Annotated in this window: 48 protein-coding genes and 1 tRNA gene (1 of these 49 running past the window's edge); 32 read left to right on the plus strand and 17 right to left on the minus strand. The window is 70.9% G+C overall.

The annotated features are described in order from the left end of the window. The first annotated feature begins 241 nt into the window (after positions 1 to 241). On the plus strand, positions 242 to 1018 hold the full coding sequence (locus ACWC2B_RS22890) for an ABC transporter ATP-binding protein (RefSeq protein ID WP_450719400.1): 777 nt from the start codon (positions 242 to 244) through the stop codon (positions 1016 to 1018). 61 nt (positions 1019 to 1079) lie between these two features. Here ACWC2B_RS22890 and ACWC2B_RS22895 read toward each other — a convergent pair whose 3' ends face one another. From ACWC2B_RS22895 to ACWC2B_RS22905, 3 genes are all read right to left on the minus strand, one after another. Beyond that, positions 1080 to 1973, minus strand: a complete 894-nt coding sequence (locus tag ACWC2B_RS22895; RefSeq protein ID WP_450719402.1) for a phosphorothioated DNA-binding restriction endonuclease — start codon at positions 1971 to 1973, stop codon at positions 1080 to 1082. A gap of 345 nt (positions 1974 to 2318) precedes the next feature. Beyond that, positions 2319 to 2392: transfer RNA gene (locus ACWC2B_RS22900), tRNA-Pro, on the minus strand. 174 nt (positions 2393 to 2566) lie between these two features. Then, complete coding sequence (locus tag ACWC2B_RS22905) at positions 2567 to 3496, minus strand: metallophosphoesterase (protein WP_450719404.1); 930 nt, start codon at positions 3494 to 3496, stop codon at positions 2567 to 2569. Positions 3497 to 3584: 88 nt separating this feature from the next. Between ACWC2B_RS22905 and ACWC2B_RS22910 the strand changes: the two genes are divergently transcribed. Continuing rightward, positions 3585 to 4049: a GatB/YqeY domain-containing protein gene (locus tag ACWC2B_RS22910; RefSeq protein ID WP_450719406.1), complete on the plus strand. Its 465-nt coding sequence runs from the start codon at positions 3585 to 3587 to the stop codon at positions 4047 to 4049. Between the two features lie 255 nt (positions 4050 to 4304). Here the strand turns inward: ACWC2B_RS22910 and ACWC2B_RS22915 are convergent, their stop codons facing one another. Then, positions 4305 to 6563, minus strand: coding sequence for a transglycosylase domain-containing protein (locus ACWC2B_RS22915; RefSeq protein WP_450719408.1), 2259 nt, complete (start codon positions 6561 to 6563; stop codon positions 4305 to 4307). Between the two features lie 417 nt (positions 6564 to 6980). Here ACWC2B_RS22915 and ACWC2B_RS22920 point away from each other — a divergent pair, with 417 nt between their 5' ends. Beyond that, positions 6981 to 7349, plus strand: a complete 369-nt coding sequence (locus tag ACWC2B_RS22920; RefSeq protein WP_189961774.1) for a WhiB family transcriptional regulator — start codon at positions 6981 to 6983, stop codon at positions 7347 to 7349. Positions 7350 to 7362: 13 nt separating this feature from the next. Here the strand turns inward: ACWC2B_RS22920 and ACWC2B_RS22925 are convergent, their stop codons facing one another. Together ACWC2B_RS22925 and ACWC2B_RS22930 are read right to left on the minus strand one after the other, a co-directional pair. Further along, on the minus strand, positions 7363 to 8874 hold the full coding sequence (locus tag ACWC2B_RS22925) for an ArsA-related P-loop ATPase (protein WP_450719410.1): 1512 nt from the start codon (positions 8872 to 8874) through the stop codon (positions 7363 to 7365). Beyond that, positions 8871 to 9833, minus strand: a complete 963-nt coding sequence (locus ACWC2B_RS22930; protein WP_450719412.1) for an ArsA family ATPase — start codon at positions 9831 to 9833, stop codon at positions 8871 to 8873. Before ACWC2B_RS22930 ends, ACWC2B_RS22925 begins: the two co-directional genes overlap by 4 nt. A 293-nt stretch (positions 9834 to 10126) precedes the next feature. Here ACWC2B_RS22930 and ACWC2B_RS22935 point away from each other — a divergent pair, with 293 nt between their 5' ends. The 4 genes from ACWC2B_RS22935 (at position 10127) to ACWC2B_RS22950 (ending at position 13143) form a co-directional block, all read left to right on the plus strand. Continuing rightward, the gene (locus ACWC2B_RS22935; RefSeq protein WP_003975360.1) at positions 10127 to 10288 is read left to right on the plus strand and encodes a DUF4177 domain-containing protein; all 162 of its coding nucleotides are present in this window, start codon (positions 10127 to 10129) and stop codon (positions 10286 to 10288) included. Then, positions 10285 to 10752, plus strand: coding sequence for a RidA family protein (locus ACWC2B_RS22940; RefSeq protein WP_450719414.1), 468 nt, complete (start codon positions 10285 to 10287; stop codon positions 10750 to 10752). Before ACWC2B_RS22935 ends, ACWC2B_RS22940 begins: the two co-directional genes overlap by 4 nt. 521 nt (positions 10753 to 11273) lie before the next feature. Then, positions 11274 to 12161, plus strand: a complete 888-nt coding sequence (locus ACWC2B_RS22945; RefSeq protein WP_450719416.1) for an NUDIX hydrolase — start codon at positions 11274 to 11276, stop codon at positions 12159 to 12161. A 151-nt stretch (positions 12162 to 12312) separates the two neighbouring features. After that, entirely contained in the window at positions 12313 to 13143 is an 831-nt protein-coding gene (locus ACWC2B_RS22950) for an MBL fold metallo-hydrolase (protein WP_450719418.1), read from the plus strand. Positions 13144 to 13393: 250 nt separating this feature from the next. On the opposite strand, the gene ACWC2B_RS22955 is transcribed toward ACWC2B_RS22950, so the two are convergent. Further along, positions 13394 to 14284: a nucleotidyltransferase domain-containing protein gene (locus ACWC2B_RS22955; protein WP_450719420.1), complete on the minus strand. Its 891-nt coding sequence runs from the start codon at positions 14282 to 14284 to the stop codon at positions 13394 to 13396. A 299-nt stretch (positions 14285 to 14583) separates the two neighbouring features. Next, on the minus strand, positions 14584 to 15258 hold the full coding sequence (locus tag ACWC2B_RS22960) for a Crp/Fnr family transcriptional regulator (protein ID WP_017947815.1): 675 nt from the start codon (positions 15256 to 15258) through the stop codon (positions 14584 to 14586). A gap of 422 nt (positions 15259 to 15680) precedes the next feature. Between ACWC2B_RS22960 and nth the strand changes: the two genes are divergently transcribed. The 4 genes from nth to ACWC2B_RS22980 all read left to right on the plus strand — a co-directional run bounded on the left by nth (position 15681) and on the right by ACWC2B_RS22980 (position 20377). Further along, positions 15681 to 16688, plus strand: a complete 1008-nt coding sequence (nth, locus tag ACWC2B_RS22965; protein WP_450719423.1) for an endonuclease III — start codon at positions 15681 to 15683, stop codon at positions 16686 to 16688. A gap of 445 nt (positions 16689 to 17133) precedes the next feature. Continuing rightward, entirely contained in the window at positions 17134 to 17790 is a 657-nt protein-coding gene (locus ACWC2B_RS22970) for an NUDIX hydrolase (protein ID WP_450719515.1), read from the plus strand. 13 nt (positions 17791 to 17803) lie between these two features. Further along, entirely contained in the window at positions 17804 to 19003 is a 1200-nt protein-coding gene (locus ACWC2B_RS22975) for a MarP family serine protease (RefSeq protein ID WP_450719425.1), read from the plus strand. A 21-nt stretch (positions 19004 to 19024) separates the two neighbouring features. Beyond that, complete coding sequence (locus ACWC2B_RS22980; RefSeq protein WP_450719427.1) at positions 19025 to 20377, plus strand: 6-phospho-beta-glucosidase; 1353 nt, start codon at positions 19025 to 19027, stop codon at positions 20375 to 20377. 39 nt (positions 20378 to 20416) lie between these two features. Here the strand turns inward: ACWC2B_RS22980 and ACWC2B_RS22985 are convergent, their stop codons facing one another. The 6 genes from ACWC2B_RS22985 to ACWC2B_RS23010 form a co-directional block, all read right to left on the minus strand. Next, the gene (locus ACWC2B_RS22985) at positions 20417 to 20614 is read right to left on the minus strand and encodes a hypothetical protein (RefSeq protein WP_261714600.1); all 198 of its coding nucleotides are present in this window, start codon (positions 20612 to 20614) and stop codon (positions 20417 to 20419) included. 116 nt (positions 20615 to 20730) lie between these two features. Next, entirely contained in the window at positions 20731 to 21678 is a 948-nt protein-coding gene (locus ACWC2B_RS22990; RefSeq protein WP_450719429.1) for an alpha/beta fold hydrolase, read from the minus strand. Next, a complete protein-coding gene (locus ACWC2B_RS22995) occupies positions 21675 to 22151 on the minus strand; it encodes a phage holin family protein (protein ID WP_450719431.1) in 477 nt (158 codons plus the stop codon). Before ACWC2B_RS22995 ends, ACWC2B_RS22990 begins: the two co-directional genes overlap by 4 nt. Positions 22152 to 22226: 75 nt before the next feature. Beyond that, positions 22227 to 23621, minus strand: a complete 1395-nt coding sequence (gene nhaA / locus ACWC2B_RS23000; protein WP_450719433.1) for a Na+/H+ antiporter NhaA — start codon at positions 23619 to 23621, stop codon at positions 22227 to 22229. A 308-nt stretch (positions 23622 to 23929) separates the two neighbouring features. Next, positions 23930 to 25885, minus strand: coding sequence for an acetate--CoA ligase (acs, locus tag ACWC2B_RS23005; protein ID WP_450719435.1), 1956 nt, complete (start codon positions 25883 to 25885; stop codon positions 23930 to 23932). Positions 25886 to 26100: 215 nt separating this feature from the next. Then, positions 26101 to 28425 (minus strand): bifunctional SulP family inorganic anion transporter/carbonic anhydrase, encoded by a 2325-nt coding sequence (locus tag ACWC2B_RS23010; RefSeq protein ID WP_450719437.1) that lies wholly within the window; start codon positions 28423 to 28425, stop codon positions 26101 to 26103. Between the two features lie 281 nt (positions 28426 to 28706). Here ACWC2B_RS23010 and ACWC2B_RS23015 point away from each other — a divergent pair, with 281 nt between their 5' ends. Beyond that, positions 28707 to 30011: a hypothetical protein gene (locus ACWC2B_RS23015; protein ID WP_450719439.1), complete on the plus strand. Its 1305-nt coding sequence runs from the start codon at positions 28707 to 28709 to the stop codon at positions 30009 to 30011. Here the strand turns inward: ACWC2B_RS23015 and ACWC2B_RS23020 are convergent. Beyond that, positions 29989 to 30987 carry an ATP-binding protein gene (locus ACWC2B_RS23020; protein WP_450719441.1) on the minus strand — a complete coding sequence of 333 codons (999 nt, stop codon included), beginning with the start codon at positions 30985 to 30987 and terminating at the stop codon, positions 29989 to 29991. The genes ACWC2B_RS23015 and ACWC2B_RS23020 overlap by 23 nt on opposite strands. A gap of 102 nt (positions 30988 to 31089) precedes the next feature. On the opposite strand from ACWC2B_RS23020, the gene ACWC2B_RS23025 reads away from it, so the two are divergent. Beyond that, entirely contained in the window at positions 31090 to 31908 is an 819-nt protein-coding gene (locus ACWC2B_RS23025) for an oxidoreductase (RefSeq protein ID WP_450719443.1), read from the plus strand. A 463-nt stretch (positions 31909 to 32371) separates the two neighbouring features. Here the strand turns inward: ACWC2B_RS23025 and ACWC2B_RS23030 are convergent, their stop codons facing one another. Next, entirely contained in the window at positions 32372 to 33208 is an 837-nt protein-coding gene (locus ACWC2B_RS23030; RefSeq protein WP_450719445.1) for an HAD family hydrolase, read from the minus strand. A gap of 457 nt (positions 33209 to 33665) precedes the next feature. On the opposite strand from ACWC2B_RS23030, the gene ssd reads away from it, so the two are divergent. From ssd to ACWC2B_RS23065, 7 genes are all read left to right on the plus strand, one after another. Then, positions 33666 to 34769, plus strand: a complete 1104-nt coding sequence (ssd, locus tag ACWC2B_RS23035; protein WP_450719447.1) for a septum site-determining protein Ssd — start codon at positions 33666 to 33668, stop codon at positions 34767 to 34769. Beyond that, complete coding sequence (locus ACWC2B_RS23040) at positions 34766 to 36007, plus strand: TadA family conjugal transfer-associated ATPase (protein ID WP_450719449.1); 1242 nt, start codon at positions 34766 to 34768, stop codon at positions 36005 to 36007. Before ssd ends, ACWC2B_RS23040 begins: the two co-directional genes overlap by 4 nt. An 11-nt stretch (positions 36008 to 36018) precedes the next feature. Further along, on the plus strand, positions 36019 to 36882 hold the full coding sequence (locus ACWC2B_RS23045) for a type II secretion system F family protein (protein WP_450719451.1): 864 nt from the start codon (positions 36019 to 36021) through the stop codon (positions 36880 to 36882). Continuing rightward, positions 36879 to 37673: a type II secretion system F family protein gene (locus ACWC2B_RS23050; protein WP_450719453.1), complete on the plus strand. Its 795-nt coding sequence runs from the start codon at positions 36879 to 36881 to the stop codon at positions 37671 to 37673. Before ACWC2B_RS23045 ends, ACWC2B_RS23050 begins: the two co-directional genes overlap by 4 nt. Before the next feature lie 141 nt (positions 37674 to 37814). Beyond that, the gene (locus ACWC2B_RS23055; protein WP_450719455.1) at positions 37815 to 38048 is read left to right on the plus strand and encodes a DUF4244 domain-containing protein; all 234 of its coding nucleotides are present in this window, start codon (positions 37815 to 37817) and stop codon (positions 38046 to 38048) included. 34 nt (positions 38049 to 38082) lie between these two features. Next, on the plus strand, positions 38083 to 38412 hold the full coding sequence (locus ACWC2B_RS23060; RefSeq protein ID WP_450719457.1) for a TadE family type IV pilus minor pilin: 330 nt from the start codon (positions 38083 to 38085) through the stop codon (positions 38410 to 38412). Next, the gene (locus ACWC2B_RS23065) at positions 38409 to 38864 is read left to right on the plus strand and encodes an Rv3654c family TadE-like protein (protein ID WP_450719459.1); all 456 of its coding nucleotides are present in this window, start codon (positions 38409 to 38411) and stop codon (positions 38862 to 38864) included. The genes ACWC2B_RS23060 and ACWC2B_RS23065 overlap by 4 nt, the downstream gene beginning before the upstream one ends. Here ACWC2B_RS23065 and ACWC2B_RS23070 read toward each other — a convergent pair. Next, positions 38806 to 41283: a DEAD/DEAH box helicase gene (locus tag ACWC2B_RS23070; protein WP_450719461.1), complete on the minus strand. Its 2478-nt coding sequence runs from the start codon at positions 41281 to 41283 to the stop codon at positions 38806 to 38808. The two genes, ACWC2B_RS23065 and ACWC2B_RS23070, sit on opposite strands and share 59 nt — an antisense overlap. Before the next feature lie 79 nt (positions 41284 to 41362). On the opposite strand from ACWC2B_RS23070, the gene ACWC2B_RS23075 reads away from it, so the two are divergent. The 12 genes from ACWC2B_RS23075 to ACWC2B_RS23130 all read left to right on the plus strand — a co-directional run. Next, positions 41363 to 41716 carry an STAS domain-containing protein gene (locus ACWC2B_RS23075; protein ID WP_053728100.1) on the plus strand — a complete coding sequence of 118 codons (354 nt, stop codon included), beginning with the start codon at positions 41363 to 41365 and terminating at the stop codon, positions 41714 to 41716. Positions 41717 to 41821: 105 nt separating this feature from the next. Beyond that, entirely contained in the window at positions 41822 to 42268 is a 447-nt protein-coding gene (locus ACWC2B_RS23080; RefSeq protein ID WP_450719464.1) for an ATP-binding protein, read from the plus strand. Between the two features lie 262 nt (positions 42269 to 42530). Further along, positions 42531 to 44924 carry a sodium-translocating pyrophosphatase gene (locus ACWC2B_RS23085; protein WP_450719466.1) on the plus strand — a complete coding sequence of 798 codons (2394 nt, stop codon included), beginning with the start codon at positions 42531 to 42533 and terminating at the stop codon, positions 44922 to 44924. A gap of 168 nt (positions 44925 to 45092) precedes the next feature. Further along, a complete protein-coding gene (locus ACWC2B_RS23090) occupies positions 45093 to 45746 on the plus strand; it encodes a small secreted protein (protein ID WP_450719468.1) in 654 nt (217 codons plus the stop codon). 96 nt (positions 45747 to 45842) lie between these two features. After that, positions 45843 to 47342 carry a DUF7059 domain-containing protein gene (locus ACWC2B_RS23095; RefSeq protein ID WP_450719470.1) on the plus strand — a complete coding sequence of 500 codons (1500 nt, stop codon included), beginning with the start codon at positions 45843 to 45845 and terminating at the stop codon, positions 47340 to 47342. Between the two features lie 294 nt (positions 47343 to 47636). After that, the gene (locus ACWC2B_RS23100; RefSeq protein WP_450719472.1) at positions 47637 to 47774 is read left to right on the plus strand and encodes a hypothetical protein; all 138 of its coding nucleotides are present in this window, start codon (positions 47637 to 47639) and stop codon (positions 47772 to 47774) included. A gap of 57 nt (positions 47775 to 47831) precedes the next feature. Continuing rightward, a complete protein-coding gene (locus ACWC2B_RS23105; protein WP_450719474.1) occupies positions 47832 to 48311 on the plus strand; it encodes an ABC transporter permease in 480 nt (159 codons plus the stop codon). 156 nt (positions 48312 to 48467) lie between these two features. Beyond that, entirely contained in the window at positions 48468 to 48683 is a 216-nt protein-coding gene (locus tag ACWC2B_RS23110) for a hypothetical protein (RefSeq protein WP_450719476.1), read from the plus strand. 189 nt (positions 48684 to 48872) lie between these two features. Further along, positions 48873 to 51713 carry a type I DNA topoisomerase gene (topA, locus tag ACWC2B_RS23115; protein WP_450719478.1) on the plus strand — a complete coding sequence of 947 codons (2841 nt, stop codon included), beginning with the start codon at positions 48873 to 48875 and terminating at the stop codon, positions 51711 to 51713. Between the two features lie 139 nt (positions 51714 to 51852). Beyond that, positions 51853 to 55131 carry a dTMP kinase gene (tmk, locus tag ACWC2B_RS23120; RefSeq protein WP_450719480.1) on the plus strand — a complete coding sequence of 1093 codons (3279 nt, stop codon included), beginning with the start codon at positions 51853 to 51855 and terminating at the stop codon, positions 55129 to 55131. A gap of 324 nt (positions 55132 to 55455) precedes the next feature. Then, positions 55456 to 56661, plus strand: a complete 1206-nt coding sequence (locus ACWC2B_RS23125) for a DNA polymerase III subunit delta' (protein ID WP_450719482.1) — start codon at positions 55456 to 55458, stop codon at positions 56659 to 56661. 141 nt (positions 56662 to 56802) lie between these two features. Then, positions 56803 to 57257 carry the 5' end (the start) of an alpha/beta hydrolase gene (locus tag ACWC2B_RS23130; protein ID WP_450719484.1) on the plus strand. It continues 1105 nt past the right edge of the window, so 455 of the gene's 1560 nt are visible here — the first part of the coding sequence; it begins with the start codon at positions 56803 to 56805; its stop codon lies beyond the right edge, outside the window.

The raw sequence follows: 57257 nt of genomic DNA on the forward strand, positions 1-57257 counted from the left end.
CGTGCGTGCACCTGGCGTCGACCGGGCGTTGGCGCTTCCGGAGGAACCGGTGGGTGCCGTGGGTGCACCTGGCGTCGACCGGGCGTTGGCGCTTCCGGAGGAACCGGTGGGTGCCGTGGGTGCACCTGGCGTCGACCGGGCGTTGGCGCTTCCGGAGGACCCCGTGGGCGCCCCGTGCGCATCTCGCGTCGACCAGGCCTTGGCGCTTCCTGGGGAACCCGCGAGCGCCTCGCGCGCACCCGTGCGCCCACGTCAGGACATCGCCCGGCCCGCCGACGCGCTCGCTCTCCGCGAGGTCCACTTCGGCTACCTGCCCGGCCGGCCCGTCCTGCGCGGCGTGTCCCTGTCCGTGCCCCGTCGTGGCCAGGTCGCGCTGGTGGGCCGGTCGGGCGCCGGCAAGACCACGGTCTTCTCGCTCGCCGCCCGGTTCTACGAACCCCAGAAGGGCGCCCTCTTCTTCGACGGCCGGCCCGCCCCCGAGCTGACCCGCCGGGAGTGCCGGGCCCGTATCGCCCTGGTCGACCAGAACACCCACGTCGTCCACGGCACCCTGTGGGACAACATCACCTACGCGATGCCCGGCGCCGACCCGGCCGAGGTCCGGCGAGTGGTGCGCCTGGCCAACCTCACCGACGTCGTCGACCGGCTCCCCGGCGGCCTCTCCTGCGTCCTGGGCGAGCGCGGCACCACCTTGTCGGGCGGTGAACGCCAGCGCATCGCCCTCGCCCGCGCCCTGCTCACCCGGCCGTCGCTGCTCCTGCTCGACGAACCGACCTCCCACCTGGACGCCATCAACGAAGCCGCCCTCAGCCAGGTCATGCGCGACATCGCCCGGCGGTGCGCGCTGCTGGTCATCGCCCACCGGCTCTCCACCGTGCAGAACGCCGACCGCATCCACGTCCTCGACGCCGGCCGGGTCATCGCGTCCGGCACCCACGAGCAACTGCTCGACGGCAGCACCGTCTACCGGGAACTGGCCGCCGCCCAGACCCTGCGCGGCCCGGGCGGCGGCAGCTGACGAGGAGCCCGCCGAGGTGCGTCCGCCCGGGTCGCCAACCACATCGTCAGGGAACGCCGGGTCAGACAGCGCTGGGGCGTGGGCTGCCGTGGAAGACCTGGCTGGTGTGCCAGGAACGGTGGTTCGCCGCGATGGGCAGGGTGCCGGGTTGAGGGCCGATGAGCGGACGGCCCGCGAGTGCTGTGACATGCTCGCGGGCAGCTTGGCCGCGGCCGATGAACTGCCGCGAGACCAGGATGCGGTGGCCGTCGCCTATGCCCAGGACGCCCTTGTCGAAGAGCTTGTGGTGCAGCGAGCACAGGCACAGCCCGTTGTCGATGTCGTCCGGGCCGTCGAACGCCCACCAGCGCACGTGCGCGGCCTCAAGCCCGACGGGCGCCGTGCCGATCATGCCGTCGTAGCCGCAGAAGGCGCACTGGTACTCGTACGCGGTCAGCACCATCTCCCGCATCCGCCGATCCCGCTGCCGCCTCCCGGGCGCTGCCAGAGCGTCGGTCTCGGCCAGTTCCAGTTCCAGGCCGACCGCGTCGCACAGGTCCTGGTGCAGCGACGGCGGGAAGTGCAGATCCAGCAGCACCCTTGCCATGCGGCCCAGCAGCGAAGGTTCCCGCCGGAGCGCCACCTGAAGGTCCGGGGCCAGCCGCCCGGTGGCCCGGCTGGCTCGTAGGTCCCGCACCCCGGTGCCCGGGCTGCCGACGCCGTGCTCGGTTCGCACCTCCCACACGCCGTCGCTGACCAGATGGTGGAAGGGATAGGCGGGCGTGGTCCCACGCGACGGCCCGTACTCCACCAGTAGTTGCTTCAGATCCGCCTCCACCGCGCTGTACGGCAACTCGTCCGCGGCATCCGCCTGAAAACGGCCCAGCGCGTACAGCAGCAGCAACGGCTTGTGCGGCGCCCGCGCCCCTCCCCGGCTCCACTGCCTCAGCTTCGCGACGCGCTCCAGCCAGTCCATGACGGCGATCGTAGTGATGCTTCGCCGCAGGCCATGGTGTCCGGTGAACCGTTGCAGCGCGTTGCGCGCCTCCGCGGGGGTGGCAGAGAAGAACTCCATACGGCTGTCGACTTGGTCGACCCGCCGCGAGGCGAACTGCCGGTGGTTTCGACACAAGCCATGGGGTGTGTCTTGCGGAGGGCACGCGGCGCACGGCGTGCTCGAAGGCGGCCCACCTCCCGCTGGGAGGCTTCGGGGAGCCGCTCCCCGAAGTCGGCTCCCGGATGGCTCCCAGAGCAGGCCCGCAACGCAAATCAGGGCCGGTGCTGATCTCTCAACACCGGCCCTGATCTGGTATTTCGGCTGTCGGGGTGGCGGGATTTGAACCCACGACCTCTTCGTCCCGAACGAAGCGCGCTGCCAAGCTGCGCTACACCCCGATTGTCTCCGCTTGTCGCGGCGACGTCGTTTACTTTAGCCCACTGGCGGCTGGAGACGAAATCCGGTTTTCGGGGTGCCGTAGGCAGGTCGGACGTGGTCCAGGCCGGCGGGTCTCGGACCCCGCAGGAGTGCCCGCCCCCCGGGACCGGCCTCGGCCCCCGCCCAGCAAGAGGTCACCCCCGTCGCCCCACCAACGTAAGCAGCGTCGCCTCCGGCGGGCAGGCGAAGCGGATGGGGGTGTAGCGGTTCGTGCCGCAGCCTGCCGAGACGTGGAGGTACGCGCGGTTGCCCTCGGCCGAATGGGTGGAGAGGCCCTTCACGCGGTCCGTGTCCAGGTCGCAGTTGGTGACCAGGGCGCCGTAGAAGGGGACGCACAGCTGGCCGCCGTGGGTGTGGCCGGCCAGGATCAGCGGGTAGCCGTCCGCGGTGAAGGACTCCAGGGAGCGCAGGTAGGGGGCGTGCACCACGGCGATCGAGAGGTCGGCGTCCGCCTCCGCGCCGCCGGCCACGCTGTCGTACCGGTCGCGCTTGATGTGTGGGTCGTCCAGGCCCGTGAAGGCCAGCTCCATGCCGTCGAGCTTGAGGCGGCCGCGGGCGTTGTTCAGGTTCACCCAGCCCGCCATGTCGAACGCGTCCCGCAGCTCTTCCCACGGGTTGTGCACGACGCCGACGGCCGGCGCGTTGCCGTTGAGGCCGTGCCGGCCCTGGGCCTTCTCGAACAGGTACCGGGCCGGGTTGCGCAGCTTCGGGCCGTAGTAGTCGTTGGAGCCGAAGACGTACACGCCGGGGAACTCCATCAAGGGGCCCAGCGCGTCCAGCACCTCGGGGACGCCCTCCCGGTCGGACAGGTTGTCGCCCGTGTTCACCACGAAGTCGGGGCGCAGGCCCGCCAGCGACTGCAGCCACGCCCGTTTCTTGCGCTGGCCGCTCACCATGTGGATGTCCGAGACCTGGAGCACGCGCAAGGGCCTCGCCCCCGGCGCCAGGACCGGCACCGTGACCCGCCGCAGCCGGAAGGATCTGGCCTCGAAGCCGGCCGCATAGGCGAGACCGGCGGCCCCGACCGCCGTGATACCCAGGGGAATTCCGTATCGCGCGCGCATACGCCCATCGTCGCAGACGCCGCCGACAACGGCGTACGGGGCGGAAATCGGCGGGCGGGTACGGCTGTGCACCTGACACACTGGGCACATGACCACGCTCAAGGCCCGACTCAAGGACGACCTCACCACCGCCATCAAGGCGCGCGACGAGCTGCGCTCCTCCACGCTCCGGCTGACCCTCACCGCCGTCGCCAAGGAAGAGGTCGCCGGCACGGCCGCGCGCGAGCTCTCCGACGACGAGGTGCTCAAGGTGATCGCCAAGGAGGCGAAGAAGCGCCGCGAGGCGGCCGAGGCCTTCGACAAGGGCGGCCGCGCCGAGTCCGCCGCGCGTGAGCTGGCCGAGGGCGAGGTCCTTGACGCGTACCTGCCCAAGCAGCTCTCCGACGACGAGCTCGCGGCGATCGTCACCGCCGCCGTCGAGGAGGCCAAGGCGGCCGGCGCCGAGGGGCCGCGCGCGATGGGCGCCGTCATGAAGATCGTGAACCCGAAGGTGGCGGGCCTCGCCGACGGCGGCCGCGTCGCCGCCGCGGTGAAGAAGCTCCTCGCGGGCTGAGCGCAGCCGGCCGCAGACGCAAGCCCAGTCGGCTGCCCACGCAAGCCGACGCTCGGTCGGCCGCAAACGCCGGTCGACGCTCATCCGGCTGCGAAAAGGGGCGCCCCGGGAAGTGAATCCCGGGGCGCCCCTTTTCATGTGCCTACGGCTACTGCGGCCTCATGTGCCTGTGGCTGCTGCGGCCTTGAGCGCGTACGGCTACCGCGGCCTTATGTGCGCACGGCCACCGCGGCCTCATGCACGTACGTACCGCTGCTACGGCCACTCGCCCGTGTCCCCGCCGATCACGCCCGGCGGGATGGAGATGCCGGGGAAGGGCTGGTCGGGGTTCGGTGGCGGCTTGTTGTCGCCGCCCGGCTTCGGCTTGTGCCTGCCCTTGTTCTTGCTCTTGTCGCCGTTGTTGCCCTGCGCACCCGTCGCCGGGACGCCCGGCTTCTGGCCGGTGTCCGGGATGTTGACGCTGACGAAGGGCGCCGAGGGCTGGCCCTGGAGCGCGCCGTTCATCGCGTCCCGCCAGATGGGGCCGGGGACCTGGCCGCCGTACACCTGCTCGTACGTCTGGCCGCCGATGGTGATGTTGTTCATCTCGACGCGCTGGGACGGGCTGCCGACCCAGACCGCGGCGGACAGGTTCGACGTGTACCCGACGAACCAGGCGTTCTTACGGGCGTCGGTGGTACCGGTCTTGCCCGCGTTGTCCCGGTCCTTGAGTCCGGCCTCCTGACCCGTACCGGAGTCGACCACGCCGCGCAGCAGGGTGTTGATGCTGTCCGCGGTGTTCTGCGACATCGCCTGCGAGCAGGACGACTTGGGCACCGGCAGCGACTTGCCGTCCGCCTTCTTGATGGACTCGATGGCGATCGGCGTGCAGTACGTGCCCCGGTTGGCGAACGCGGCATACGCGGAGGCCATCGTCAGCGGCGACATGCCGGTGGAACCGAGCGTCAGCGCCGAGGGAACCATGGGCAGCTTGGCACCGTTGCCCTGGAGGACGTGCAGCTTGTCGGTCATCTGCGAGACCGGGCACATGCCGATGTCGCCGAGCATCTGCACGAAGTACGTGTTGACCGACTTGGCCATCGCGTCCTTCAGCGCGAACGGGCCGACCTCGGACCGGTTCTCGTTCTCCAGGTGGTACGGCTCGGGCTTGCCGTCGTTGACCCACGGCTTGCCGTTGCAGGTCTGGACGGTTGCCGGATAGTCCATCTCGTATGGCGACGGGTACTGCTGGGTCGGCGGCTTGCCGCCCTCGATCGCGGCCGCGGCCAGGAACGGCTTGAAGGTCGAGCCGACCGGGAAGCCGAAATTGGAGCCGCCCATCTGGCGGTTGACCGAGAAGTTGATCTGCGTCTCGTTGTCCCCGAAGCCGTACGGCTTGGACTGGCCCATCGCCAGGATCTTGCCGCTGCCGGGCTGGACCAGCGAGACCGCGGTCGCGACGGTGTCCTTCTGGTAGACGTGGTTCTTGATCGAATCCTGCGTCGACTTCTGCGCCTGCGGGTCGAGCGTGGTCTGGACGGTGAGCCCGCCCTGGTTCCAGAGCTTGGCCCGGTCCTCCTTCGTCTTGCCGAAGACCGGGTCGGACAGGAACACCTCGCGTACGTAGTCGCAGAAGAAGCCCGCGCCGTCGACGGCGGTGATGCAGCCGTTCTTCGGCTTGCTCACGCTCAGCTTGATCGGCGCTGCCATGGCCTTGTCGGCCTCGGCCTGCGAGATGTCCTTCATGTCGGCCATCCGCTGGAGCACCGTGTTGCGGCGCTTCTTGGCTTCCTGCGCGTCGTTCACGGGGTCGTACCGGCTGGGCGACTGCACGATCCCGGCGAGCATCGCCGACTCGTCCAGGGTCAGGTCCTTGGCCGACTTGGAGAAGTAGCGCTTGGCGGCGGCCTCGATGCCGTACGCCTGCTGCCCGAAGAACGTGATGTTGAGGTAGTTCTCCAGGATCTTCTTCTTGCCGAGCTCCTCCTCGACCTGGATCGCGTACTTGAGCTCCTTGACCTTGCGGCCGATCGTCTGCTGGGTGGCCTCGGCGACCTTGTCGGGGTCGTCCCCGGCCTCCTCGACGAAGACGTTCTTCACGTACTGCTGCGTGAGCGTGGACGCGCCCTGGGCGACACCGCCGCTGGTCGCGTTCTTGTTCATCGCGCGCAGAACGCCCTTGAGGTCGATCGCGCCGTGCTCGTAGAAGCGCGAGTCCTCGATCGCGACGATCGCCTTCTGCATGTACGGGGAGATGTCGGCGAGTGCCACCACGGTGCGGTCGCGCGAGTAGACCTGGGCGATCGTGCCGCCCTTGCTGTCGAGGATCGTGGTGCGCTGGCTCAGCGGCGGGGTCTTGAGATTGGCCGGGATCTCGTCGAACCCCTCGACCGTGCCCTTGGCCGCGAGCCCCAGCGCGCCGGCCGCCGGCAGGGCGATCCCCGCGAGCACGGCCCCCGCCAACACACTCACGCCGAGGAACTTGGCGGCCTGCTGGGTCCCGGTCAGGCCTCCGCCCGATCGCTTCTTTGCCATGGGGGGCAGCCTACGTTCTCAATCGCCGGACACGGATGAAGGCTCTGGCCTAAGCTGCTCCCAACTGTCACAGCAGTGCGGTTCCGTATCAAGTCCTCGGCCGTGAGTGGAAGTGTTCCGCCGTCCCCGAATCCGGCAGGAATCAACCCCGGTTGGTGTCCGATTGCGCCTCATGCGTCATCGGGCGTCCGTTGTGACTCAGGCGATAGGTCCCGTTATTTCGGGTTCGTCACGCATGTCCTCAGCTCACTCCGTTGGGTGATCTGCCGCGTACGCATAGTCCGTTCGGACCATTCAAGATTGGGCCCGACGGGGGTGTTGCGCTGTGCCCACCTTCCGTAACGTCCTCAACTGGCAGCGGTGAATATGCCGCTGCCGCCGTGGGGGAGCCTCGATTCGGGAGAGGACGGCGCCGGCATGGGCTGGGTAACCGACTGGAGTGCGCAGGCAGCCTGCCGCACTACCGATCCGGACGAACTGTTTGTACAGGGCGCAGCGCAGAACAGGGCCAAGGCGGTGTGCACCGGTTGTCCGGTGCGGACCGAGTGCCTGGCTGATGCGCTCGACAATCGCGTCGAGTTCGGCGTGTGGGGCGGAATGACGGAACGGGAGCGGCGCGCACTTCTGCGCAGGCGCCCCACCGTCACCTCTTGGCACCGCCTCCTCGAAACCGCGCGTACCGAGTACGAGCGCAGCACGGGAATCCTGCCCGTGTGCGCGGAGGAGGAGTCGGCGTACGACTACCGGCATTCCTTCGGAGACGAGGCGTACGCCGCAGCGGGCTGACGAGGTCGGAGGATCAGGCAGCTCCGGCCGGGACACCACCGGCCGCGAGCCGGTCCCCGATGGTCCGCAGCCCCGCGAGGTCGTGCACGTCGCCGGGCAGGGCGGCCACTTCGGCGACCGGGACCTCGGGGTGGAGCGCGGTGAAACGGTCGCGCGTCCGCTGTTCACGCGCGAGCACCTGCATGCGCTCGGCATGCAGCCGCAGCAGCCCGGCGGTCAGCAGCTCGACGGATTCCTGATCGGGTTCCTGACCGGGGTTCACGCCTGTGCGGGCATCGGTCGCATCAGCGTGGGAAGCGTCCGCGTCGGTAGCTTGTGCGTCGGTAGCCCCTGCGGGGGAATCGCCTGCGGGGGAACCGTCTGCAGGGGAACTGTCTGCGTGGGTATCGCCAGCGTGGGGAGAGGAATCGCTGGGGCCACGACCTTCAGCCTTCCCGGCCTCCTGATCGACAATGCGACGCTCGTCAAGATTTTCTGCAGGGTTTTCTGCAACAGAGTTTCCCGCAGGGCTTTCCCCAGGGTCTTGCGCAAGATGGTCCGGATTCCCTTCCGCGTGACCCGGCAGGTCCGGGGCCTCCGGCGGGTCCGGCAGCTCTTCGAGGCTCTCCGCCGCGGCGAGGGCGCGCTCGGCCGAGAGCCGGGACGCCGCACTGCCGTGCACGCGGTTGAGTACGAGCCCGGCCAGCGGCATGTCATCGGCGGCGAGGCGCTCCACGAAGTACGCGGCCTCACGCAGCGCGTCCCGCTCGGGCGCGGCGACCACGAGGAACGCGGTGCCCGGCGCCTGCAACAGTCGGTAGGTGGCATCCGCCCTGGTCCGGAACCCGCCGAACATCGTGTCCATGGCCGCCACGAAGGTCTGTACGTCGTTCAGGAAAGGGCCGCCGAGCAACTTGCCCAGGGTGCCGGTCATCATCGACATGCCGACATTGAGGAACTTCATCCCCGCCCGGCCGCCCATCTTCGCGGGCGCCATGAGCAGCTTGATGAACTTGCCGTCGAGGAACGACCCGAGCCGTTTCGGCGCGTCCAGGAAGTCGAGCGCGGAGCGTGAGGGCGGGGTGTCGACCACGATCAGGTCCCACTCGTCCCGGGCCCGCAGCTGCCCCAGTTTCTCCATCGCCATGTACTCCTGCGTGCCCGCGAAGCCGGCCGACAGGGACTGGTAGAACGGATTCGACAGGATCGCCTTGGCCCGGTCCGGATCCGCGTGCGCCTCGACGATCTCGTCGAAGGTCCGCTTCATGTCGAGCATCATGGCGTGCAGTTCGCCGTCGCCCTCCACGTCCTTCACCCGCCGCGGGGTGTTGTCGAGCGAGTCGATGCCCATGGACTGGGCGAGCCTGCGGGCCGGGTCGATGGTGAGGACCACGACCTTCCGGCCACGCTCCGCGGCCCGAACTCCCAACGCGGCGGCGGTAGTTGTCTTGCCCACCCCGCCCGAACCGCAGCACACGATGATGCGGGTACCCGGATCGTCAAGCAGCGGATCGATCGCCAGCGGCTCAGCCGCGTCCAAAGTCACTCACCCACCCCGAGCTTGCGCAGTTCCGAGGCCAGGCGGTAGAGCCCGGCCAGATCCATTCCCTCGCCGATCAACGGCAGTTCGTACGTAGGCAGCCCCAACTGGCCGAGCGCCGCCCGCTGTTCACGCTCCAGCTCCACCCGCTCGGCGTGCTCGGCGGCCTGCTCCAGGAGGGGCGTCACCAGCTTCGCCGAACCGGTCACGCCGGCCCGCGTCAGTGTCTTGGCGACCTCCTTGCGCCGGTCGCCGGTGACCCCGCGCACCGCCGCCTCGTCCAGCACGTGCGGCCGGACCATGTTCACGATGACCTTGCCCGTCGGCAGCTCGGCCCCCCGCAGCTCGGCGATCCCGTCGACGGTCTCCTGTACGGGCATCTCCTCTAGCAGCGTCACCAAGTGCACTGCCGTTTCAGGCGACTTGAGGACCCGCATGACGGCCTGTGCCTGATTGTGTATCGGCCCGATCTTCGCGAGCCCGGCCACCTCGTCGTTCACGTTCAGGAAGCGCGTGATGCGCCCGGTGGGCGGCGCGTCCATCACGACGTAGTCGTACGCGTACGCCCCCTGCTTGTTCTTCCGGCGCACCGCCTCGCAGGCCTTGCCGGTCAGCAGTACGTCGCGTACCCCCGGCGCTATGGTGGTCGCGAAGTCGATCGCGCCGAGCTTCTTCAGCGCCCGCCCCGCGCCGCCCAGTTTGTAGAACATCTGGAGGTAGTCGAGGAGTGCCCGCTCCGCGTCGATGGCCAGCGCGTACACCTCCCCGCCACCGGGCGCGACCGCGATCTTGCGCTCCTCGTACGGAAAGGCTTCCGTCTCGAAGAGCTGCGCGATGCCCTGTCTGCCCTCGACCTCGACGAGGAGTGTGCGCCTGCCCTCCGTCGCGAGGGCGAGCGCGAGTGCTGCGGCGACCGTGGTCTTGCCGGTACCGCCCTTGCCGCTGACGACCTGGAGCCTGCTCACGTCTTCGAGCCTAATTCCTTACCAAGCGCTCCGGTGGCTCCGGGTGGGGATCAGCGGAGCGTTCGAGTGGTGAGGTCCGTTACGTCCAACCGGCCCAACCGGCCCAACCGGCCCAACCGGCCCAACCGGCCCAACCGGCCCAACCGGCCCAACCGGCCCAACCACTCCGTCCGTGGCTCACACATGTGGTCCGCGTAAGGCGCCCGGTAAGGCGCGCCCGGTAAGGCGCCCGCTGTGGTCCGCGTAAAGACGCCCGCGCGAAGGGGCGGCAGGCAGCGGCTACAGTCGGGCCCATGACCAAGTGGGAATACGCGACCGTGCCCCTTCTCGTGCACGCGACCAAGCAGATTCTGGACACCTGGGGCGAGGACGGCTGGGAGCTGGTCCAGGTCGTCCCCGGGCCGAACAACCCCGAGCAGCTGGTGGCCTACCTGAAGCGGGAGAAGCAGGCATGAGCGCCGTAGAAGCCAAGCTGGCCGAACTGGGCCTGACCCTCCCGTCTGTCGTCCCGCCGCTCGCCGCGTACCAGCCCGCCGTGCAGTCCGGGGTGTACGTGTACACCTCCGGCCAGCTCCCCATGGTGGAGGGCAAGCTGCCCGTCACCGGCAAGGTCGGCGGCGAGGTCACCCCGGAGGAGGCCAAGCAACTGGCCGCCACCTGTGCCCTCAACGCGCTGGCCGCGGTCAAGTCCGTCGCGGGTGACCTGGACCGCATCGCGCGCGTCGTGAAGGTCGTCGGCTTCGTGGCCTCCGCCCCCGACTTCACCGGCCAGCCCGGTGTCATCAACGGCGCCAGCGAACTCCTCGGCGCCGTCCTCGGCGACAAGGGCGTCCACGCCCGCAGCGCGGTGGGCGTAGCGGTGCTGCCCCTGGACGCGCCGGTCGAGGTCGAGATCCAGGTAGAACTCGTCGAAGCCTGACCCCTCTGGTCCTTCTTTGGTCCTTTTATGGTGGTCCTTCTATGGTCCTTTCGTCGGCTGATTTCCTCTCGGTCGATCCTTTCTGGGCTGATCTCGAACTGGCCTCGGGCTGATCTCCTCTCGTCGAGGGCCGACTCCACGGGGTCGGCCCTCGACGGCTTACGGCCAGCTGCGTGCCATGGATGGCCGGCGGCCGCTGACCGGTGACAGGCCGGTCGTGGCCGCCGACGGCTGACCTCAAGAGGGCGGCCTTTGTCGGCTTACGGCTGGCTGCCGTGCCGCGGGTGGTCGGCGGCCGGTGACCACCGCCGACGGCTGGTGGTGGGCCGCTGATGGCTGGCGGACGTTCGTGGCTGCTGGTGGCTGGCTGCGGGTGCTGGCCTCTGACGGTTGACCTCTGACGCCGGAGGCCGGTCGCTGAAGGGCCTGGAGCGCCCTTCGGGCACTCCAGTGCGTGTCAAAGGGATGTCACATACACGCACCCCCTCGAACATCCGCACGCCACCCCGTAGCATCCGCCCATGCCCAATGGTCAGTGGTACCCGCCGGAGTGGCCGGACCGCATCCGCGCCCTCGCCGCCGGCGAGCTCACCGCGGTCGAGCCGCGGCGGGCCGCCACCGTGATGCTGCTCAGGGATGGTGCGGCCGGCACGGACACCGGCCCCGCCGTACACATGCTGCGCAGACGCGCCTCCATGGCCTTCGCCGGAGGCGCGTACGCATACCCGGGCGGTGGAGTGGACCCCCGCGACGCCGAGGACGCCCAGCTCGGGTGGGCAGGACCGGCTCGCGAAACCTGGGCCGAACGCCTCGGCACCGACCCCGCCTCCGCCCAGGCCATCGTCTGCGCCGCGGTCCGTGAGACCTACGAGGAGGCGGGTGTCCTCCTCGCGGGCCCCGACGCCACCACCGTCGTCGGCGACACCACCGGCGACGACTGGGAGGCCGACCGCCAGGCCCTGGTGACCCGCGATCTCAGCTTCGCCGAATTCCTGGACCGGCGCGGCCTCGTGCTCCGCTCCGATCTGCTCGGCGCCTGGGCGCGCTGGATCACCCCCGAATTCGAGCCCAGGCGTTACGACACCTGGTTCTTCGTCGCCGCGCTCCCCGAAGGCCAGGTCACCCGGAACGCCTCCACCGAGGCCGACCGCACCGTCTGGATCCGCCCCCTCGAAGCCGCCGCCGGCTACGACAAGGGCGAACTCCTGATGATGCCGCCGACCATTTCCACCCTGCGTGACCTCCTTCCGTACGCCACTGCCGCCGAAGCCCTCGTGGGCGCGGCCGGGCGCGATCTGACCCCGGTCCTCGCCCGGGCCCGCCTGACCGACACCGGGGAACTCGTCCTGAGCTGGCCCGGGCACGACGAGTTCACCAAGCACATCCCGGCCGGGGGCCGTCCCTCATGACCCCGGCCGCCACCCTCATCGACCCTGCGATCGACCTTCCTGCGATCGACCTTGCGCGGGACGGCCTCGCGAGGCGCGGTCGCCAGGACCTGCCCCGTTCCGCGAGGCTTGCCCAGGTGACCACCGACTCCGCCACCCCTGGAGGTGCCGTATGAGTGACGCCGCCGCTCTTCCCGGGCAGCCGCGCGGCGGGGTCCTTTCGGGCCCTGCGACCGACCGCGCGATCAACGTCCTCGCGCCCAACCCCTCCGCGATGACCCTGGACGGCACCAACACCTGGATCGTCTCCGAGCCCGACTCCGACCTGGCCGTCGTCATCGACCCCGGGCCGCTCGACGACGCACACCTCAACCACGTCATCGCCACGGCCGAGAAGGCGGGCAAGCAGGTCGCGCTGACCCTGCTCACCCATGGGCACCCCGACCACGCCGAGGGTGCGGCCCGCTTCGCGGAGCTGACCCGTACCCCCGTGCGCGCCCTGGACCCGGCCCTGCGCCTGGGGGACGAGGGCCTCGCGGCGGGCGATGTCATCACCACCGGCGGCTTGGAGATGAGGGTGGTGCCCACCCCGGGCCACACCGCTGACTCGCTCTGCTTCCATCTGCCCGCCGACCGGGCCGTCCTGACGGGCGACACGGTCCTCGGGCGCGGCACGACCGTCGTGGCTCATCCCGACGGCCGCCTGGGCGACTATCTCGACTCCCTTCGCCGACTGCGTTCGCTGACTGTTGATGACGGTGTGCACACCGTGCTGCCGGGGCACGGCCCGGTGCTCGACGACGCGCAGGGTGCCGTCGAGTTCTATCTGGCCCACCGCGCCCACCGGCTCGCCCAGGTGGAGACGGCGGTGGAGAACGGCCACCTCACGGCGGCGGACGTGGTGGCCCTGGTCTACTCGGACGTCGATCGGTCACTGTGGCCGGCCGCCGAGCTTTCGGTGCGCGCGCAGCTTGAGTATTTGCGCGAGCACGGCCTTATTTGACGTTGCGTCAGGATTTGACGTTGCGCCAGGCTACGGCGCGTGGTGTCGGCCGGCGTCGTAGTCGGTGTGGTCGGCGCAGGTGTAGCTGATGTCGTGTTCGGCGGCGCATCTGATGCCACCCTTGGCTGATGCCGCTTCAGGGAGCCCGTCGCCTGGCCGGGTTGGGCCGGTCGCGGGGAGGCCCGGCGCGGCCAGGTTCAGTCGCGGCTTGAACTGGCGCTCCGTAGAGGAAAGTTGGGCGGGGCGGAGCTCAACTCTCGTACAGGCGCGGCGCCTTGGCGCCATGGACCGCGAGGTATTCGGCGGCGAGCCACGGTCCGAGATCTTCGGTGTACATATCGAGAACGTCCCGGTCCGCCACCGGGTTCCCGGCCAGCACGGCAATTTTTCTCAACTGTCCGGCGCGCTCCGGGTAGTAGCGCCCGAAGATCTCCGCTTGCTCCGTCAGATCGCTGGTCCAGCCGCCGTACCGCGGCATGACGAGCGTGAACGCGGTCCGCACGAGCTTGCGCGAGGCTCCGCGTACGAGTGACCGGAGTGCTGCGTCGGCGGCGGCCCAGGCGGCCCAGGCGGCCCAGGCGGCCTCGGTGGCCTGCGCGGCCTCCGTAGCCTTTGCAGTCTCTATGGCCTCCATGGCTTCCGTGGCCTCTGCGGCTTGTCGGCGCCAGCGCGGCAGGGCGTCGCCGAGGTCGCCGTTGGTCTCGCGGGCGAGCAGCGAGGTGGGCCGGTAGCGGGGCAGGTGTTCGGCGAGGTCGTCCCCGAGCAGCGGCGTGCACAGACAGGCCACGAACCAGCCGAGGTCGTACCGTTCGAGCTCGCTCAGCAGCACGTCCCGGCCGAACAGCAGGATTCCCGCCCCGTCGATCACCTCGAACCCGGCGTCCAACTCGGCCTCGATGTTCCGTGCCTCGGCCCGATCGGCGTCCGTCGGATCCTCGTGCAGCGCGAGCAGCACATCCAGGTCGGACCGGCCGGCCCGCGCCGTGCCGCGCGGCACGGACCCGTACAGGTACGCGCTGTGCAGCCGCCCGCCGAACCGGTGCGCCACCTGGTCGCGCAGGGCGGCGACGACGGTCCGGAACTCCGGCTGCACAAGCCCGAGCGACCCCTCGCGCTCGATGCATCCGTCGTACCCGTCCATGTGCCCAGTGTCCTTACGCCCTTGGTGGCCTGCGTGTCCTGTCCTGGATGTCCTTGAGTTTCGCCTCGTGCCGCGACCGTACGCGCGGAGACAGCAGATACGCGCAGAGTAGACCGGGCCACTGACAGCCGGGCTGTTGGCTGTCCGTCCGTCCCGCCTGTGCGTGCGCGCCCATGGCGGGCCATGCACAGCCCCAGGCGACAGGAGACGAACGCGAAAGGGGCCGGTCTCGGTGAGACCGGCCCCTCAGGCGCACGGACCGAAGCGGCTGCGCAGGACGCGGCCGCGAACGACGTCGCTCAGCGCGAGCGCTTCGCCAGGCGTTCCACGTCCAGCAGGATGACCGCGCGGGCCTCCAGGCGCAGCCAGCCGCGCTGGGCGAAGTCGGCGAGCGCCTTGTTGACCGTCTCGCGGGAGGCGCCGACCAGTTGGGCCAGCTCTTCCTGCGTCAGGTCGTGGACGACGTGGATGCCCTCCTCGGACTGCACGCCGAAGCGGCGCGACAGGTCGAGGAGTGCGCGGGCGACACGGCCCGGCACGTCGGAGAAGACCAGGTCGGACATCTGGTCGTTGGTCTTGCGCAGGCGGCGGGCGACGGCGCGCAGCAGGGCCGTGGCCACCTCCGGGCGGGCGTTCAGCCAGGGCTGAAGGTCGCCGTGGCCCAGGCCCAGCAGCTTGACCTCGGTCAGCGCGGTCGCCGTGGCGGTGCGCGGGCCCGGGTCGAAGAGGGACAGCTCGCCGATGAGCTCGCCGGGGCCGAGGACCGCCAGCATGTTCTCCCGGCCGTCGGGTGAGGTGCGGTGCAGCTTCACCTTGCCCTCGGTGACCACGTACAGGCGGTCGCCGGGGTCGCCCTCGTGGAAGAGGGCGTCGCCGCGGGCGAGCGTCACCTCACTCATCGAGGCGCGGAGCTCCGCGGCCTGCTCGTCATCGAGCGCCGCGAAGAGCGGGGCGCGCCGCAGAACGTCGTCCACGAATCTCTCCTTGTCGACCGGTATCAGGGGAGCCTGCTCCCCATTTTGCCGGACGGTCTAAACAGTGCGATCAATCACAAGGATGACGTACTGGAGTGCCGGACCGTGAGTCAGGGGGCCGATTGGGGCGCTGATTCGCTGTGGTCGGGGCGGATGTCAGTGCCGGGCTTTAGGCTGGCCGGGTGTCCAATTCGCCGGTGAGAGCGCAGGCCAGGGGGGCTGGAAGAGTGTCCGCAGAGAACGATTCCGCTGTGGGCGAACAGCCCGCGTTCGAGGCGAAAGAGTCCGCGAAGAGGGCCGCGCGGACCACGAGAGCTGCCTCTGCCGCACGGTCCGGCAAGGCGGCTGGCGACACGGCTGACAACACGGCCGAGCCGATCGGGAAGGCCGCCCGAGTGAAGCCCGCCGGCAAGGAGCCCGCCATGGACAAGCCCGTCGCTAAGAAGACCGCTGCGAAGAAGGCTGCCTCTCGCTCTGCTGGGGCACCGGCAGGAACAGGTCGGAAGGCGGCGGCCGCCAAGGTCACGTCCGCCGACGCGGCGCCTCCTCAGGAGGCGGCCTCGCCGGGCGGCCCCAAGGCGAAAGCCGCGCCGAAGACCAAGGGCGCGGCCACCCCCAGCAGCAGCCCCAAGGTCGCCGCCACCGGGCGGCCCGTCGGGGGCAAGCCCGAGTCCCGTCTCGCCATGATCCGCCGGGCTCGCCGGATCAATCGCGAACTCGCCGAGGTCTATCCGTACGCCCATCCCGAACTCGACTTCCGTAATCCGTTCGAGTTGCTCGTCGCGACCGTCCTGTCCGCGCAGACCACCGACCTCCGGGTCAACCAGACGACACCGGGCCTGTTCGCCGCGTACCCGACGCCCGAGGACCTCGCCGCGGCGAACCCCGAGGAGGTCGAGGCGATCATCCGGCCCACCGGGTTCTTCCGGGCCAAGACTAAGTCGATCATGGGGATCGCCACCGCCCTCAGAGACGAGTTCGGCGGCGAGGTGCCGGGCCGTCTGGAGGATCTGGTCAAGCTGCCCGGGGTCGGTCGCAAGACCGCAAATGTCGTGCTGGGCAACGCGTTCGGGGTGCCGGGAATCACCGTCGACACCCACTTCGGCAGGTTGGTGCGCCGGTTCAAGTGGACCGAGCAGGAGGACCCCGAGAAGGTCGAGGCGGAGATCTGCGCGATCTTCCCCAAGAGCGAGTGGACGATGCTCTCGCACCGGGTCGTCTTCCACGGCCGCCGCATCTGCCACGCCCGCAGGCCCGCCTGCGGCGCCTGCCCGATCGCCCCGCTCTGCCCCTCGTACGGCGAGGGCGAGACCGACCCCGAGAAGGCGCAGAAGCTCCTCAAGTACGAGAAGGGCGGCTTCCCGGGTCAGCGGCTGAGCCCGCCGCCGGACTACCCGGGCCTGCCCGCGCCGCCGTTGGGAGCCGGCTGACGTCACCCGGAAGACGGACGCTGGGGCCGGCCGGAACGAAAGCGACCGTCAGGGGCGTTGTGGACGATGAATGACGGGGGTGCAGATGACGCACATGAGCGAGACGTACGACGGTGACCTGAGCGCGACCGGCGGTCTTGGCCGCACCGGCGGCCCGGTAGGCCGTGCGGACGCCGACCGGAGCCGCAGCGGCGGCCTGAGCGGCCGTATCGGCGGGCCTGGCCATGCCCAGGCCGCCAACGGCGCGGGCGACCCGGCCAGGCCCGGCGACCCGCGCGGCACAGGTGACCCGGCCCGAGAACCCGCCAAGGACGCCGCCGGGGCCCGAGCCGTCGGCCACGCCGCTACCGGCCATGCCTCCGTCGCCCACGGCGCCGTCGGCCACCCGGTCCCCGCCCGGGCCGGCGCCGGGCCGGGCACCGGCCCCCGTACGAACGGTCTCGTCGTGACCAGCGAGGGCCTGCCCGAGTGGCTGTCGCCGGTCGCGCGGGCGGCCGAGGCCGTCGAGCCCGAGCAGATGAGCCGGTTCCTGCCGCCGGAGAGCGGCGACGGGCGGCAGTCCGCCGTGCTCGTCCTGTTCGGCGACGGCCCGCGCGGCCCCGAGCTGCTCCTCATGGAGCGGGCGAGCCAGCTCCGTTCGCACGGCGGCCAGCCCTCCTTCCCGGGCGGCGCCCTCGACCCCGAGGACGGCGACCCGGCCACCACGGGACCGCTGCGGGCCGCGCTGCGCGAGGCCGAGGAGGAGACCGGTCTTGACCCGGCCGGCGTCCAGCTCTTCGGCGTGCTGCCCCGGCTCTACATCCCGGTCAGCGGCTTCGTCGTGACGCCCGTGCTCGGCTGGTGGCGCGAGCCGACGCCGGTGCGGGCGGTCGACAGCGGCGAGACGGCCCGCGTCTTCACGGTCCCCGTGGCGGATCTCACGGACCCGGCCAACCGCGCGACCGCCGTCCACCCACGGGGCCACACAGGCCCGGCATTCCTGGTCGAATCGGCGCTGGTGTGGGGCTTCACGGCCGGTGTGATCGACCGGATCGTGCACTACGCGGGCTGGGAGCGCCCGTGGGACCGAGCCAAGCGGGTGCCGCTCGACTGGCACGCGTGACAGGCTGGGGCCCGTGAACGTGCTGGACATCCTGTTGCTGGTCGCCGCCGTGTGGTTCGCGATCGTCGGCTACCGCCAGGGCTTCGTCGTCGGCATCCTGTCGGTGATCGGGTTCCTCGGCGGTGGCCTCATCGCCGTGTACCTGCTCCCGGTCATCTGGGACCAGCTGACCAACGAGTCCCAGGTCTCGACGACAGCGGCCGTCGTCGCGGTCGTCATCGTGATCGTCTGCGCCTCCGTCGGCCAGGCCTTCACCACCCACCTCGGCAACAAGCTGCGCCGGTACATCACCTGGTCGCCCGCGAGAGCCCTGGACGCCACCGGCGGCGCCCTGGTGAACGTCGTGGCCATGCTGCTTGTCGCGTGGCTGATCGGTTCCGCGCTCGCCGGGACCGCCCTGCCGACGCTGGGCAAGGAGGTCCGCAACTCCAAGATCCTGCTAGGGGTCTCCAATGTGATGCCCCAACAGGCGTCGACCTGGTTCAGCGACTTCTCCTCGGTCCTCGCGCAGAACGGCTTCCCGCAGGTCTTCACGCCGTTCTCGAACGAGTCGATCACCGAGGTCCAGGCGCCCGACCCGAAGCTCGCGGGCAGCCCCGTCGCGGCCGCCGCCAAGAAGTCGATCGTCAAGGTCGTCGGTATGGCCCCGAGCTGCGGAAAGCGCCTCGAAGGCACCGGCTTCGTCTTCGCCGACAGGCGCGTCATGACCAACGCGCACGTGGTGGGCGGCGTGGACGAGCCGACCATCCAGATAGGCGGTCAGGGGCGCACGTACGACGCGAAGGTCGTGCTCTACGACTGGCGCCGCGACATCGCGGTCCTGGACGTGCCGGACCTGAAGGCGCCGCCTCTCCAGTTCACCTCGACCGACGCCCGCAGCGGCAACAGCGCGATCGTCGCGGGCTTCCCCGAGGACCATCCCTACGACGTCCGCTCCGCTCGCGTCCGCGGCCGGATCAGCGCCAACGGGCCGGACATCTACCACCGCGGCACGGTCCGCCGCGATGTCTACTCGCTGTTCACCACGGTCCGTCCCGGCAACTCCGGCGGCCCGCTCCTGACCCCCGAGGGCAAGGTGTACGGAGTGGTCTTCGCGAAGTCGCTCGACGACCCGGACACCGGATACGCGCTGACCGCCGACGAGATCCAGGCCGACATTCAGCAGGGCCGCACGGCCGATCAACAGGTCGACAGCCAGCAGTGCGCCCTTTGACCCCCTGACGAGAAGGCTCCGATGCGACTGACGATCCTCGGCGGCGGCGGCTTCCGCGTCCCCCTCGTGTACGGCGCCCTGCTGCGCGACCACGCCCCCGGGCGGGTCACCGAGGTGGTCCTCTACGACCTGGACGCGGCCCGGCTGCACGCCATCGGCCGGGTTCTCGCCGACCGGGCGTACGGGATCGAGGACGCCCCCGGGGTACGCACCACCACCGACCTCGACGAGGCGCTGCGCGGCGCGGACTTCGTGTTCTCGGCGATCCGGGTCGGCGGTCTGGAGGGCCGGGCCGCCGACGAGCGGATCGCGCTCGCCGAGGGCGTCCTCGGACAGGAGACGGTCGGCGCGGGCGGCATCGCTTACGGGCTTCGCACCGTGCCGGTCGCCGTCGAGATCGCCCGCCGGGTCAAGGCGCTCGCTCCGGATGCCTGGGTCATCAACTTCACCAATCCGGCGGGTCTGGTCACCGAGGCGATGGCCGAGCACCTCGGCGAGCGCGTCATCGGCATCTGCGACTCGCCGGTGGGCCTGGCCCGCCGGGTCGCCCGCACGATCGGCGCCGACCCGGACGCGGTGCGCCTGGACTACGCGGGCCTCAACCACCTGGGCTGGCTGCACGGGCTGTACGAGGGCGAGAAGAACGTGCTGCCGCGCCTGTTCGAGCAGGGTGACGAGCTGCTCACCTCGTTCGAGGAGGGCAAGCTGTTCGGCGCCGACTGGCTGCGCTCGCTGGGCTCCGTACCGAACGAGTACCTGCACTACTACTACTTCAACCGTGAGGCGGTGGCCGCCTACCAGCGGGCCGAGCAGACGCGCGGCGCCTTCCTCAGGGACCAGCAGGCACGTTTCTACGCCACGGCGGAGACCGTGCCCGACGCATCGGTGTGGGCGGCCTGGGACCGCACCCGGGCCGAGCGCGAGGCCACGTACATGTCCGAAAACCGGGACGTGTCGGGAGCCGGCGAGCGCGCGGCCGACGACCTGGAGTCCGGAGGGTACGAGAACGTGGCGCTCGCCCTGATGCGGGCCATCGCGCGGGACGAGGCGGCGACGCTCGTCCTGAACGTGCGCAACGGAACGTCCCTGCGCGCGCTCGACGAGCGAGCCGTCATCGAGATCCCCTGCCGCATCGACGCGGCAGGCCCCCGCCCGCTGCCCGTGACGCAGCTGACAGGCCATGAGGCGGGCCTGGTCAGTGCGGTGAAGGCGGTCGAGCGGTGCGTCCTGGAGGCGGCCGCGAGCGGGTCGGCGCGGACGGCGGTGAAGGCGTTCGCCCTGCACCCGCTGATCGACTCGGTCCAGGTGGCCCGAAGGCTCCTGGACGGCTACCGCAGCGCCCACCCCGGCCTCGGCTACCTCAGGACGGACTAGGCCCGCTGTAGGGACGACCGGCCGCCCGCGCGCGCCCCACTAGGTTCGCGTGTGCCTCAGCCGGGCCGAGACCCAGCGGGCCCGGCGGCGCAGGATGCGCGGAATGCCCACCTCCTGGGAATCGGGGGAGGGGTGTTGTAGCCCCTGCCCCTGCGGGCCGCCCCTCTCGTAGGAGACCGGCCCTGCGGCCGTTCGGCGGTTGCGTGCTGCGTCACCGTAGTCGTGCGTCCAGCCCATACCCCGACGTGTGCCCGGGGCCCATGGTCGGTAACCGCGCCAGAGGGGGCCAATTGGCCTATGCGCCGGGCATTTGGCCGTTCGTCGGACACCAGTTCCGCCGAGGTCATCGGAACTCAGCGATCCGGTTCTGGATCCCTCAGCCAGTTGACCAGTTCGGTCGAGAACGCGACCGGGTCCTCCTCGTGCGGGAAGTGGCCCAGGCCGTCGAACAGCCGCCAGCGGTACGGTGCTTCGACGTACTCGCCCGAGCCGGCCGCGCTGCGGGTCCGCATCACCGGATCGAGCGAGCCGTGCAGGTGAAGCGTGGGGACCCGCACCGGCCGCTTCATCCTCCGGTTGAACTGGATGCCGTCGGGCCGTGCCATCGACCGCACCATCCACCGGTACGGCTCGATCGAACAGTGCGCCGTGGAGGGGATGCACATGGCGCGCCGGTAGGTCTCCACGGCCTCGTCCTCGGGCTGGCGCGGGCCCGACCAGTCCCGTACGAGTCGGCCGACCAACGCGCCCTCGTCCGCGACCAGTTGACGCTCCGGCAGCCACGGCCGCTGGAAGCCCCAGACGTAGGACCCGGCCGAGGTCTGCTTGAGGTCGGCGAGCATCGCCGAGCGCCAGCGGCGCGGATGCGGCATCGACGACACCACGAGCCGGCGCACCACCTTGGGTCGCATCACCGCCGCCGTCCACGCCAGATAGCCGCCCAGGTCGTGCCCGACCAGGGCCGCGTCGGGCTCGCCCAGGGACCGCACGACGCCGGTGATGTCGAGCGCGAGGTTGGCCGGGTCGTATCCGCGCGGGGTGCGGTCGCTGCCGCCCACGCCGCGCAGGTCCATCGCGACCGCGCGGAAACCGGCGTCGGCCAGCGCGGTCAGCTGATGGCGCCAGGTCCACCAGAACTGCGGAAAACCGTGGAGCAGCAACACCAGTGGCCCGTCGCCGAGTTCGGCGATGTGGAAGCGCGCACCATTGGCTGCCACGTCCCTATGGGTCCAGGGACCATCGATACGGACGGGGCTGCCGGTGCCGCCAGGGCTTCCGGTACCGGGATCGGGTGCGGTCATGCAGACGAGCGTGCCACAGAGGGGGAGGTCTCGGTGACCGCGTCCCGGACGGTCGCCGGGCGCGGGTGCGGCTTCACGCCTTGCAGGGCCGCGGCCGTCTGCTTGGCCGAGGCGATGGACTTCTCCGGCGGCTTGACCTTCTTGAACTTGGCGATGGCGAGCACCCCGAGCAGCGCCGCGAGCACCAGGAACGCGCCGCCGACGATGAGGAACGACCAGGCGAGCCCGAGCCCCAGGTTGTGGATGCCGTACGCCGCCGCGAAGCTCAGCACCGGCAGCGAGAACAGCGCGAGCACACCAGCGGTACTGATGGCGAGGCCACCGATCGCCCCGCGCTTGACGTCCTGGCGCAGCTCGGCCTTGGCCAGCGCGATCTCGTCGTGCACCAGCGCGGACATCTCGGCGGTCGCGGAGGCGACCAGCTGGCCGAGGCTGCGCTCGGCGCTGCCGGCGTTGTGGCTGGGGTCGCTCATCGCTGACTCCCTCATCTCTTCTCGGATACCGACGGGTCGAACAGGTCCAACAGGTCCAACAGACCCGTTGTCAGATCATGCCGGACTGTCGCCGTCGTTGCGCCCCGCCCCCGCCAGTTGCGCCAGCCTGCGGTGCTCGGCCGCCTTGTTCTCGTAGATCGCGGCCATCCGCAGGTGGTACTCCGGCTTGTCCAGTTCGTACATGTCGGGGATGCCGTCGTGGTCGTCGTCCCGCTCCTCGTCCTCGACCAGCGCCTTGTACTTGCGTACCCGCATCTTGAGCAGGACGGAGGCGAGCACCGCGGCTGTCAGCGAGCCCACCAGGACGGCTGCCTTGACCTCGTCGGTCAGCTCGACCTGGCCGGCGAAGGCGAGTTCGCCGATGAGCAGCGAGACCGTGAAGCCGATGCCGGCGAGCGAGGCCACGGCGAAGACGTCGGGCCAGGCCAGGTCGTCGTTGAGCTCGGCCTTGGTGAACCGGGCGGCCAGCCAGGTGCCGCCGAAGATGCCGAGGGCCTTGCCGACGACCAGGCCGAGCACGACACCGAGGGTCTCGGGCCGGGTGAAGACGTCGGCCAGGGTGCCTCCGCTGATGCCGACACCGGCTGAGAACAGTGCGAAGAGCGGGACCGCGAGCCCGGCCGAAACCGGCCGCATCAGGTGCTCGATGTGTTCGCCGGGGGAGTGCTCCTCGCCCTCGATGCGGTGGCAGCGGAGCATCAGGCCCATCGCGACACCGGCGATGGTGGCGTGGACGCCGCTGTTGTACATCAGCCCCCAGATGACGAGCGCGAGCGGGATGTAGACGTACCAGCCCCTTACGCCCTTCCTGAGCAGCAGCCAGAAGACGGCGAGCCCGAGGACGGCGCCGCCGAGCGCCGCGAAGTTGATGCTGTTGGTGAAGAAGACCGCGATGATCAGGATCGCGAAGAGGTCGTCGACGACGGCCAGGGTGAGCAGGAAGGCGCGGAGCGCCGAGGGCAGCGAGGTCCCGATGACCGCGAGCACGGCCAGCGCGAACGCGATGTCCGTAGCGGTCGGTACGGCCCAGCCGTCAAGGGATCCGTTGCCGGAAATGTTCACCAGCGCGTAGACGAGCGCGGGCACCGCCATGCCGCAGACGGCCGCGATCACGGGCAGCGCGGCTGCTTTGGGATCGCGTAGTTCTCCGGCGACGAGTTCACGTTTGAGCTCGATACCGGCGACAAAGAAGAAGATGGCGAGCAGCCCGTCGGCCGCCCAGTGCTGTATGGAGAGGTCGAGCCCTAGGGAGCTGATTCCGAGGTGGAAACCCCGGACCGACTCGTAACTCGAACCCAGGGTGTTCGCCCAGATCAGCGCGCCGATCGCGGCCACGAGGAGCAGGACGCCGCCGACGGTCTCGGCGCGCAGCGCCTCCGCGACGAAGTTGCGCTCGGGGAGCGAGAGGCGACCGAGGAACTTGCGCTTGCTGGGGGTGGGTGTGGCCACGAGGGCGACCTCCGGTCGGTTCGGCGGGCATGACTGAGCACGTTGCCGACCAGACTTCCCGGCGCACCTGACCTTCTTGTCGCGTCGTTGACGCTTTCCTTACTTTACCTAACTTTACGGTGCGGTGCGTGCGGCGGGGTGGATCCGGTGATCATCACTTTAGGGGCACAGCGGTCATAAGGCGCGCGAAAGGAGACCGTCAAGGTGCCTGACCAGGACTTGCTCGCGTGCGCGGGAAGGCCCGGCAAATGGGTGCGAAAAGGGCCCGGCCGCATCCCGGCCGGGCCCTTCAGCGACTGTTCCGCCGCTCAGTCCTCGCTGGCCGCGCTCGGCAGCTTGTTCTGGATCAGCGCCATGACCGAGGAGTCGGTCAGGGTCGTCACGTCCCCCAGCTCACGGTTCTCGGCGACATCGCGAAGGAGTCGCCGCATGATCTTGCCCGAGCGGGTCTTGGGCAGCTCCGCGACCGGCAGGACGCGCTTCGGCTTGGCGATCGGGCCGAGCGCCGAGCCGACGTGCGCCCGCAGCTCCTCGACCAGGCCGTCGGTCTCGGCGGCGGTGCCGCGCAGGATCACGAAGGCCACGATGGCCTGCCCGGTCGTCTCGTCGGCGGCGCCGACCACGGCGGCCTCGGCGACCGAGGGGTGCGAGACGAGCGCCGACTCGACCTCGGTCGTCGAGATGTTGTGGCCGGAGACGAGCATGACGTCGTCGACGCGGCCGAGCAGCCAGATGTCGCCGTCGTCGTCCTTCTTGGCGCCGTCACCCGCGAAGTAACGGCCCGCGAAGCGCGACCAGTACGTGTCGATGAAGCGCTGGTCGTCGCCCCAGATGGTGCGCAGCATCGAAGGCCACGGCTCGGTCAGGACCAGGTAGCCGCCCCCGCCGTCGGGGACCTCGTTGGCCTCGTCGTCGACCACGGTCGCGGCGATGCCGGGCAGCGCGCGCTGGGCCGAACCCGGCTTGGTCTCGGTGACGCCGGGCAGCGGCGAGATCATGATCGCGCCGGTCTCGGTCTGCCACCAGGTGTCCACGATCGGGCACTTGTCGGCGCCGATGTGCTTGCGGTACCACATCCACGCCTCGGGGTTGATCGGCTCGCCGACCGACCCCAGGACCCGCAGACTGCTCAGGTCGAACTTGGCGGGGATGTCGTCGCCCCACTTCATGAAGGTACGGATCGCGGTCGGCGCGGTGTAGAGGATGGTCACGCCGTACTTCTGCACGATCTCCCAGAATCGCCCCTGGTGCGGGGTGTCCGGGGTGCCCTCGTACATGACCTGGGTCGCGCCGTTGGCGAGCGGACCGTAGACGATGTAGGAGTGCCCGGTGACCCAGCCGATGTCGGCGGTGCACCAGTAGACGTCGCTCTCGGGCTTCAGGTCGAAGACCGCGTGGTGCGTGTACGCGGCCTGGGTGAGGTACCCGCCGGAGGTGTGCAGGATGCCCTTGGGCTTACCCGTCGTACCCGAGGTGTACAGGATGAACAGCGGGTGCTCGGCGTCGAAGGCGGTGGGCGTGTGCTCCACGGACTGGCGGGCGACAATGTCGTCCCACCACACATCGCGGCCCTCGGTGAACGCGGTGTCCTGGCCCGTGCGGCGTACCACCAGCACATGTTCGACCTGCGGGCACTTGGCGACGGCCTCGTCGATGGCGGGCTTCAGGGCGGACGGCTTGCCGCGCCGGTAGCCGCCGTCGGCGGTGATGACGAGCTTGGCGTCGGCGTCCTGGATGCGGGAGGCGACGGCGTCCGCCGAGAAGCCGCCGAAGACCACGGAGTGCGCGGCGCCGACCCGGGCGCAGGCGAGCATCGCGACGGCCGCCTCGGGGATCATCGGCAGATACACCGCGACCCGGTCGCCGGCCTGGACACCCAGCTCCGTAAGGGCGTTGGCGGCCCTTGACACCTCGTCCTTGAGCTCGGCATAGGTGAGGGAGCGGCTGTCGCCCGGCTCGCCCTCGAAGTGGATGGCGACGCGGTCGCCGTGCCCGGCCTCGACATGGCGGTCGACGCAGTTGTACGCGACGTTCAGCTTGCCGTCGGCGAACCACTTCGCGAAGGGCGGGTTCGACCAGTCGAGGGTCTCGGTCGGCTCGGTGGCCCAGGTCAGGCGCCGGGCCTGCTCGGCCCAGAAGCCCAGCCTGTCCGCCTCGGCCCGCTCGTACGCCTCCGCCGTCACGTTGGCATTCGCGGCCAGCTCGGAGGGCGGCGCGAACCGCCGCTCCTCCTTGAGCAGGTTGGCCAGGCTTTCGTTGCTCACGACATCTCCCTTTCCCAGGGCGTCCTATGTGCCTATGTGTCCCGGGCCATAGCTCATCAGGCCAAAGGCCGGGTGACAAGAGTCTCCAGGGAATTGGTTTAGACCTGTAGGGCTCGCTGGTCGCCATGGCACGCGTACGGCCTCTCCTGCGGCGGGGGAGCCGGTCAGGAGAGGCCGTACGTTCTCGCCGTACTTCTCAAGAAGGCGAGCCGGGTTCAGGCGTGCGTGTCCTCCAGGAGGTTGACGCCGATGCCTTCGAAGACCTCCGCGTGGTCGTCCGGAGCCAGCAGGTACGCCTGCGCCTCGCCGACGTGGAAGTACATGCCGTGCAGGGCGAGGGTGCCGGCGGCGAGCGCGCGGGCCACCGATTCGTGCTGCCGCAGGTGCTCCAACTGTTGGACGACATTGGTCAGGCAGAGCTGCTCCACCGCATCGGCGGGCAGCCGCCCGGCGATCCGGGCCCAGGAGTGCCGCCGGCTCGCCATCCGCTCCAGGCTCGGTCGGCCGTACCGCAGCCAGCGGTGCAGCGGAGTCATCGGCGCCCCCGGCTGGGTGTTGAGCAGCGCCTGCATCGCACCGCAGCCGGAGTGCCCGCAGACGGTGATCGACTGGACCTGGAGGATGTCCACGGCGTACTCGATGGCGGCGGCCACCGAATCGTCGGCGCCTTCCGCACCCGGCGGTGGCACCAGATTGCCGATGTTGCGCACGGTGAACAGATCGCCCGGACCGCTGGACGTGATCATGCTGGTGACCAGGCGGGAGTCCGCGCAGGTGATGAAGAGCTGCTGCGGCCGCTGGCCCTCGCGGGCGAGCCGGGCCAGCTCGTCGCGCACCAGGGGTGCGGTGTTGCGCTGGAACGAGCTGAGCCCGCTGGCCAGTTGGTGCCCATGGGTGCGCTGCGGCGGCTGGTCGTGGCAGTGGTGGTTGCGCCACGGCGTCCAGGGGCGGCAGCAGGTGTGCGCGGTGGAGGCGGGCGCGGCGATCCTGCCCCCGGCCCGCCCGGTGATCCGTACGGTGCCGCCGCGCGTGTGGTGCGCGTCCTGCCAGCCCTGCAGCGCCTCGAAGGCGGCGTGATCCATGAACGACCCGTCCAACTCCACGACTGTGTCGGCCCCTTGAGGGACTTGGCCGAGCGCCCGGGTGAGCCGGGGCACGGCGAGGAACGTCAACTGGCCGCGGGCGCGCACCAGATACGTGCCGTCGGCCTCTTCCTGGGCGGTGATCCGGGTACGGGCGAGCCGGTGCAGCGCGACGGCCACGGCCACCGCGATCCCCAGGACGACTCCTTGCAGCACGCCCAGGACGAGCACTCCGCCGACGGACGCCACGTAAACCAGGAATTCCCGGTGTTTGTGGACGTTGCGGATGTGCGCGAAGTTGACCATCTGGATGCCGACCATCATGACCAGGGCGGCGAGCGCGGCCAGCGGGATCCACTCCAGTACGGAGACGAGCAGCCCGGCCGCGAGCAGCACCCATACGCCGTGCAGCACGGTCGAGGCGCGGCCGGTCGCGCCCGCCCGGACATTGGCGCTGCCGCGCACCGCGCCGCCGGAGACGGGCATGCCGCCGAGCAGGCCGGACAGCGCGTTGGCGATGCCCTGGCCGCGCAGCTCGCGGTCGAGGTCGGCGCGTGCCGGGGCCGTGGCGCCCGGCCGCTCGGAGGCCAGCCGGTCCACGGCGACGGCGGAGAGCAGCGACTCCAGGCTGGCGACCAGCGTCACGGTGAGCACGGCGGCGGCGAGCCCGAGCACCGGGCCGTGCGGCAGCTCAGGCAGCACATGCGCGTCCCAGGAGGGCAGGTCGACCCGGGCGATGTGCGGCGCGGCGAACGCGGCGACACCGGTCCCGATCACCACGCAGGCGAGCGCGGCGGGAATCCGGCGCAACGCTTTGCCGACGCGTCCGGGAATGCGCGGCCACAGAAGAAGCACGGCGATGGTCAGGGCGCCGATCAGCGGGGCCGCGGGGCCGACCTGGGCCAACTGGCCGGGCAGGGCCAGGGCGTTGGTCACCGCCGAGCTCTGCGGGGAGCCGCCGAGGACGATGTGGAGCTGGGCGAGCGCGATGGCGGCTCCGATGCCGGCGAGGGTGCCGTGCACGATGGCGGGGCTGACGGCGAGGGCGGAGCGTGCCGTCTTCAGTGAGCCCAGGGCGACTTGAAGCAGGCCCGCGCACACGGTGATGGCGCAGCTCGTCCGCCAGCCGTAGGTCTGGATCAGCTCGGCGGACACCACGGTGAGCCCGGCGGACGGCCCGCTGACGAGCAGGCGGGAGCCGCCCAGCAGCCCGGCGACGATCCCGCCGACACCGGCCGCGATGAGGCTGGCCTCCAGCGGTGCGTCGATGGCGACGGCGAGACCGAGCGACATCGGGACGGCGAGCAGGAAAACGGTGATGGACGCCGACAGGTCGGCACCCTTGATCTTGAAGCGGCGTCGCCCGGGCCTGTCTGCGGAGGTGGACGGCCGGTTCGGGCGCCGGATGCGAGGGGTGCGAGCGGGGGTCTTGGCGCGAGGGGGTACGCAAGCAGGCATGTTCCCGTCTCCTCCGGGGCAGCGCGGTCGCGGAACGTGGGGTCGCGGCCGTGGGTCACGGCAGTGCAGCGGCGGGATTCTCAACTCTCGGTAAATGAATCGTAATGCAGAGTAAAGCCCCCCACTTCCCATTTAGGACGAATGGGGCAATGATTCACCCTCAAGGGTGAATAAGCAGCTTTTCATGCGGCTTGTCGTGCCTACGCCCCTCAGTCTGCGTGCGACTTTTGCGGCGCCGTGACGGCATTCAAATCACATAACCGCAAGAAAGAGGTGGGCGGATGATTGCCGCCACGCACGCCACCAAGAGGATCGCTGCCGGCGCCATCGCCGCGGCGATGGCCGTCGGAGCCGCGGGCTGCTCCTCGGCCCCCCGCCCGGCCAAGCCTGGCGCCCCCGTCGGCCGACAGGGCGCCGCAGCGCCCAACACCGCCCCCCATCTGATCGGGGACGGCTCCACCGCGTACACCGGGCTCCAGCCGCACCTGCTCAAGCCCCAGAAGCTGAAACCGGGGGAGCAGCCGCCGCAGTTCGTGGTGTTCTCCTGGGACGGCGCCGGCGAGGACAGCCAGAAGCTCTTCTCGCACTTCCGCCAGGTCGCCAAGGAGTCCAACGCGACCATGACGTATTTCCTGAGCGGCGTGTACATGCTCCCCGATGCCAAGGCGAACCTGTACACCGCGCCCAAGCACTCCGCCGGCCTCTCGGACATCGGTTTCAATGACGACAAGGGCATCAAGGACACCGTCACCCAGCTACGCGCCGCGTGGCAGGAGGGCAACGAGATCGGCACCCACTTCAACGGCCACTTCTGCGGCCCCGACGGCGGCGTCGGCACCTGGTCGGTGGACGAGTGGAAGAGCGAGATCGCGCAGGCCAAGTCCTTTGTGAAGAACTGGAAGACGAACTCCGGAATGAGGGCGGAGGCGCCGCTCCCGTTCGACTACGACAAGGAGCTCATCGGCGGCCGCACCCCGTGCCTGGAGGGACGCAAGAACTTCGTGGCGGCCGCAGGACAGCTGGGTTTCCGCTACGACACCAGCGCCGTCAACGACCAGGTGTGGCCGAAGAAGAACGACAACGGCGTCTGGGACCTGTCGATGCAGCTGGTGCCGGTCCCGGGCCGCGGCTTCGAGACGCTGTCCATGGACTACAACTTCTACATGAACCAGTCCAACGCGATGACCGGTGACGCCGATCAGCACGAGTACTGGGGCAACCAGATGCGCGACGGTCTCCTCCAGGCATTCGCCCGCTCCTACGACGGCAACCGCGCCCCGCTGATCATCGGCAACCACTTCGAATCCTGGAACGGCGGCGCCTACATGCGTGCCGTCGAGGACACCATCAGGACCGTGTGCGTGAAGCGCGACGTCCACTGCGTCTCGTTCCGCCAGCTCGTCGACTGGCTGGACGCCCAGGACCCGGCCGTGCTCGCCAAGTTCAACTCGCTGAAGGTCGGCGAGGCGCCCAAGGGAGGCTGGGCAGCCCTGGAGGCCGCCCAGCCCGCGGCCCCCGCGAAGCCGGTGGCCCCGCCGAAGCCCGAGGCGCCCGAGCCCGCCGTCAGGCAGGCTGTGGCTCACTGACCTCGGCGATCAACGCCTCGCTCAGCACGAAGGCGGGGTCGACCTGCGCGGCCAGGTCGGCCCCGGTCTTCGCATTGCCCCAGCTCTCCGCGTTCTTCAGATGGAAGTGCACCATCTGCCGCGTGTAGCGCCCCCAATCCCGGTTTCCGTACGAATCGTCGGCCGCGTTCTGCAGCGTCTGCAGGGCGAGCCGATTGTCGGCCTCCAGGAGCTCGAAGCGCGGCGGGCGGCCCTTCTCCATCGCGCGGACCCAGTCGGAGTGGCCCACCGTCACCAGGAGGTCGTCGCCTACCTCGGCGCGCAGGAAGTCCACGTCGTCCTGGCCCTGCACCTTGTTGCCGACGACCTTGAGCGCGACCCCGTAGTCCCGGGCGTACTCCTTGTACTGGCGGTAGACCGAGACGCCCTTCCTGGTCGGCTCGGCCACCAGGAAGGTCATGTCGAAGCGTGTGAACATGCCGGAGGCGAACGAGTCCGACCCTGCCGTCATGTCGACGACGACGTACTCGTCCACGCCGTCCACCAGGTGGTTCAGGCACAGTTCGACCGCGCCGACCTTCGAGTGGTAGCAGGCGACCCCCAGGTCGGACTCGGTGAACGGGCCGGTCGCCATCAGCCGGATGTCCCCGTCGTCGAGCACGACCCGGCGGGCGCACGCCTCGTACACCGGGTTCGCCTCGCGCACCCTGAGCAGCCGGGAGCCGTGGCCCGGCGGCGTTGTCTTGATCATCGTCTCGGTGGAGGCGATCCGCGGGTTGGTGCCGCGCAGGTACTCCTTGATGAGCGGCAGGTGCGCGCCCATCGCGGGCAGGGCCGCGGCCTCTTCCTCGTCGAGCCCGAGCGCGGCCCCGAGGTGCTGGTTGATGTCGGCGTCGACCGCGACGACGGCGGCCTCGTTGGCGGTGAGGTGGCGGATGAAGAGCGAGGACAGCGTGGTCTTGCCGCTGCCGCCCTTCCCCACGAAAGCGATCTTCATGTTCACCAACGGTAATCGCATCGTGGCGGTAAGTATGCGAGCCGAGTGAAGAAGACCACTCGAAGGTGGGGCGCGGCTTGCGGACGCGTAGCCTCCTTACCTATGAGTACGAACGCCGCTGACCCTCTTGTCGCCCTCGGCGGGCTGCCGGGCGTCCCGGACGCCGTGGACTCCGTGCGCAAGGCCGTGGACCGGGTCTACGGGCACCGTGTGATGCGGCGCCGGAGCAACGAGATCGCCTCGGAAGCGGCGCTGCGCGGGGCGCGCGGCAGCGCCGCCCTGTCCGGCGCGGACTGGGCCCTCGAAGAGGTGCGGCGGCGTACCGACTTCGGCAGCGAGCCCGAGGCGCGCACGGTCGGCGCCGCGCTGCGGCTGGGCGCCGAGGCGGGGCAACTCCTGTCCATCTGGCGCCAATCGCCCCTGCGGGTCCTTGCCCGGCTGCACCTGGTGGCGGCCGCGGACGCCGGTGACGCGGTCGGCCGGCCGCGGCAGAGCGGCGAAGCCGTCGCCGAGCCGCTCATCGAACTTTCCCTGCCGGACGCGGACGAGGTGGCGGGCCGCCTCGAAGGCCTCTCCCGGCTGATCATCGCGGGCAGTTCGGCCCCGGCCCTGGTGACCGCCGCCATCGTGCACGGCGAGCTCCTCGCGCTGCGGCCCTTCACCTCGTACAACGGGCTCGTCGCGCGCACCGCCGAGCGGATCGTGCTGATCGGCAGTGGGCTCGACCCGAAGGCGGTCTGCCCGGCCGAGGTCGGTCATGCGGAGCTCGGACGCGCGGCGTACGCGGCGGCGCTCGACGGGTATGCGTCGGGGACCCCGCAAGGTGTGGCGGCGTGGATCGCCCACTGCGGCATGGCGGTCGAGCTGGGTGTACGCGAGTCGACGGCGGTGTGCGAGGCCCTTCAGCGCGGCGCCGCGTAGGCGAGGGGTTCCGCGCCGCCCGTTTCGCGGCGGGCGCTCGGTGCGTCGTCCGTCACGGAACCAGAGTCGTACGTTTCGTACGTGGGGGAAAAGGGTTGCGGCGGTATCGATGTCCGATACCGCCGCTGGCATGTCCACCGTGTTACCAAGCGTCCTCGAATATTGCCCATCAGGCCGGGATTCTCTGCCCGTTCACCTGGTGCGGCTGGCCCGTAATCGACGGGTCGACGTCGCGTGGGTGCTCGATGTTCATGCTCGGTCCGTGGGGCCTTTATTGCGTAGAAGGTGATCCTCTCGGATGTCCCAGGTCTCGCGGGCCGTTGAGTCCTTTCTACTCCCGTCCGGCGAGAAGCGAAACCCCTGACCCCAGTTCTTTACTTTTAGGTTCAAACAGGGGTAAAGCGGGCGTCTGTTTTCAGATGCCCGCTCCAGGATCCCCCTTCGTCCAGGTTTGCGTGCCGCCTCAAGCGGAGTCGCAGCCACGCCGACGGCTGGCGTACCAGACGAGACCGGCGGTCGCCGCGGCCGCACCGACCGCCGCCGCGACCAGGAGCGCCGAACGCGCGGGCATCTTGAGGCCGGGCAGCCGTTGCTTGAGACTGACGGGCTTGTTGAAGACGAGAACCGGCCATTCTCGGGCGGTCGCTTCGCGGCGCAGTGCCCGGTCCGGATTGACGGCGTAGGGGTGGCCGACCGCCTCCAGCATCGGGACATCGGTCGCCGAGTCGCTGTAGGCGTAGCAGCGCGCCAGGTCGTACCCCTCGGACTCGGCCAGCTCCTTGACGGCCTCGGCCTTCGTCGGCCCATAGGCGTAGTAGTCGACGTCCCCCGTGAAGCAGCCGTCGTCGCCGACCACCATTCTGGTGGCCACCACCCGGTCCGCGCCGAGCAGTTCGCCGATCGGCTCGACGACCTCGGCGCCGGACGTCGACACGATGACCACGTCGCGGCCCGCGGCGTGGTGCTCCTCGATGAGGGAGGCGGCCTCGTCGTAGATGATCGGGTCGATCAGATCGTGCAGGGTCTCGGCGACGATCTCCTTGACCTGCTGCACGTTCCAGCCCTTGCAGAGAGCGGACAGATACTCGCGCATCCGCTCCATCTGATCGTGGTCGGCGCCACCGGCGAGGAATACGAACTGCGCGTACGCGGTGCGCAGTACGGCGCGGCGGTTGATCAGTCCCCCTTGATAGAAGGACTTGCTGAAGGTCAGTGTCGAGGACTTGGCAATGACTGTCTTGTCCAAGTCGAAGAAGGCGGCAGTGCGCGGCAACGAGTGGTTTTCCACGAGCCCGAGCATAGGCGCCCACCATTCGGCGTAAGCTGGGGCGCGTGGGTTTGCCTGAGAAGGCTCTCGGGTACACCATGGAAGTCACGGATCGTTCGCGACCGTGCTAACCCGGTCCGACTCCTCCCCCCCCGAGTCGGCCGTGGGGACGACCCCCGCTCTCCCCCCCGGCGGGGGTCGTCGCATGTCCGGATGCGTTTTCGGCCCCTTGGATCCGATCGTCGTCCTTCCTCTTCTCCTCGCGCCCTCCGCTCGCCCATGCCTGAGACTCGTCACTGTACGTAGTGGTTGCGCTGCGCTCCGGAAGTCACTGGAATAGGTGAACGGGATATTCACAACGCGGATAGTTGTCCACAGATTTTGATCAAGATCCACATTATTTCGAGTCTCCCTCCACGGTGATTCCAGTTCGCGAAGTACGCGGACGCAGGAATCGGAGTGAGAGGGGGCGGAAATCGTGGACGGAGCCATGGCATCCGACCGGCCGCCGGGCACGGAGGGGCGGCGCGGCGGACCGCTGATCGTGACCGAGGACGAGGAACTGCTCGATGATCTGCTGCGGCTGTGCGCCGCGGCCGGCACCGAGCCCGAGGTGTGCCACGGGGTGCCCGACAGCAGGGGCGGCTGGGAGGGCGCACCGCTGATCCTGGTCGGCGACGACGCCGCTCCACGGCTGCTCGGATCGGCCCGCAGACGCGGGGTGCTCCTGGTGGGCCGGGACCAGGACGACCCCGGCGTCTGGCAGGCCGCGGTCGAGCTCGGCGCGGACCATGTGCTGCGGCTGCCCGACGCCGAGCCGTGGCTCGTCGACCGGATCGCGGACGCCGCCGAAGGCGTAGGGCGCCCCGCCCTGACCGTCGGGGTGATCGGCGGACGGGGCGGCGCCGGGGCCTCGACGCTGGCCTGCGCCCTCGCCGTGACCGCAGCCCGATCCGGGCAGCGCACGATGCTGATCGACGGTGACCCCCTCGGCGGTGGCCTCGACGTGCTGCTCGGCGGGGAGCGGGCCGATGGCCGACGGTGGCCGGATTTCGCCGCTTCGCGCGGGCGGGTTGCCGGGGGCGCCCTGGAGGAATCGCTGCCGCGGCTGCACCAGTTGAGGGTGCTGAGCTGGGACCGCGGTGACTCGGTGGTGATCCCGGGGGAGGCGATGCGTGCGGTGCTCGCGGCGGCCCGCCGACGGGGCGGGGTGGTCGTCGTGGACCTGCCGCGCCGCGTCGACGACGCGGTGGTCGAGGCGCTCGCCCAGCTGGACCTGGGCCTTCTGGTCGTCCCGGCCGAGCTGCGCGCGGTCGCGGCGGCGAACCGGGTCGCCTCCTCGGTCGGCATGGTGCTGCGCGATCTGCGCGCGGTGGTACGGGGTCCGTACGCGTCCGGGCTCGACGAGCAGTGGGTGGCCGGCGCGCTGGGCCTGCCGCTCGCGGGTGAACTCCCCGTGGAATCAGGTCTGTTGGCGGCCCAGGAGGGCGGTGCGCCGCCGGGGAGCGCGCCACGCGGACCACTGGCCAGATTCTGTACGGCCTTCTGGGATCAGGCGCTGGCCGGTGGCCTCGCCGGAGGAGCGCTCTCATGAACGGGGCACGGGATGCGGGGCGGCCCTCCCCGGGCACGCCGGCGCCGGTCGGTGGCGGGGCGCGACCCGGCGGGGCGTCCCTACGGGGCGCGGGGCCGCCGCTGCTCGATGCCGTGCGGCAGCGACTGGCCGAGAGCGGGGCCGAACCCACCCCTGCCAGGGTCGCGGCCGCGCTGCGCGCACAGGGGCGCCTGCTCGGCGACGCCGAAGTGCTCGGCGGGGCCGAGGAGCTGCGGTCCGAGCTGGTCGGGACCGGGCCGCTGGAGCCCCTGCTCGCCGACCCGGAGGTGACGGACGTGCTGGTCTCCGCGCCCGACCGGGTGTGGGTGGACCGGGGGGGCGGGCTCGAACTGACGGAGGTCCGCTTCGTCGACGCGGCAGCGGTGCGCCGGCTCGCCCAGCGCCTCGCCGCGGTCGCGGGACGCCGACTCGACGACGCCCGGCCCTGGGTGGACGCCCGGCTGCCGGACGGGACCCGGATGCATGCGGTCCTGGAGCCGGTGGCCGTCGGCTCGGCCTGCCTCTCCCTGCGGGTGGTGCGGCCGAGGGCGTTCTCGCCGGCCGAACTCGTCGCGGCGGGCACGGTGCCGCCCGACGGCGAGCAGGTGCTGCGGGCGCTGATCGAAGCCCGGGTGTCGTTCCTGGTGAGCGGAGGCACAGGCTCCGGCAAGACCACGCTTCTGTCCACTCTGCTCGGCCTGGTCGGGAAGGACGAACGGATCGTACTGGCCGAGGATTCCGCCGAGTTGAGGCCCGACCATCCGCATGTGGTGCGCCTCGAATCACGGCCCGCCAACCAGGAGGGCGCCGGCTTGGTGACCCTGCGGGACCTGGTGCGCCAGGCCCTGCGGATGCGGCCGGACCGGCTCGTCGTGGGCGAGGTGCGGGGCGCCGAGGTGACCGATCTGCTGAGCGCTTTGAACACGGGACATGACGGCGGTTGTGGGACGGTTCATGCCAATTCCGCAGCCGATGTACCGGCCCGCCTCGAAGCGCTGGGCACGGCGGCCGGGCTCGACCGGGCCGCGCTGCACAGCCAGTTGGCGGCCGCGCTGTCGGTGGTGGTCCATCTCGTACGAGACCGGGCCGGACAGCGCCGGATCGCCGAGGTGCGCGTCCTGGAGCGGGACGCGATGGGCCTGGTGGTGACGGTGCCCGCGCTGCGGTGGGGCGCGGCGGGGTTTGTACGCGACTCGGGCTGGGAGCGGCTGCGGGCGCTGATCGGGGATGCGTTGTGACAGATGTTCGGATGGGGCTGCCCGCTTGGGCGGCGATGTGCGCGGGGGCGGCCGCATGGATGTGGGCCGGGCAGGACCAGGGGATGCGGCGGGCCCGGCTGATGTTCGCGGGAGCCGGAAGCGTCACCGGAGGGGGTGCCTTCGGGGCCTCGCCTCTCGGGCGGTGGCTCGATGGGGTGCGCGGCCGGGCGCGGTGGCGCACGGAATGGCTGTGTCTGCCGCTGGGGCTTGTGATCGCCGTCCTGGGCGGGTCGGTGCTGCCGCTGGTCGCCGGGGTGGTGGCGGTGCCCTTGGTGGGGTGGCGGCTGCGGGCCCGGGAGCGAGAGCGGGCCAGGGCGCGGCGGGCCGACGAGGTGATCGCATGGTGCGCCGCGGTGGCCGGAGAGCTGCGCGCCGGACGTCAGCCGGGCCAGGCGCTCGCGGCGGCAGCCCGGGACACGGCGGCCCTGGGCGCGGCGACGGCCCCCGTGGTGGCGGCCGCGACGTTCGGCGGCGATGTGCCCGGGGCGCTGCGCGAGGCGGCCAGGGAGCCGGGCGCCGAGGGCCTGGCCGGGGTCGCCGCGTGCTGGCAGGTCGCGGTGGACGGTGGGGCGGGGCTCGCCTCCGGTCTGGAGCGGCTGGAGGGCGCGTTGCGGGCGGAGCGGGAGCAACAGGACACGCTGAGCTCGGAGTTGGCGGGCCCCCGCACCACGGTGCTGCTGCTCGCCCTCCTGCCGACGCTGGGGCTTGTGCTGGGCACGGCGATGGGCGCGAGCCCGCTGCGGGTGCTGCTGCACAGCGCGGCCGGGTTCGGGTGCCTGCTGGTGGCCGGGGTCCTGGAGGCCGCCGGGGTGTGGTGGGCGGCGCGGATCGTGCGGGCCGGGGAGGGGCGATGAGCCTGTGGTCGCCGGAGGTTGTCCACAGGCTGGGGGTGGCGGTGGGCGCGATTGCCCTCACCCTGTGGATGGCCTTGGGGGTGGCGCGGCGCCGGGAGGAGCGCAGGGTGCGGCGCCGGATGGCCGCACTGCTGGCCCTTGAGTCGCTGACCCTGCCCTCGCGTCGGAGCTGGAGCCCGGCGTGGACGGCCGGCGCCAAGCGGTGGGGAGCGCCGCTGGGGGCGTTGGTGGCCGGCTATGTGCTGGTCGGCGGGGTCGTGGGCGTGCTGGTCGGTCTGGCGGCGGCGTACGGAGCCTGGACGTGGGGGCGTCGACGCCGGGCGCGCGGCGACCGGGACGGTGCATGCCGGGCGGCTGCCCGTGAACTCCCGCTCGCCGCAGATCTGTTGGCCGCCTGTTTGGCGGCCGGGGCCGGGCCGCGCGAGGCCGCGGGGGCGGTCGGGTCCTCGCTGGAGGGGCCGGTCGGCGTCCGGCTGGGCCAGGTTGCCGCCGAACTGCGCATGGGCGGTGAACCGGCCGATGCGTGGGGGAGGTTGGCGGCGATACCGGGCGCGGCCGAACTGGCCCGCTGTCTGGAGCGGGCCGCCTCCTCCGGTGCGCCCGCGGCGGGCCCCGTTGCGCGGGTCGCCGAGCGCTGCCGGGCCGAACGGACCCGGGAGGCATCGGCACGGGCCAGACGAGCGGGCGTGCTGATCACCGGCCCACTGGGCCTCTGCTTCCTCCCGGCCTTCCTCGCGGCGGGCGTCGCCCCGGTGGTGATCGGGCTCGCGGGTGGGTTGCTCAGGCGGTGAGGGGCGGGTCCTCCTGGAGGCCGCCTCCAGCGAAGCCTGGCGGTGGCCGCGCGGCCCGGGCCGGCCGGGCCGCTCAGCCACCTCGCCCATGCACATGCGGATGTCAATCAACAGGCTTATCAATCAAGGGAGTTGAGGATCATGAACTCAGTGGTCAATCGGCAGACGGGCGCCATGAAGCGGCGGATGCGGCTCTGGGGGCTCGCGCTGCGGAGCAGGGCACGGAAGGACGCCGGGATGACGACCTCCGAGTACGCCGTGGGTACCCTCGCCGCCTGTGCCTTCGCGGCGATTCTGTACAAGGTGGTCACCAGTGGCGGGGTCGTTTCGGCGCTGACCCAGCTGATCACCAGGGCGCTCGATGTGCAGTTCTGAGCGCGGCAGGTGGTGGCGGGGCGACAGGGGGTTCGTGACGGCCGAGACGGCCGTGGCGATTCCGGCCCTGGTGGGCTTCGCACTGGCGCTGCTCTGGGCGCTGACGGCGGCGTCGGCGGAGATCCGGTGCGTGGACGCGGCCCGGGCCGGGGCCCGCGCGGTGGCCCGTTCCGAGCCGGAGGCCGTGGCGGTGGCGACGGCCAAGTCGGCGGCGCCGAAGGGCGCGACGGTCACGGTGCGGCGGACCGGGGAGCTGTGGCGGGTCCGGGTGGAGTCCGCCACGCCGGGTCCGCACCAGCTGGCCCTGACGTTGAGCGCGGAGGCGGCGGCACTGGCCGAGGACACGGTGGGGGAGGTCTCGTGAACGGGCGATTGCGCGGTCTCGCGAACCGGTGGATGCGAGACGCGGTGGAGCGACTGGGCCGGAATCCGCTCAACCGGCGGGCCCAGGGCCGGAGTTGCGCCGACCAGGGTGCCGCCACGGTGTGGGTGGCGCTCACGGCCGCCACGATGTGCGCGGTGTTCGCGGCCGTGCTGTGCCTCGGTCAGGCGGTGGCCGCCCGGCACCGGGCCGGCGGGGCCGCGGACCTGGCCGCGCTCGCGGCGGCCGACCGGGCCCTGTGGGGCTCGCCGGACGCCTGTGCCAAGGCTGCCGAGGTGGCTCGGGCCCAGGGCGCGGAGCTGGTGCGCTGCACGGTGGGCCAGGAGATCGCGGACGTACGGGTGCGGGCGAGGTTCGGCCCGTACGCACCGAGCGTCAGGGCCCGGGCGGGGCCGCCCCTGGCTCTTCCGGGGCTCCCCGCAGCAGTTCCGTGAGGAGGCGGACGGCGCCGCGCTTGTGCAGGGGGTCGTTGCCGTTGCCGCACTTGGGCGACTGGATGCAGGACGGGCAGCCTGCCTCGCACTCGCAGGACGCGATCGCCTCCCGGGTCGCGGTCAGCCAGCGCGCGGCGGTGTGGAAGGCGCGCTCGGCGAATCCGGCGCCGCCCGGGTTGCCGTCGTACACGAAGACCGTGGGCAGCAGGGTGTCCGGGTGCAGCGGGACGGAGACCCCGCCGATGTCCCAGCGGTCGCAGGTGGCGAAGAGCGGCAGCATCCCGATGGAGGCGTGCTCGGCGGCGTGCAGGGCGCCGCCGAGGATCTCCGGGTTGATGCGGGCGGCATCGAGCTGGTCCTCGGTGACCGTCCACCACACGGCCCGGGTGCGCAGGGTGCGGGGCGGCAGGTCGAGCTTGGTCTCGCCGAGCACCTCGCCGGTGATCAGTTTGCGGCGCAGGAAGGAGACGACCTGGTTGGTGACTTCGACGGAGCCGTAGCAGAGGCGGCCGGCTCCCCACGGGATCTCGGTGTCGGTCGAGAGGACGGAGATGGAGGTGGTGTCCCTGGCGACGGTCGAATAGGGCGGGCTGGCCTCCTCGACGAGGGCGGCGGAATCCTCCAGGTCCAGGTGCTTCACCAGGTACGTACGGCCCTGGTGGAGGTGGACGGCGCCGTCGTGGACGGTGGTGTGGGCGGCGGACGCGTCGACCGTGCCGAGCAGCCGTCCCGTCGAAGCCTCGACGACCTGGACCGGGCGGCCGCCCCCGCCGCGGATGTCGGTGAGGTCGGCTGCCCGCTCGCGGCGGGTCCAGAACCACCCGTTGCTGCGGCGCCGGAGCAGCCCCGCCTGCTCCAGCTGCGGCATGAGCTCCGGGCTCGCGGGGCCGAACAGTTCCAGGTCGGCCTCGGTGAGCGGGAGTTCGGCCGCGGCCGCGCACAGGTGGGGGGCCAGGACGTACGGGTTGTCCGGGTCGAGCACCGTGGACTCCACGGGCTGCTGGAACAGCGCCTCGGGGTGGTGGACGAGGTAGGTGTCCAGCGGGTCGTCGCGGGCGATCAGGACGGCCAGGGCGCCCTGGCCCGAGCGGCCTGCCCGGCCCGCCTGCTGCCACAGCGAGGCCCGGGTGCCCGGGTAGCCGGCGATCAGGACGGCGTCGAGGCCCGAGACGTCGATGCCGAGTTCCAGGGCGGTGGTGGCGGCCAGGCCCAGCAGCTCGCCGGAGTGCAGGGCCTGCTCCAGGGCGCGGCGTTCCTCGGGCAGGTAGCCGCCCCGGTAGGCGGCGACGCGCCGGGCCAGGGTGCGGTCGACCTCGTACAGGCGCTCCTGGGTGATGACCGAGATGAGTTCGGCGCCGCGCCGGGAGCGGACGAAGGCGACCGTGCGGACCCCCTGCACGGCCAGGTCGGTCAGGAGGTCGGCGGTCTCTGCGATGGCGGTGCGGCGCACCGGGGCGCCCTTCTCGCCGGCCAGCTCGGTGAGCGGGGGCTCCCACAGGGCGAAGACCAGCTCGCCGCGTGGGGAGGCGTCGTCGGCGACCTCGACGACGGGCAGACCGGTCAGGCGGCCCGCGGCGAGGGCGGGCGCGGCGGCCGTGGCCGAGGCGAGCAGGAAGACCGGGTCGGCGCCGTAGCGGGTGCACAGGCGGCGAAGGCGGCGCAGGACCTGGGCGACGTGGGAGCCGAAGACGCCGCGGTAGGTGTGGCACTCGTCGATGACGACATAGCGCAGGGAGCGCAGGAAGGAGGACCACCTGGGGTGGGAGGGCAGGATGCCCAGGTGCAGCATGTCCGGATTGGTGAGGACGTAGTTGGCGTACTGGCGTACCCATTCGCGTTCCTCGACCGGGGTGTCCCCGTCGTACACGGCGGGCCGGATCGCGTTGCCCAGTGGGGCCGCGAGGGCCTTCACCGAACGGCGCTGGTCGGCGGCCAGGGCCTTGGTCGGGGCGAGGTACAGGGCGGTCGTGCCGCGGCCGTTGGGGGCCTCGGAGCCGTCCAGGAGCGTGCTGAGGACGGGCGCCAGGTAGGCGAGCGACTTGCCGGAGGCGGTGCCGGTGGCGATCACCACCGACTCGCCGTTCAGGGCGTGCTCGGCCGCGGTGGCCTGATGGGCCCAGGGATGCTCGACGCCGGCGACCTGAATGGCGTTGATCACTTCCGGGCGGATGAGGTGCGGCCAGACTGCATGACGGCCCGCGCGCGGGGGCAAGTGCTCCGTATGAGTGATGCGCGCAGCCCGGTCGGCCCCTGCGGTGAGCCGGTCGAGGACCGTGCCGGGGTCGGGTCGTTCACCCGTGCTGTCGGCGGGTGTTCTGGGGCGGTGATTCCTGGCCATCGGCACCGAGTGTGTCACTGGCGTAGCGGACAATGGTCCCAAGGCGTCGTGCATGGCTGCTGGTAAGTGATTGAATGCCATCGCGGCTGGCGATCCGTTCTCTGGCTCCGCCGGGGAGACTCAGGGGGCGGCCGCTCGATAGCAAGGTGCTGGAGGATCCGTGGACCTGTCCCTGTCGACTCGCAATGTGTCCGGCCCTGGTGGCGACCGTACGGTCGTCGAGGTCGGTGGCGAGATTGATGTGTATACCGCGCCCAAGCTGCGCGAGCAGTTGGTCGAGTTGGTGAACGACGGCAGCTACCACCTGGTTGTCGACATGGAGGGCGTGGACTTCCTCGACTCCACCGGGCTGGGCGTGCTCGTCGGTGGGCTCAAGCGCGTGCGCGCGCACGAGGGCTCGCTGCGCCTGGTCTGCAACCAGGAGCGCATTTTGAAGATCTTCCGGATCACTGGGCTCACCAAGGTGTTCCCGATCCACGGCTCGGTCGACGAGGCCGTCAACGCGACCGACTGACGGTGGCCGTCCGCGGACGGCTCCGGAGGAAGGACAGGGGCGCCGGGCGGCACTTTGGCCCGGGGCCCCTGAGATGTACGCCCGTACGTTCGAGGGGGATCGCCAATGGCCACCGTTGAACTCCGTTTCAGTGCCCAGCCCGAGCATGTCAGGACGGCCCGTCTGGTGGCGGCCGCCGTGGCGCGCCGGGCCGGGGTCGACGAGGCAGTGCTCGACGAGGTCAGACTCGCCGTCGGCGAGGCGTGCAGCCGTGCCGTGGGGCTGCACCGCTCGCACGGCGTCGATGCCCCCGTCCGCGTCGTCCTGACCGAGGAGGAGAAGCTGTTCTCCATCGAGGTCGGCGACGAGGTGCCGGGATCGGGCGGCGGCGCCTCGGCGGTACCGGGGGTGCGCGGGTCGGCGCCCGGCGACGAGCTGGACGACGGCGCGGAGGACGAAATGGGCCTCGCTGTCATCAGTGGGCTTGTGGACGATGTGGAGGTCACCTCCGGCGACTCCGGTGGTGTCATCCGGATGAGCTGGCCGACCACACCGGCCACGGTGCTTCCCTGATCCACTTCTTTTCGATATTGGGACGGGCCCTGCTGAGCAGGGCCTTTTTCATTTATTGATCCAGATTTTCGGCCGCCGCACCTAGATCACCGATCAAGCGTCAATGCTTTTGCCCCATTACCGCTTTCGGGGGCATTCTCGTGTCCGGATCTCTCTCTGATGAGCCGATGAAGGTCAATTCCATTTGCGGCGCCCTGTTTTGATCGTGTTCCGCTACCTACAATCCGTCCACATCTTGAGCTCTGAGCGTCAAGGAGGACGAATGGCGGGGCTCTTCAACCCAACAGAACTCGACCACCCCACATCCCTAGCTGCCGCGGTCCTGACCGACGGCAACCGGCTGATCGTGATCGTCATCGCGGCTGTCGCGCTGGCGGCCCTGATCGTGGCGCAATTGCTGGTGCGCCAGGTCCTCGCGGCCGGCGAGGGCACCGATTCGATGAAGAAGATCGCGGCGGCCGTGCAGGAAGGCGCAAATGCCTATCTGACCCGGCAGTTGCGCACCCTCGGCATCTTCGCCGTCGTGGTGTTCTTCCTGCTGTTCCTGCTGCCGTCCGACAACTGGTCGCAGCGCGTAGGCCGTTCCGTGTTCTTCCTGATCGGCGCCGTCTTCTCGGCGACGACGGGATACATCGGGATGCGTCTCGCCGTACGCGCGAATGTGCGCGTCGCGGCAGCCGCCCGAGAGGCGACTCCCGCGGAGGGCGAACCCGAAAAGGATCTCACCGCGGTCTCCCACAAGGCCATGAAGATCGCTTTCCGTACCGGCGGCGTCGTCGGCATGTTCACGGTGGGCCTCGGCCTGCTCGGCGCCTCGGTCGTCGTGCTCGTGTACGCGGCCGACGCCCCCAAGGTCCTGGAGGGCTTCGGTCTCGGCGCGGCCCTGATCGCGATGTTCATGCGTGTCGGCGGCGGCATCTTCACCAAGGCCGCCGACGTCGGCGCCGACCTGGTCGGCAAGGTCGAGCAGGGCATCCCCGAGGACGACCCGCGCAACGCCGCCACCATCGCGGACAACGTGGGCGACAACGTCGGCGACTGCGCCGGCATGGCGGCCGACCTGTTCGAGTCGTACGCCGTGACCCTGGTCGCGGCGCTGATCCTCGGCAAGGCGGCGTTCGGCGACTCGGGCCTCGCCTTCCCGCTGATCGTCCCGGCGATCGGCGTGGTCACCGCGATGATCGGCATCTTCGCGGTCGCCCCGCGGCGCGCCGACCGCAGCGGAATGTCGGCCATCAACCGCGGCTTCTTCATCTCCGCGGTGATCTCGCTGGCCCTGGTGGCCGTCGCGGTCTTCGTCTACCTGCCGTCCTCGTACGCCAAGTTGAACGGCGTCACGGACGAAGTGATCAAGAGTCACGAGGGCAACCCGCGGATCCTCGCACTGGTCGCCGTCGCCATCGGCATCGTCCTGGCGGCGCTGATCCAGCAGCTGACGGGGTACTTCACCGAGACGACCCGGCGTCCCGTCAGGGACATCGGCAAGTCCTCGCTCACGGGGCCGGCCACCGTCGTCCTGGCCGGTATCTCCATCGGCCTCGAATCGGCCGTCTACACCGCCCTGTTGATCGGTCTCGGCGTCTACGGGGCCTTCCTGCTCGGCGGCACCTCGGTCATGCTCGCGCTGTTCGCGGTGGCGCTTGCCGGCACCGGTCTGCTCACCACGGTCGGCGTGATCGTCGCCATGGACACCTTCGGACCGGTCTCCGACAACGCCCAGGGCATCGCGGAGATGTCCGGCGACGTCCAGGGCGCGGGCGCCCAGGTGCTCACCGACCTGGACGCCGTCGGCAACACCACCAAGGCCATCACCAAGGGCATCGCGATCGCCACCGCCGTACTCGCGGCCTCGGCGCTCTACGGTTCCTTCAAGGACGCCATCGGGACGGCCGTCAGCGACGTCCACGCCAAGGCAGGCGAACTGACCTTGAGCATGGACATCTCACAGCCCAACAACCTGGTCGGGCTCATGCTGGGCGCCGCGGTCGTCTTCCTCTTCTCGGGGCTGGCGATCAACGCCGTGTCCCGGTCGGCCGGTTCGGTGGTCTTCGAGGTGCGGCGGCAGTTCCGCGAGCACCCCGGGATCATGGACTACACCGAGCAGCCGGAGTACGGGCGAGTCGTCGACATCTGTACGAAGGACGCGCTCCGCGAGCTGGCAACCCCCGGCCTGCTCGCGGTGCTCGCGCCCATCGCCGTCGGCTTCACCCTCGGCGTCGGCGCCCTCGGCTCCTACCTCGCGGGCGCGATCGGCACCGGCACCCTGATGGCGGTCTTCCTCGCCAACTCGGGCGGCGCCTGGGACAACGCCAAGAAGCTGGTCGAGGACGGCCACTTCGGCGGCAAGGGCAGCGAGGCCCATGCCGCCACCGTCATCGGCGACACCGTCGGCGACCCCTTCAAGGACACCGCGGGCCCCGCGATCAACCCGCTGCTCAAGGTGATGAACCTGGTGGCGCTCCTGATCGCACCGGCCATCGTGAAGTTCTCCTACGGAGACGACGCGAACCCGGCCGTACGAGGGATCGTGGCGGCGCTCGCCGTCATCGTCATCGTCGGCGCGGTGTACGTCTCGAAGCGGCGCAGTGTGGCCGTGGGTGACGACGGCAACAACGAGCGGGTCGCTAAGTCAGTTGACCCGGCGGTGGTTTCGTAGCCGTAAGCGGCGCAAAGGGCGGGCGGACGGTGGGGTTTGACACACCGTCCGCCCGTTCTGCTTGGTGCAAATGGCTTCAATAGGGGGCAGACGGTACGGACGGCAAGCGTTTGTCGCCCACTTGGCGTGTATGTTCCGGGGCCGAGAGCCTTGGAAGGGACCAAACCGGTGAACAAGAAGCTTGCGGCCGCACTGTCCGGCGGTGCGGTACTGATGCTGACGTTGTCGGGCTGCAGCGACGATTCCAACAAGAAGGTCGACGACTGGGCGAAGACCTTCTGCAACACGGCCCAGCCCCAGTTCAAGAAGATCACCGACGCCAACGCCGCCATCCAGGCGCAGACGCGTGACGACAGCAAGCCGGCCGACGTGCAGAAGACCGACTCGGCTGCCTTCCAGCAGATCTCGGACGCCTACAAGGCGCTGGGCGCCGCCGTCGACAAGGCCGGCGCTCCGCCGGTCAAGGACGGCGCCACCACCCAGCAGGAGGCCGTCAAGGAGCTGAACGCCTCCTCCGTGTCGTACGCGAACCTCAAGAAGAAGGTCGACGCGCTCAACGCCGGGGATCAGGCGGCGTTCGCCAAGGGCCTGGAGGACATCGCGACCGAGCTCGGCAAGATCAGCTCGACGGGTGACGCCTCCCTGAAGAAGCTGGAGTCCGGCGACATCGGCAAGGCCATGCAGAAGCAGCCCGGCTGCCAGAAGCAGACCCCGTCCTCTCCCGCGCCCTCGGCGTCGGGCGCGGGCGCACCGGCCGCGTCCTCCTCGCCGTCGGGCTCCGCAGCACCTTCGGCCTCGGCCTCGGAGAGCCCGAAGTCGTAGCCCGCACGCGCCCTCGACCGTGGCCCGGACCCCCAGCGGGGGCCGGGCCATGGCCGTGATGGGGTGATTGTCAGTGGCAGCGGCCACAATGGCCGGGTGAGTACGACCAGTCTTCCCGCGCCCGAGCACGCAGCCCGCCTGCGTGACGCCCTGCTCGCCGCCGCCTTCACCGCCGACGGCCTGCTCGACCTGCTCGGCGCGCCCGCGTACGCCGCGCTGGCCCGCAGCGAGACCGTGCCCGCCCTGCGCGCCACCCGCGGGCAGGCGCCGCTCGACACGCTGGTGCGGCTCTTCCTGCTCCAGCAGCCCGTTCCGTACGAGAGCGCCCGCGCGGCCCTGCCGCTGGAGGAGGCCCTCGCGGACGGCTGGGTGGACCGCGTAGGCGACGAGGTGCGGGCCACGGTGGACGTACGGCCCTACGGCGGGCCCGAGGGGCAGGACTGGTTCATCGTCTCCGACCTGGGCTGCGCGGTCGGCGGCGCGGGCGGGGCGAGCGGCCGCGACGAGGCCATGGTGCTCGGCGTCGGCGGCGCCTCCACGACGCTGGCCGGCATCACGGTCCGGCGGCCCGTCGGCTCGGCCCTCGACCTCGGCACCGGCTCCGGCATTCAGGCGCTGCACGCCGCCCAGCACGCCACCCGGGTCACCGCCACCGACCTGAACCCGCGCGCGCTCGACTTCACCCGGCTCACCCTCGCCCTGTCGGGCGCGCCACAGGCCGAGCTGCGGACGGGTTCGCTGTACGAGCCGGTGGGCGAGGAGACGTACGACCTGATCGTGTCCAACCCGCCGTTCGTCATCTCGCCCGGCGCCCGGCTGACCTACCGGGACGGCGGAATGGGCGGGGACGATCTGTGCCGCACGCTCGTTCAGCAGGCGGGGGAGCGGCTCAACCCCGGCGGGTACGCCCAGTTCCTGGCCAACTGGCAGCACGTCGAGGGCGAGGAGTGGCAGGACCGGCTGCGCTCCTGGGTCCCGCGCGGCTGCGACGCCTGGATCGTGCAGCGCGAGGTTCAGGACATCACCCAGTACGCCGAGCTGTGGCTGCGCGACGCCGGGGACCACCACACCGACCCGGCCAGGTACGCCGAGCGTTACGAGGCGTGGCTGGACGAGTTCGAGGCGCGCAAGACCAAGGCGGTCGGCTTCGGCTGGATCACCCTGCGTCGCACGGACAGCGAGCAGCCGTCCATCGTGGCCGAGGAGTGGCCGCACCCGGTCGAGCAGCCGCTCGGCGACGCGGTGCACGCGCACTTCGAGCGGCAGGACTATCTGCGCCGGCACGACGACGCGGCGCTGCTCGCCGACCGGTTCCGCCTGGCCGACGAGGTGGTGCAGGAGCAGGTGGGGTTGCCGGGCGCGGAGGACCCGGAGCACGTGGTGCTGCGGCAGAACCGCGGCATGCGCCGGGCCACCAAGGTGGACACGGTGGGCGCCGGGTTCGCGGGCGTCTGCGACGGGCAGCTGGCGGCCGGCCGGATTCTGGACGCGATCGCCCAGCTGATCGACGAGGACCCGGTGCGGCTGCGGGACCGTACGCCGGAGGCCATCCGGCTGCTGGTCGAGCAGGGCTTCCTGGAGCCGGTGGGGGAGTAACCCCCGATGAGAGAGGGGCGGGAGAGGCGGGAGGGGGGAAGAGTGATCAGGATCGAGCTGGACGAGGCGGCGCTGGGGCCGACCCGAATAACCGTCAGCCCCCTGTGGACGCGTTCCGCAGCCTGCATCTCCTGGCGGAGCACCGACAGCCGTCGTGGCCCTACCAGGAGTGGGAGGTGCGGGCCCGGAAAGTGCTGAGCCGGGACAAGGGGGTCGAGCCACTGCGCCGGCTCCTCAACGGCCCTTTGAATTTCCCGGACTTCATCCTGCCTCCCCTCCATCGGCACGACCTCGGTGGAGGAGGAGCCGACCGCGCTGCGGGCGACCTCGCCGGAGGCCGTACGGCAGCAGCTGGCCGAGCACTATCCCGGCATGGAGGACGACGCGCTGGTCCGCCCCCACCGGGAGGATCCGCAGGCGGCGTGCGCGTAGCTCGCCGACGCCTACCAGGCCTACTGGGACGGCGCGTTGGCCGATGTGGGGCCGACGATGCGACGGCTGGTGGAGGACGAAGTCCTGCTCAGGGCGCGGACGTTCGCGACCGGGGGCATCGCCGCGTGCCTGGTGCTCGGTCTGAGCCCGCCCGCCCGCGCACTGGCGGGGCTCGCCCTGGTGCTGGTCGCGGCCGCCGTCGCCTGCTCGGCCTTCGGGCTGGCGCTCGGCGCGCTCGGCCTGCGCACGCGGGACGTGTTCCTCGTATCGAAGGTGGCCAGTTCCGCCCTGCTGCTGCTCACCGGAGCGAACGTGCCCCGGCAGTCGCTGCCCGGCTGGATGCGTACGACGGGTGACGTACCGCCGCTGACGCACGCGGCGGACGCGGCCCGACGACTGGCGCACGGCGGCGGCATCGCCTGGGACGCGGTGGGCGCGGAATGCGCCGTCGGCGTGGGATACGCCCTGCTCACGGTGGTGCTGCTCGCCGTGTTCGAGCGGGGCGGCAGGCGGCGGGCCACGGTCGATGTGATGTGACGCTCGACGCCCCTGTGACGTACGACGCCCCGACGGACCCTGACGAGAGGGGATCTGGCTGAAATGTGCATGATCGGGTGACCGTTCACCCGGCGTTCTCCGGAATGCGGCCCCGGCTCTGCCCGGGGGTGCCACACGGTGGCCAGGATCGCGCCCATGAACGCATTGGGAGGGACCGAGACGGGGCCGGCCGTCTTCGCGGGAACGGTGTTCCTGCTGTTCGGGGGCGCTCTGCTGCTGTGGACGGCATCCTGTGTGCGCCGCCGCACGCCGGTCGCGCAGGGGGTTCCGCCGACCGCCTCCGCCGTGCTCGCGAGCGTCTTCGGCGCCGCCTTCCTTTTCCTCGGTCTCTGGTGCTTCGCCCGGATCTAGCCCGAAAGGGGATCAAACGCTTTTCGGAAGGCTTCGGGACGGTCCGGGCGGCAGGATCGCGGTAAGTCGGGTTACCGTTCGAGTGGCCGCTGCGGGCTTTTGCTGTTTGACACGGGGGCGGGTTGTACCGTCACACTCCGCAGCGTCACGTACTGACACCCGAGTGCCGACCCGGAGAGAAGAGCGAAGTTGTCCCCGACCAGCGAGACCGCAAAGGGCGGCCGCCGACTCGTCATCGTCGAGTCTCCTGCCAAGGCGAAGACGATCAAGGGCTACCTCGGCCCCGGTTATGTCGTCGAGGCGAGCGTCGGGCACATCCGCGACCTGCCGAACGGCGCCGCCGAGGTGCCCGAGAAGTACACCGGCGAGGTGCGCCGTCTCGGCGTGGACGTCGAACACGACTTCCAGCCGATCTACGTCGTCAATGCCGACAAGAAGGCCCAGGTCAGGAAGCTCAAGGAGCTCCTTGCCGAGTCCGACGAACTCTTCCTCGCCACCGATGAGGACCGCGAGGGCGAAGCCATCGCGTGGCACCTGCAGGAAGTGCTGAAGCCCAAGGTCCCGGTCCACCGGATGGTCTTCCACGAGATCACCAAGGACGCGATCCGGGACGCCGTCGCCAACCCGCGCGAGCTCAACCAGCGCATGGTCGACGCCCAGGAGACCCGACGCATCCTCGACCGCCTCTACGGCTACGAGGTCTCGCCGGTCCTGTGGAAGAAGGTCATGCCGCGGCTGTCCGCCGGGCGCGTCCAGTCCGTCGCCACCCGACTCGTCGTGGAGCGGGAACGCGAGCGCATCGCGTTTCGTTCTGCTGAGTACTGGGACCTGACCGGGACGTTCTCCACCGGCCGGGCGGGCGACGCCTCCGACCCGTCCACGCTGGTGGCACGGCTCAACACGGTCGATGGCCGGCGCGTTGCGCAGGGCCGCGACTTCGGCCCCGACGGACAACTCAAGAGCGACGTCCTGCACCTGGACGAGGCGAACGCGCGCGCTCTGGCCGCAGCCCTCGCCGACTCCTCCTTCGCCGTGCGCTCGGTGGAGTCCAAGCCCTACCGCCGCTCGCCGTACGCCCCGTTCCGTACGACGACGCTGCAGCAGGAGGCCTCGCGCAAGCTGGGCTTCGGCGCCAAAGCGACCATGCAGGTCGCCCAGAAGCTGTACGAGAACGGCTTCATCACCTATATGCGTACGGACTCCACGACGCTGTCCGACACGGCCGTCACGGCCGCCCGGGCCCAGGTGACGCAGCTGTACGGCGCCGACTACCTGCCGGACAAGCCGCGTACGTACGCCGGGAAGGTCAAGAACGCGCAGGAGGCGCACGAGGCGATCCGCCCTTCGGGTGATCGTTTCCGCACCCCGGCCGAGACCGGCCTGACGGGCGACCAGTTCCGGCTCTACGAGCTGATCTGGAAGCGGACCGTCGCCTCTCAGATGAAGGACGCGGTCGGCAACTCGGTGACCGTGAAGATCGCGGGGCGGGCGAGCGACGGCCGGCAGGCCGAGTTCACCGCGTCCGGCAAGACGATCACCTTCCACGGCTTCATGAAGGCCTACGTCGAGGGTGCGGACGACCCGAACGCCGAGCTCGACGACCGCGAGCGCCGGCTGCCGCAGGTGGCCGAGGGCGACGCGCTGTCGTCCGAGGAGATCTCGGTGGACGGCCACGCGACCAAGCCGCCGGCCCGCTACACCGAGGCCTCGCTGGTCAAGGAGCTGGAAGAGCGCGAGATCGGGCGTCCTTCGACGTACGCCTCGATCATCGGCACGATCCTGGACCGCGGGTACGTGTTCAAGAAGGGCACGGCGCTCGTTCCGTCGTTCCTGAGCTTCGCCGTGGTCAACCTCTTGGAAAAGCACTTCGGGCGGCTCGTCGACTACGACTTCACCGCCAAGATGGAGGACGACCTCGACCGCATCGCGCGGGGCGAAGCCCAGGCGGTGCCGTGGCTGAGGCGGTTCTACTTCGGTGAGGGCGACGCGGCGACGGCCGGCTCCGCCTCGTCGGCCGGAAACGGCGACGGGGACCACCTCGGCGGGCTCAAGGAGCTCGTGACCGACCTCGGCGCGATCGACGCCCGCGAGATCTCCTCGTTCCCCGTCGGCGAGGGCATCGTGCTGCGCGTCGGCCGCTACGGCCCGTATGTCGAGCGCGGCGAGAAGGACTCCGAGGGCCACCAGCGCGCGGACGTCCCGGACGACCTGGCGCCCGACGAGCTGACCGTCGAGTACGCGGAGGAACTGCTCGCCAAGCCGAGCGGCGACTTCGAGCTGGGCGCGGACCCGGTGACCGGTCACCAGATCGTCGCCAAGGACGGTCGCTACGGTCCGTACGTCACCGAAATCCTGCCCGAGGGCACGCCGAAGACCGGCAAGAACGCGGTCAAGCCGCGGACCGCCTCGCTCTTCAAGTCGATGTCCCTGGACACGGTGACGCTGGACGACGCCCTCAAGCTCATGTCGCTGCCTCGTGTGGTCGGCACGGACGCCGAGGGCGTCGAGATCACCGCGCAGAACGGCCGCTACGGGCCGTATCTGAAGAAGGGCACCGACTCGCGCTCCCTGGAGACCGAGGACCAGCTCTTCTCCATCACGCTCGAAGAGGCGCTGGCGATCTACGCCCAGCCCAAGCAGCGTGGCCGCGCCGCCGCCAAGCCGCCGCTCAAGGAGCTCGGCGTCGACCCGGTCAGCGAGAAGCCGGTCGTGGTCAAGGACGGCCGCTTCGGCCCGTACGTCACCGACGGCGAGACCAACGCGACGCTGCGGACCGCCGACAGCGTCGAGGAGATCACGCCGGAGCGGGGCTTCGAGTTGCTCGCCGAGAAGCGCGCCAAGGGACCGGCCAAGAAGACGGCGAAGAAGGCCCCCGCCAAGAAGGCCGCGGCGAAGAAGGCGCCCGCCAAGAAGACGGCGCCCGCCAAGAAGACGGCGGCCGCGAAGAAGACCGCTGCGTCCAAGACGACCGCGGCGAAGAAGGCTCCCGCGAAGAAGACCGCCGCCAAGAAGGCCACGGCTTCGGAGTAGGTCCGACGGTTGACGGGGGGCCGGGCACATGCCCCGGCCCCCCTTCCGCGTTGAGCCCCGGTGGAGCCCGAGTCGCGTCGTCCGCCCATATGTTCGGGCACCCCCGCAAGGACCGGCGCGCTCCGGATAGGCTGGGCGGATGACGCGAGGAGCCGAGCACCCCCCAAGCTCTGAAGGAGTCGTGAGCCCCATTTCCGACGCCCTGGCCGCAGACTCACGCGAGCGCGCCGTACGCGCCCTGCTGCGCATCCCTTCGCTGCGGCGGCTGTGGAGCGCACAGCTCGTAGGCGGGATCGGCGACGCGCTCGCCGTACTCGTCACGCTGTTGCTGGCGTTGCAGGCGGCGGTGGAGCAGCAGTCCTTCGGCGGTGGATACCGGGGGGCGGCGTTCGCCGTCGCCGCGGTCCTCGGCGCCCGGGTGTTCGCGACAGTGCTCTTCGGGGCCGCGCTCCTTGGCCCGGTCTCCGCGCTGACCGCGCCGAACGGGCCGCTCGACCGGCGCTGGACGATGGTCGGCGCCGACGGCGTACGGGCCGCGCTGCTGATCGTCGCGCCGCTGTGGATCGACTGGACCCCGGCCAACGCCCTGCTCCTCATCCTCGTCACCGCCTTCCTCTCGGGAGTCGCCGAACGGTTCTGGACGGTCGCCAAGGAGAGCGCGGCGCCCGCGCTGTTGCCCGCGCCTCCTTTGGAGGGCGCCGCCGTCCGGCCGCTGCCGGACCATCTGGACGCGCTGCGCAGGCTCTCGCTGCGTACGACCTTCGTCGCGATCCCGCTGGGCGCCGCGGCTCTGCTCGTCGCGGCCCTCGTGAGCAATCTGCTCGGAACGGGCGTCGACTGGTTCAAGCTGCACCAGGCCGCGCTCGGCTCGTACCTCGCCGCCGGGCTCTTCGCCGCGTCGATTTCCGTGGTCGCCCTGCTCGAACTGCCCGACACCCAGACGCCGCGGGCCCGTTCGCCGCTGGAGGGGCTGCGCAGGCCCAGCACCGGAAACGGCCCTGACAAGGGACGTACCGGCACGGTTCCGCTGCTCGTGCTCGCCTGCGCCTCGGTTGCCGCAGCGATCGCCGCGGCCGCCTCCGTCGCCGTGCTGCACGCCGTCGACCTGGGCGGCGGCCCGGCCGCGTTCGCGCTGCTCACCCTCGCGCTGACCGGTGGCACGGTGCTCGGCATCCGTACCGCCGCCAAGATCCTTCCGGTGCTCTCCCGGCGTCGCCTGCTGGCGCTGGCCATCGCCGTCACCGGCGTCGCGCTGCTCGCCATGGGCCTCGTGCCGGACCTCGCGACCGTGCTGCTCATCGCCTTGATCGCCGGCGTCGCCGCCGGTGTCGCCGCGAACACCGGGCACGTACTGATCGACCAGGAGACCGAGGAGTACCGCAGGGCCCGCACCACCGAGCACCTCCAGGCGGTCGTACGGGTCGCGATGGGGCTCGGCGCCATCATCGCGCCGCTGCTCGCCGCCGCGATCGGCAGCCACCGGGTCGAGTCGGGCTCGTTCGTCTTCGCGCACGGCGGCGCCGGATTCACGCTGATGCTGGTCGGCGCGCTGCTGCTGCCCATGGCCGCGGTCGTCCTCGCCAAGGCCGACGACCGCCAGGGCGTGCCGCTGCGGCGCGATCTGGCCGACGCGGTACGCGGCTCCGACCCGGTGCAGGCACCGGCCGCGACCGGCTTCTTCATCGCCCTGGAGGGCGGCGACGGCGCCGGCAAGTCCACCCAGGCCGAGGCGCTCGCCGAATGGATCCGGGCCAAGGGCCACGAGGTCGTGGTGACGCGTGAGCCCGGTGCGACGCCGGTGGGCAAGCGGCTGCGGTCGATCCTGCTCGACGTGTCGTCGGCCGGCCTCTCCAACCGCGCCGAGGCGCTGCTGTACGCCGCGGACCGCGCGGAGCACGTCGACTCGCTGGTACGCCCCGCCCTGGAGCGCGGCGCGATCGTCATCTCGGACCGCTACATCGACTCGTCCGTGGCCTACCAGGGGGCCGGTCGTGATCTGTCCCCGACCGAAGTTGCCCGGATCAACCGGTGGGCAACTGGCGGACTCGTACCGAATCTGACCGTTCTGCTCGACGTTTCGCCCGAAACGGCCCGCGAGCGCTTTACGGAGGCGCCGGACCGGCTGGAGTCGGAGCCGCCGGAGTTCCACGGACGAGTGAGGTCCGGGTTCCTCACCCTGGCCGCCGCCGACCCCGCGCGCTACCTGGTGGTCGACGCGGGCCAGGAGCCGGAGGCCGTCACCACGGTCGTACGTCACCGGCTCGACCAGATGCTGCCGCTCTCCGAGGCCGAGGTCAGGGCCCAGGAGGAGGCGCGCAGGAAGGCCGAGGAAGAGGCCCGCAAGCGCGCCGAGGAAGAGGCCGCACGCAAGGCCGAGGAGGAGCGCCTGGAGCGCGAGCGGCAGGCACAGCTCGCCAAGCTCCGGGCCGAGGAGGAAGAGCGCAAGCGGCGCGAGCTCGAAGAGGCGCGCCTCCGTGAGGAGGAGCGTCAGGCGGAGGAGGCCCGGCAGCGGGCCGAGGAGGCCAGGCGCCTCGCCGAGGAGGAGCGCGTACGGCGCGAGGCCGAGGAGAAGGCGCGCGCGGCCGAGCAGGAACGCCTGCGTAAGCAGGCGGAGGACGAGGCCCGGCTGCGCGCCGAGGCGGAAGCGCGCCGCCTGGAGAAGCAGCGCAAGGCCGAGGAGGCGTTGCTGCGCGCGGAGGAGGCCCGCCGCTTGGCGGAGGCCGCGGCGGTTGCCGCGGCGGCGGAGGCGGCTGCCAAGGAGAGCCGTTCGGCTGCGGCCGGTTCGGCCGGGTCCGCTGCGGCGAGTGCGTCCGGGGCGGCCGATTCTGGCGGCTCTGCCGGCTCCGGCAGGTCGGGCGGTTCCGCCGGGTCGTCCGGCTCGGCCCGGTCCGCGGATGTCTCAGAGTCGGAGATCACGGTGGCGACCCCGGTCGTCAGCCCGAACGAAGTGACCCAGCCGGTGCCGGTCGCCGAGCCCAACGAGGTCACCCAGCCGGTGCCAGTGCCCGAGCCGGATGCGGCTGGCGAGGCGGGGGCCGGGTCCGGCCGCGCCTCCGATGCCGAGGAGACGACGGTTCTGCCGTCGGTATCCGACCCGGCGCGGAACGCCGGCCGTGACGCCCGGGCCGCCGACGAGACCGCGGTACTGCCGCCGGTGCGCGATGCCGACCCTGCGGACCGGGTGCCGCCGGGCCTCTTCCGCGACGAGCGGGGGGCCGGACACCAGGCCGACGGAGGCAACGAGCGCACGCGTGAACTGCCTCAGATCGACCCGGTGACGGGCCAGGAGCGGGCGCGCCGGCGTTCGGACTGGGCGGAGGAGACCCCGCTGGACGACCTGCCGACGCTCGCGGACGAACTGCTCGGCCCGCGCGACGACGAGGACGACAACCCGCGCGGCGGCCGCCGCAGGCGCTGACCGGCCCGGATCGGCTCGGCACGGCACGGCTCGGACTGCTCGGACGGCTCGGTTCGCCTTGATTCGACCCGGGATCTGCGGGGGCCGGGGCCGCCGAGGTGGGGTCGGCCGTAGGAGCGGCATTCGTGCTGGCACGCATACGAACTTGCGTGCCAGCACGATCGTTTCGGGGGCCGGAATTTTCTAGAGTTCTGAGTGCCGCAGGACGGGCGACGATCGCCACCGCACTCTCCTGACCTGTGGGGTTTTGCCCGCTGGCGTCCGTTGTCAGTGGGGTGGCGCACAATGGGCGCAGCAGTCACCGGAGGTACGGAGGGGCAGTAGATGGCCGTATGGGACGACCTGGTGGGCCAGGAGCGGGTGCAGGAGCAGCTGGGTGCCGCCGCCCGGGATGCCGACGCGCTCGTCACCGCCGAGCGTTCCGGTCAGCCGCGCCCCGAGGCATCGAAGATGACGCACGCCTGGCTGTTCACCGGACCACCCGGTTCGGGCGGTCCCACCGCTGCCCGTGCTTTCGCCGCGGCTCTCCAGTGCGTCAGTCCGGACCGCGCGCTCGGCGGCGAACCGGGCTGCGGCTTCTGCGACGGATGCCATACGGCTCTGATCGGCACGCACGCCGATGTCACGGTCATCACCACCGAGGGCCTCACCATCGGCGTCAAGCAGACCCGCGAGCTGGTGCGGGGTGCCCAGATGTCGCCGTCCGGCGGCCGTTGGCAGGTGATCATCGTCGAGGACGCCGACCGGTTCACCGAGCAGGCGGCCAACGCCGTCCTCAAGGCCGTGGAGGAGCCCGCTCCGCGCACGGTGTGGCTGCTGTGCGCGCCCTCCTTGGAGGACGTGCTCCCCACCATCAAGTCCCGCTGCCGTCACCTCACCCTGCGTACACCGCCGGTCGAGGCGGTCGCCGACGTGCTGATCAGACGCGACGGCATCGAGCCCGAGGCCGCGTACGCGGCGGCCCGCGCCACCCAGGGACACATCGGCCGGGCCCGCCGCCTGGCCACCGACGCGGCAGCCCGGGCCCGGCGGGCCGCGGTCCTGAAGGTGCCGCTGCGTATCGACGACGTGGGCGGCTGCCTGAAGGCCGCGCAGGAGCTGGTCGACACCGCGGCGGAGGACGCCAAGCAGGTGGCCGAGGAGGTCGACGTCAAGGAGACCGAGGACCTCAAGGCCGCGATGGGCGGGGTCGCCGGCGGCCGCATGCCGCGCGGCACCGCCGGGGTGATGAAGGAGCTGGAGGACAAGCAGAAGCGCCGCAAGACCCGCACACAGCGCGACAGCCTGGACCTCGCGCTGACCGAGCTGACCGGCTTCTACCGGGACGTCCTCGCGCTGCAACTGGGCACCAGGTCGGCCATCGCCAACGAGGACGTACGGGACGCGGTGGACCGGATCGCCCGCGCGTCCGGCCCCGAGCGCACCCTGCGCCGCATTGAGTCGATCCTGGCGTGCCGCGACGCACTGGACCGCAATGTGGCCCCGCTCCTGGCGGTGGAGTCGATGACGCTGGCCCTGCGAGCGGGCTGAGAACCAGACACAGGCTCTGAAACCGGCAGGGGTGACCGACCGTGGGGGAGATCGGGGCGGGCGAGGTTGACGGGATCACCCGTACGAGCCGCACAGCCGCGCACCGCATACATCACGTCACGAGGCGGATACGCTCCGGAGATGGACTCCAGGCGCCTGCTCCGCACTTCAGCCATCGCCGCCGCGACGGCCGGCCTGCTCATCTCCGGCTGCTCGTCGGGCAGTTCGTCCACGTCCGCGACCGCCTCCTCGCACGCCATGACGAAAGCGGCCCCCGCCGACGACCCGACGGCGGAGGCCCTCGGCCCGTACTACACGCAGAAGCTGAGCTGGCGGGCGTGCGGTGTCGCGAAGTTCGAATGCGCCACGATGAAGGCGCCGCTCGACTACGCGAAACCCGCCGGACCATCGGTCAACCTCGCGGTCGCCCGGTTGAAGGCGACCGGGCCCGGCAAGCGGATCGGCTCGCTCCTGGTCAACCCGGGCGGCCCGGGAGGCTCGGCGGTCGGCTACCTCCAGTCGTACGCCGGCATCGGCTACCCCGCGCCGGTCCGGGCCCGCTACGACATGGTGGCCGTGGACCCGCGCGGCGTGGC

The sequence above is a fragment of the Streptomyces sp. NPDC001415 genome (genome assembly GCF_053597395.1).

What these genes read in the sequence shown, in the direction of transcription:
- ACWC2B_RS22895 (WP_450719402.1), bottom strand. Translation starts at nt 1,973, where the DNA reads ATGGACTGGCTGGAGCGCGTCGCGAAGCTGAGGCAGTGGAGCCGGGGA.
- ACWC2B_RS22905 (WP_450719404.1), bottom strand. Translation starts at nt 3,496, where the DNA reads ATGCGCGCGCGATACGGAATTCCCCTGGGTATCACGGCGGTCGGGGCC.
- ACWC2B_RS22910 (WP_450719406.1), top strand. Translation starts at nt 3,585, where the DNA reads ATGACCACGCTCAAGGCCCGACTCAAGGACGACCTCACCACCGCCATC.
- ACWC2B_RS22915 (WP_450719408.1), bottom strand. Translation starts at nt 6,563, where the DNA reads ATGGCAAAGAAGCGATCGGGCGGAGGCCTGACCGGGACCCAGCAGGCC.
- ACWC2B_RS22920 (WP_189961774.1), top strand. Translation starts at nt 6,981, where the DNA reads ATGGGCTGGGTAACCGACTGGAGTGCGCAGGCAGCCTGCCGCACTACC.
- ACWC2B_RS22935 (WP_003975360.1), top strand. Translation starts at nt 10,127, where the DNA reads ATGACCAAGTGGGAATACGCGACCGTGCCCCTTCTCGTGCACGCGACC.
- ACWC2B_RS22940 (WP_450719414.1), top strand. Translation starts at nt 10,285, where the DNA reads ATGAGCGCCGTAGAAGCCAAGCTGGCCGAACTGGGCCTGACCCTCCCG.
- ACWC2B_RS22945 (WP_450719416.1), top strand. Translation starts at nt 11,274, where the DNA reads ATGCCCAATGGTCAGTGGTACCCGCCGGAGTGGCCGGACCGCATCCGC.
- ACWC2B_RS22950 (WP_450719418.1), top strand. Translation starts at nt 12,313, where the DNA reads ATGAGTGACGCCGCCGCTCTTCCCGGGCAGCCGCGCGGCGGGGTCCTT.
- ACWC2B_RS22955 (WP_450719420.1), bottom strand. Translation starts at nt 14,284, where the DNA reads ATGGACGGGTACGACGGATGCATCGAGCGCGAGGGGTCGCTCGGGCTT.
- nth (WP_450719423.1), top strand. Translation starts at nt 15,681, where the DNA reads ATGGACAAGCCCGTCGCTAAGAAGACCGCTGCGAAGAAGGCTGCCTCT.
- ACWC2B_RS22980 (WP_450719427.1), top strand. Translation starts at nt 19,025, where the DNA reads ATGCGACTGACGATCCTCGGCGGCGGCGGCTTCCGCGTCCCCCTCGTG.
- ACWC2B_RS22985 (WP_261714600.1), bottom strand. Translation starts at nt 20,614, where the DNA reads ATGGGCTGGACGCACGACTACGGTGACGCAGCACGCAACCGCCGAACG.
- ACWC2B_RS22990 (WP_450719429.1), bottom strand. Translation starts at nt 21,678, where the DNA reads ATGACCGCACCCGATCCCGGTACCGGAAGCCCTGGCGGCACCGGCAGC.
- ACWC2B_RS22995 (WP_450719431.1), bottom strand. Translation starts at nt 22,151, where the DNA reads ATGAGCGACCCCAGCCACAACGCCGGCAGCGCCGAGCGCAGCCTCGGC.
- ACWC2B_RS23010 (WP_450719437.1), bottom strand. Translation starts at nt 28,425, where the DNA reads ATGCCTGCTTGCGTACCCCCTCGCGCCAAGACCCCCGCTCGCACCCCT.
- ACWC2B_RS23015 (WP_450719439.1), top strand. Translation starts at nt 28,707, where the DNA reads ATGATTGCCGCCACGCACGCCACCAAGAGGATCGCTGCCGGCGCCATC.
- ACWC2B_RS23020 (WP_450719441.1), bottom strand. Translation starts at nt 30,987, where the DNA reads ATGAAGATCGCTTTCGTGGGGAAGGGCGGCAGCGGCAAGACCACGCTG.
- ACWC2B_RS23025 (WP_450719443.1), top strand. Translation starts at nt 31,090, where the DNA reads ATGAGTACGAACGCCGCTGACCCTCTTGTCGCCCTCGGCGGGCTGCCG.
- ACWC2B_RS23030 (WP_450719445.1), bottom strand. Translation starts at nt 33,208, where the DNA reads ATGCTCGGGCTCGTGGAAAACCACTCGTTGCCGCGCACTGCCGCCTTC.
- ssd (WP_450719447.1), top strand. Translation starts at nt 33,666, where the DNA reads ATGGCATCCGACCGGCCGCCGGGCACGGAGGGGCGGCGCGGCGGACCG.
- ACWC2B_RS23040 (WP_450719449.1), top strand. Translation starts at nt 34,766, where the DNA reads ATGAACGGGGCACGGGATGCGGGGCGGCCCTCCCCGGGCACGCCGGCG.
- ACWC2B_RS23045 (WP_450719451.1), top strand. Translation starts at nt 36,019, where the DNA reads ATGGGGCTGCCCGCTTGGGCGGCGATGTGCGCGGGGGCGGCCGCATGG.
- ACWC2B_RS23050 (WP_450719453.1), top strand. Translation starts at nt 36,879, where the DNA reads ATGAGCCTGTGGTCGCCGGAGGTTGTCCACAGGCTGGGGGTGGCGGTG.
- ACWC2B_RS23055 (WP_450719455.1), top strand. Translation starts at nt 37,815, where the DNA reads ATGAACTCAGTGGTCAATCGGCAGACGGGCGCCATGAAGCGGCGGATG.
- ACWC2B_RS23070 (WP_450719461.1), bottom strand. Translation starts at nt 41,283, where the DNA reads ATGGCATTCAATCACTTACCAGCAGCCATGCACGACGCCTTGGGACCA.
- ACWC2B_RS23080 (WP_450719464.1), top strand. Translation starts at nt 41,822, where the DNA reads ATGGCCACCGTTGAACTCCGTTTCAGTGCCCAGCCCGAGCATGTCAGG.
- ACWC2B_RS23085 (WP_450719466.1), top strand. Translation starts at nt 42,531, where the DNA reads ATGGCGGGGCTCTTCAACCCAACAGAACTCGACCACCCCACATCCCTA.
- ACWC2B_RS23105 (WP_450719474.1), top strand. Translation starts at nt 47,832, where the DNA reads ATGCGACGGCTGGTGGAGGACGAAGTCCTGCTCAGGGCGCGGACGTTC.
- ACWC2B_RS23110 (WP_450719476.1), top strand. Translation starts at nt 48,468, where the DNA reads ATGAACGCATTGGGAGGGACCGAGACGGGGCCGGCCGTCTTCGCGGGA.
- tmk (WP_450719480.1), top strand. Translation starts at nt 51,853, where the DNA reads ATGACGCGAGGAGCCGAGCACCCCCCAAGCTCTGAAGGAGTCGTGAGC.
- ACWC2B_RS23125 (WP_450719482.1), top strand. Translation starts at nt 55,456, where the DNA reads ATGGCCGTATGGGACGACCTGGTGGGCCAGGAGCGGGTGCAGGAGCAG.